The 57,671-nt window shown below is 44.4% G+C and carries 49 protein-coding genes, 2 tRNA genes and 1 rRNA gene (1 of these 52 running past the window's edge); 21 read left to right on the top strand and 31 right to left on the bottom strand.

The annotated features are described in order from the left end of the window. Window positions 1–52: 52 nt before the first annotated feature. The 3 genes from FC51_RS02575 to FC51_RS02585 all read right to left on the bottom strand — a co-directional run bounded on the left by FC51_RS02575 (window position 53) and on the right by FC51_RS02585 (window position 1,920). Window positions 53–125, bottom strand: a tRNA-Ala gene (locus FC51_RS02575). A 28-nt stretch (window positions 126–153) separates the two neighbouring features. Beyond that, window positions 154–227: transfer RNA gene (locus FC51_RS02580), tRNA-Ile, on the bottom strand. 118 nt (window positions 228–345) lie between these two features. Continuing rightward, window positions 346–1,920, bottom strand: a 16S ribosomal RNA gene (locus FC51_RS02585). Window positions 1,921–2,416: 496 nt separating this feature from the next. Here FC51_RS02585 and FC51_RS02590 point away from each other — a divergent pair. Continuing rightward, window positions 2,417–3,601 carry a thiolase family protein gene (locus FC51_RS02590; RefSeq protein ID WP_057909404.1) on the top strand — a complete coding sequence of 395 codons (1,185 nt, stop codon included), beginning with the start codon at window positions 2,417–2,419 and terminating at the stop codon, window positions 3,599–3,601. Between the two features lie 56 nt (window positions 3,602–3,657). On the opposite strand, the gene FC51_RS02595 is transcribed toward FC51_RS02590, so the two are convergent. After that, the gene (locus FC51_RS02595; protein WP_057909403.1) at window positions 3,658–5,241 is read right to left on the bottom strand and encodes a hypothetical protein; all 1,584 of its coding nucleotides are present in this window, start codon (window positions 5,239–5,241) and stop codon (window positions 3,658–3,660) included. Between the two features lie 176 nt (window positions 5,242–5,417). Between FC51_RS02595 and FC51_RS02600 the strand changes: the two genes are divergently transcribed. The 3 genes from FC51_RS02600 to FC51_RS02610 all read left to right on the top strand — a co-directional run bounded on the left by FC51_RS02600 (window position 5,418) and on the right by FC51_RS02610 (window position 6,609). Next, window positions 5,418–5,606, top strand: a complete 189-nt coding sequence (locus tag FC51_RS02600) for a CsbD family protein (RefSeq protein ID WP_057909402.1) — start codon at window positions 5,418–5,420, stop codon at window positions 5,604–5,606. 235 nt (window positions 5,607–5,841) lie between these two features. After that, entirely contained in the window at window positions 5,842–6,375 is a 534-nt protein-coding gene (locus FC51_RS02605; RefSeq protein ID WP_057909401.1) for a GNAT family N-acetyltransferase, read from the top strand. Between the two features lie 42 nt (window positions 6,376–6,417). Continuing rightward, window positions 6,418–6,609, top strand: coding sequence for a hypothetical protein (locus FC51_RS02610; RefSeq protein ID WP_057909400.1), 192 nt, complete (start codon window positions 6,418–6,420; stop codon window positions 6,607–6,609). Between the two features lie 265 nt (window positions 6,610–6,874). Here the strand turns inward: FC51_RS02610 and FC51_RS02615 are convergent, their stop codons facing one another. The 3 genes from FC51_RS02615 to FC51_RS02625 are packed head-to-tail and all read right to left on the bottom strand — an operon-like array spanning window position 6,875 to window position 15,364. Further along, window positions 6,875–8,020, bottom strand: coding sequence for a trans-sulfuration enzyme family protein (locus tag FC51_RS02615; protein WP_057911138.1), 1,146 nt, complete (start codon window positions 8,018–8,020; stop codon window positions 6,875–6,877). Window positions 8,021–8,052: 32 nt separating this feature from the next. Then, complete coding sequence (gene addA, locus FC51_RS02620; RefSeq protein ID WP_057909398.1) at window positions 8,053–11,811, bottom strand: helicase-exonuclease AddAB subunit AddA; 3,759 nt, start codon at window positions 11,809–11,811, stop codon at window positions 8,053–8,055. Next, window positions 11,801–15,364, bottom strand: a complete 3,564-nt coding sequence (locus tag FC51_RS02625) for a PD-(D/E)XK nuclease family protein (RefSeq protein ID WP_057909397.1) — start codon at window positions 15,362–15,364, stop codon at window positions 11,801–11,803. The genes addA and FC51_RS02625 overlap by 11 nt, the downstream gene beginning before the upstream one ends. An 898-nt stretch (window positions 15,365–16,262) precedes the next feature. Here FC51_RS02625 and FC51_RS02630 point away from each other — a divergent pair. Then, window positions 16,263–17,024 carry an acetoin reductase gene (locus FC51_RS02630; protein WP_057909396.1) on the top strand — a complete coding sequence of 254 codons (762 nt, stop codon included), beginning with the start codon at window positions 16,263–16,265 and terminating at the stop codon, window positions 17,022–17,024. A 47-nt stretch (window positions 17,025–17,071) separates the two neighbouring features. Here FC51_RS02630 and FC51_RS02635 read toward each other — a convergent pair whose 3' ends face one another. Both FC51_RS02635 and FC51_RS02640 read right to left on the bottom strand, forming a co-directional pair. After that, on the bottom strand, window positions 17,072–17,425 hold the full coding sequence (locus tag FC51_RS02635; protein WP_057909395.1) for a hypothetical protein: 354 nt from the start codon (window positions 17,423–17,425) through the stop codon (window positions 17,072–17,074). A 19-nt stretch (window positions 17,426–17,444) separates the two neighbouring features. Next, window positions 17,445–18,002 carry an SDR family oxidoreductase gene (locus tag FC51_RS02640; RefSeq protein WP_057909394.1) on the bottom strand — a complete coding sequence of 186 codons (558 nt, stop codon included), beginning with the start codon at window positions 18,000–18,002 and terminating at the stop codon, window positions 17,445–17,447. A gap of 100 nt (window positions 18,003–18,102) precedes the next feature. Between FC51_RS02640 and FC51_RS02645 the strand changes: the two genes are divergently transcribed. From FC51_RS02645 to FC51_RS02655, 3 genes are all read left to right on the top strand, one after another. Next, a complete protein-coding gene (locus FC51_RS02645; RefSeq protein WP_057909393.1) occupies window positions 18,103–19,044 on the top strand; it encodes an aldo/keto reductase in 942 nt (313 codons plus the stop codon). Window positions 19,045–19,249: 205 nt separating this feature from the next. Then, window positions 19,250–20,560: an NCS2 family permease gene (locus tag FC51_RS02650; RefSeq protein WP_057909392.1), complete on the top strand. Its 1,311-nt coding sequence runs from the start codon at window positions 19,250–19,252 to the stop codon at window positions 20,558–20,560. Window positions 20,561–20,730: 170 nt separating this feature from the next. Beyond that, window positions 20,731–21,249: a QueT transporter family protein gene (locus FC51_RS02655; RefSeq protein WP_057909391.1), complete on the top strand. Its 519-nt coding sequence runs from the start codon at window positions 20,731–20,733 to the stop codon at window positions 21,247–21,249. 134 nt (window positions 21,250–21,383) lie between these two features. Here FC51_RS02655 and FC51_RS02660 read toward each other — a convergent pair whose 3' ends face one another. Further along, a complete protein-coding gene (locus tag FC51_RS02660) occupies window positions 21,384–23,921 on the bottom strand; it encodes an ATP-binding cassette domain-containing protein (RefSeq protein WP_057909390.1) in 2,538 nt (845 codons plus the stop codon). A 182-nt stretch (window positions 23,922–24,103) separates the two neighbouring features. Between FC51_RS02660 and FC51_RS02665 the strand changes: the two genes are divergently transcribed. After that, window positions 24,104–25,054: a zinc-binding dehydrogenase gene (locus FC51_RS02665; RefSeq protein ID WP_057911139.1), complete on the top strand. Its 951-nt coding sequence runs from the start codon at window positions 24,104–24,106 to the stop codon at window positions 25,052–25,054. A 116-nt stretch (window positions 25,055–25,170) separates the two neighbouring features. Further along, window positions 25,171–25,986 carry a MerR family transcriptional regulator gene (locus FC51_RS02670; protein ID WP_057909388.1) on the top strand — a complete coding sequence of 272 codons (816 nt, stop codon included), beginning with the start codon at window positions 25,171–25,173 and terminating at the stop codon, window positions 25,984–25,986. Window positions 25,987–26,280: 294 nt separating this feature from the next. On the opposite strand, the gene FC51_RS02675 is transcribed toward FC51_RS02670, so the two are convergent. Then, window positions 26,281–26,967 carry a GTP pyrophosphokinase gene (locus FC51_RS02675; protein WP_057909405.1) on the bottom strand — a complete coding sequence of 229 codons (687 nt, stop codon included), beginning with the start codon at window positions 26,965–26,967 and terminating at the stop codon, window positions 26,281–26,283. Window positions 26,968–26,987: 20 nt separating this feature from the next. Beyond that, window positions 26,988–28,448, bottom strand: a complete 1,461-nt coding sequence (gene cls, locus FC51_RS02680) for a cardiolipin synthase (protein ID WP_057909387.1) — start codon at window positions 28,446–28,448, stop codon at window positions 26,988–26,990. A 78-nt stretch (window positions 28,449–28,526) separates the two neighbouring features. Between cls and FC51_RS12410 the strand changes: the two genes are divergently transcribed. Together FC51_RS12410 and FC51_RS02685 are read left to right on the top strand one after the other, a co-directional pair. Continuing rightward, window positions 28,527–28,676, top strand: a complete 150-nt coding sequence (locus FC51_RS12410) for a hypothetical protein (RefSeq protein WP_167547565.1) — start codon at window positions 28,527–28,529, stop codon at window positions 28,674–28,676. 44 nt (window positions 28,677–28,720) lie between these two features. Continuing rightward, window positions 28,721–30,292, top strand: coding sequence for an MFS transporter (locus tag FC51_RS02685; protein ID WP_057909386.1), 1,572 nt, complete (start codon window positions 28,721–28,723; stop codon window positions 30,290–30,292). Window positions 30,293–30,566: 274 nt separating this feature from the next. Here the strand turns inward: FC51_RS02685 and FC51_RS02690 are convergent, their stop codons facing one another. The 3 genes from FC51_RS02690 to FC51_RS02700 form a co-directional block, all read right to left on the bottom strand. Further along, window positions 30,567–31,352 (bottom strand): carbon-nitrogen family hydrolase, encoded by a 786-nt coding sequence (locus FC51_RS02690; RefSeq protein WP_057909893.1) that lies wholly within the window; start codon window positions 31,350–31,352, stop codon window positions 30,567–30,569. Window positions 31,353–31,443: 91 nt separating this feature from the next. Continuing rightward, on the bottom strand, window positions 31,444–31,755 hold the full coding sequence (locus tag FC51_RS02695) for a SemiSWEET family transporter (RefSeq protein ID WP_057909892.1): 312 nt from the start codon (window positions 31,753–31,755) through the stop codon (window positions 31,444–31,446). A gap of 55 nt (window positions 31,756–31,810) precedes the next feature. Continuing rightward, window positions 31,811–32,149 (bottom strand): iron chaperone, encoded by a 339-nt coding sequence (locus tag FC51_RS02700; RefSeq protein ID WP_057909891.1) that lies wholly within the window; start codon window positions 32,147–32,149, stop codon window positions 31,811–31,813. Between the two features lie 658 nt (window positions 32,150–32,807). Here FC51_RS02700 and trpD point away from each other — a divergent pair. The 7 genes from trpD (at window position 32,808) to FC51_RS02735 (ending at window position 38,811) form a co-directional block, all read left to right on the top strand. Continuing rightward, on the top strand, window positions 32,808–33,833 hold the full coding sequence (trpD, locus tag FC51_RS02705; RefSeq protein WP_057909890.1) for an anthranilate phosphoribosyltransferase: 1,026 nt from the start codon (window positions 32,808–32,810) through the stop codon (window positions 33,831–33,833). Next, a complete protein-coding gene (gene trpC, locus FC51_RS02710) occupies window positions 33,830–34,618 on the top strand; it encodes an indole-3-glycerol phosphate synthase TrpC (protein ID WP_057909889.1) in 789 nt (262 codons plus the stop codon). The genes trpD and trpC overlap by 4 nt, the downstream gene beginning before the upstream one ends. Before the next feature lie 20 nt (window positions 34,619–34,638). Further along, window positions 34,639–35,226, top strand: a complete 588-nt coding sequence (locus FC51_RS02715; protein WP_057909888.1) for a phosphoribosylanthranilate isomerase — start codon at window positions 34,639–34,641, stop codon at window positions 35,224–35,226. After that, on the top strand, window positions 35,223–36,440 hold the full coding sequence (trpB, locus tag FC51_RS02720) for a tryptophan synthase subunit beta (protein ID WP_057909887.1): 1,218 nt from the start codon (window positions 35,223–35,225) through the stop codon (window positions 36,438–36,440). The genes FC51_RS02715 and trpB overlap by 4 nt, the downstream gene beginning before the upstream one ends. Beyond that, a complete protein-coding gene (gene trpA, locus FC51_RS02725; protein WP_057909886.1) occupies window positions 36,433–37,230 on the top strand; it encodes a tryptophan synthase subunit alpha in 798 nt (265 codons plus the stop codon). Before trpB ends, trpA begins: the two co-directional genes overlap by 8 nt. Before the next feature lie 127 nt (window positions 37,231–37,357). Beyond that, window positions 37,358–37,942: an NADPH-dependent FMN reductase gene (locus FC51_RS02730; protein WP_057909885.1), complete on the top strand. Its 585-nt coding sequence runs from the start codon at window positions 37,358–37,360 to the stop codon at window positions 37,940–37,942. A 14-nt stretch (window positions 37,943–37,956) separates the two neighbouring features. Further along, window positions 37,957–38,811, top strand: coding sequence for a hypothetical protein (locus FC51_RS02735; protein ID WP_057909884.1), 855 nt, complete (start codon window positions 37,957–37,959; stop codon window positions 38,809–38,811). Between the two features lie 94 nt (window positions 38,812–38,905). Here FC51_RS02735 and FC51_RS02740 read toward each other — a convergent pair whose 3' ends face one another. The 6 genes from FC51_RS02740 to FC51_RS02765 all read right to left on the bottom strand — a co-directional run bounded on the left by FC51_RS02740 (window position 38,906) and on the right by FC51_RS02765 (window position 44,873). Then, on the bottom strand, window positions 38,906–39,352 hold the full coding sequence (locus FC51_RS02740; RefSeq protein WP_057909883.1) for a helix-turn-helix domain-containing protein: 447 nt from the start codon (window positions 39,350–39,352) through the stop codon (window positions 38,906–38,908). 1 nt (window position 39,353) lies between these two features. Next, on the bottom strand, window positions 39,354–39,788 hold the full coding sequence (locus tag FC51_RS02745) for a GNAT family N-acetyltransferase (protein WP_057909882.1): 435 nt from the start codon (window positions 39,786–39,788) through the stop codon (window positions 39,354–39,356). An 85-nt stretch (window positions 39,789–39,873) separates the two neighbouring features. Further along, window positions 39,874–41,481: a putative polysaccharide biosynthesis protein gene (locus FC51_RS02750; protein WP_057909881.1), complete on the bottom strand. Its 1,608-nt coding sequence runs from the start codon at window positions 41,479–41,481 to the stop codon at window positions 39,874–39,876. A gap of 433 nt (window positions 41,482–41,914) precedes the next feature. Then, window positions 41,915–42,178, bottom strand: a complete 264-nt coding sequence (locus FC51_RS02755; protein WP_057909880.1) for a hypothetical protein — start codon at window positions 42,176–42,178, stop codon at window positions 41,915–41,917. A 210-nt stretch (window positions 42,179–42,388) separates the two neighbouring features. Next, window positions 42,389–42,856, bottom strand: coding sequence for a hypothetical protein (locus FC51_RS02760; protein ID WP_057909879.1), 468 nt, complete (start codon window positions 42,854–42,856; stop codon window positions 42,389–42,391). Between the two features lie 88 nt (window positions 42,857–42,944). Continuing rightward, complete coding sequence (locus FC51_RS02765; protein WP_057909878.1) at window positions 42,945–44,873, bottom strand: S53 family peptidase; 1,929 nt, start codon at window positions 44,871–44,873, stop codon at window positions 42,945–42,947. Between the two features lie 253 nt (window positions 44,874–45,126). Here FC51_RS02765 and FC51_RS02770 point away from each other — a divergent pair, with 253 nt between their 5' ends. Next, a complete protein-coding gene (locus tag FC51_RS02770; protein WP_319643882.1) occupies window positions 45,127–45,303 on the top strand; it encodes a type II toxin-antitoxin system HicA family toxin in 177 nt (58 codons plus the stop codon). A 2-nt stretch (window positions 45,304–45,305) separates the two neighbouring features. Next, on the top strand, window positions 45,306–45,692 hold the full coding sequence (locus tag FC51_RS02775) for a type II toxin-antitoxin system HicB family antitoxin (protein WP_057909876.1): 387 nt from the start codon (window positions 45,306–45,308) through the stop codon (window positions 45,690–45,692). Between the two features lie 81 nt (window positions 45,693–45,773). On the opposite strand, the gene FC51_RS02780 is transcribed toward FC51_RS02775, so the two are convergent. The 10 genes from FC51_RS02780 to FC51_RS02825 form a co-directional block, all read right to left on the bottom strand. Further along, window positions 45,774–46,700, bottom strand: coding sequence for a glutathione S-transferase C-terminal domain-containing protein (locus FC51_RS02780; protein WP_057909875.1), 927 nt, complete (start codon window positions 46,698–46,700; stop codon window positions 45,774–45,776). A gap of 122 nt (window positions 46,701–46,822) precedes the next feature. Further along, complete coding sequence (locus FC51_RS02785) at window positions 46,823–48,715, bottom strand: S53 family peptidase (RefSeq protein WP_057909874.1); 1,893 nt, start codon at window positions 48,713–48,715, stop codon at window positions 46,823–46,825. A 301-nt stretch (window positions 48,716–49,016) separates the two neighbouring features. Beyond that, a complete protein-coding gene (locus tag FC51_RS02790) occupies window positions 49,017–50,819 on the bottom strand; it encodes an oligopeptide ABC transporter substrate-binding protein (RefSeq protein WP_057909873.1) in 1,803 nt (600 codons plus the stop codon). A 93-nt stretch (window positions 50,820–50,912) separates the two neighbouring features. Next, complete coding sequence (locus FC51_RS02795; protein ID WP_057909872.1) at window positions 50,913–51,866, bottom strand: ABC transporter permease; 954 nt, start codon at window positions 51,864–51,866, stop codon at window positions 50,913–50,915. A gap of 12 nt (window positions 51,867–51,878) precedes the next feature. Then, window positions 51,879–52,838 carry an ABC transporter permease gene (locus tag FC51_RS02800; RefSeq protein ID WP_057909871.1) on the bottom strand — a complete coding sequence of 320 codons (960 nt, stop codon included), beginning with the start codon at window positions 52,836–52,838 and terminating at the stop codon, window positions 51,879–51,881. Next, window positions 52,838–53,818, bottom strand: a complete 981-nt coding sequence (locus FC51_RS02805; protein ID WP_057909870.1) for an ATP-binding cassette domain-containing protein — start codon at window positions 53,816–53,818, stop codon at window positions 52,838–52,840. Before FC51_RS02805 ends, FC51_RS02800 begins: the two co-directional genes overlap by 1 nt. Then, window positions 53,805–54,836, bottom strand: coding sequence for an ABC transporter ATP-binding protein (locus tag FC51_RS02810; protein ID WP_057909869.1), 1,032 nt, complete (start codon window positions 54,834–54,836; stop codon window positions 53,805–53,807). The genes FC51_RS02805 and FC51_RS02810 overlap by 14 nt, the downstream gene beginning before the upstream one ends. A 208-nt stretch (window positions 54,837–55,044) precedes the next feature. Then, complete coding sequence (locus FC51_RS12490) at window positions 55,045–55,461, bottom strand: hypothetical protein (RefSeq protein WP_057909868.1); 417 nt, start codon at window positions 55,459–55,461, stop codon at window positions 55,045–55,047. 120 nt (window positions 55,462–55,581) lie between these two features. After that, entirely contained in the window at window positions 55,582–57,234 is a 1,653-nt protein-coding gene (locus FC51_RS02820) for a Cna B-type domain-containing protein (protein WP_057909867.1), read from the bottom strand. Window positions 57,235–57,548: 314 nt separating this feature from the next. Further along, window positions 57,549–57,671: the end of an MBG domain-containing protein gene (locus FC51_RS02825; protein WP_057911140.1), read on the bottom strand. The gene runs 3,636 nt beyond the window's last position; 123 of the gene's 3,759 nt are visible here — the last part of the coding sequence; the start codon falls outside the window, past its right edge; it ends in the stop codon at window positions 57,549–57,551.

The following is a 57,671-nucleotide window of genomic DNA, read 5'->3' on the forward strand; positions in this document are numbered from 1 at the left end:
AAATTAATATTATCTAGTTTTCAAAGAACCAAGTTTGACACTTGCGTGTCAATGGAGAATAGCGGGATCGAACCGCTGACCCCCTGCTTGCAAAGCAGGTGCTCTCCCATCTGAGCTAATTCCCCATGTTACTCCGGTCTGTGCGGCCGTGGATGGGCCTAAATGGACTCGAACCATCGACCTCACGCTTATCAGGCGTGCGCTCTAACCAGCTGAGCTATAGGCCCAAAAAGCGTAACCACTTTTGAGAGTAGACCTCTCAAAACTAAACAAANGAAATTGAGAGTAGACCTCTCAAAACTAAACAAAACTTTCGACAATGTGCAGGATTCCGTTTTTCCTTAGAAAGGAGGTGATCCAGCCGCAGGTTCTCCTACGGCTACCTTGTTACGACTTCACCCTAATCATCTGTCCCACCTTAGACGGCTGGTCCCCGAAGGTTACCTCACCGGCTTTGGGTGTTACAAACTCTCATGGTGTGACGGGCGGTGTGTACAAGGCCCGGGAACGTATTCACCGTGGCATGCTGATCCACGATTACTAGCGATTCCAACTTCATGTAGGCGAGTTGCAGCCTACAATCCGAACTGAGAACGGCTTTAAGAGATTAGCTTGACCTCGCGGTTTCGCGACTCGTTGTACCGTCCATTGTAGCACGTGTGTAGCCCAGGTCATAAGGGGCATGATGATTTGACGTCATCCCCACCTTCCTCCGGTTTGTCACCGGCAGTCTTGCTAGAGTGCCCAACTGAATGCTGGCAACTAACAATAAGGGTTGCGCTCGTTGCGGGACTTAACCCAACATCTCACGACACGAGCTGACGACAACCATGCACCACCTGTCATTCTGTCCCCGAAGGGAACGCCTAATCTCTTAGGTTGGCAGAAGATGTCAAGACCTGGTAAGGTTCTTCGCGTAGCATCGAATTAAACCACATGCTCCACCGCTTGTGCGGGCCCCCGTCAATTCCTTTGAGTTTCAACCTTGCGGTCGTACTCCCCAGGCGGAGTGCTTAATGCGTTAGCTGCAGCACTGAAGGGCGGAAACCCTCCAACACTTAGCACTCATCGTTTACGGCATGGACTACCAGGGTATCTAATCCTGTTCGCTACCCATGCTTTCGAGCCTCAGCGTCAGTTACAGACCAGACAGCCGCCTTCGCCACTGGTGTTCTTCCATATATCTACGCATTTCACCGCTACACATGGAGTTCCACTGTCCTCTTCTGCACTCAAGTCTCCTGGTTTCCGATGCACTTCTCCGGTTAAGCCGAAGGCTTTCACATCAGACCTAAGAAACCGCCTGCGCTCGCTTTACGCCCAATAAATCCGGACAACGCTTGCCACCTACGTATTACCGCGGCTGCTGGCACGTAGTTAGCCGTGGCTTTCTGGTTGGATACCGTCAAGATGTGAACAGTTACTCTCACACCTGTTCTTCTCCAACAACAGAGTTTTACGAGCCGAAACCCTTCATCACTCACGCGGCGTTGCTCCATCAGACTTTCGTCCATTGTGGAAGATTCCCTACTGCTGCCTCCCGTAGGAGTTTGGGCCGTGTCTCAGTCCCAATGTGGCCGATTACCCTCTCAGGTCGGCTACGTATCATTGCCTTGGTAGGCCGTTACCTTACCAACAAGCTAATACGCCGCGGGTCCATCCTAAAGTGATAGCCGAAGCCATCTTTTAAACCAAAACCAGGTGGTTTTGGTTGTTATACGGTATTAGCACCTGTTTCCAAGTGTTATCCCCTACTTCAAGGGCAGGTTACCCACGTGTTACTCACCAGTTCGCCACTCGTCTCAATGTTAAATCAGTTAAATGCAAGCACTTAACATCAATAACCAAGACGCGTTCGACTTGCATGTATTAGGCACGCCGCCAGCGTTCGTCCTGAGCCAGGATCAAACTCTCATCTTAAAATACTTTTTAAAATGATAAGCCTGTTATAGCTCATGATTTAATTTATTATTTGTTTTACGAATTGACTTCGCAAATGTTTGGCTTCGATTAAAAATCAAAGCGCCCTGCACATTTGTTTGTCGAAAATTTTGTTCAGTTTTCAAAGGTCTACATGTGAAACACAAACATTTTAGATGAATGAGCTAAAATTGTTCGGCTATTCAAATCCTTGTGTTCCTTGCTTCTAACAGCAAAAACAATTATATAACAGCTAATCTTTCAAGTCAACAAAAACTTTTAAATTAGTAATTGGTATATGTGTTCTTGGTAACGAAGCAACGAGTAATATACTATCAGGTATTTAGAGTCAGGTCAACAACTAATTGCAAAAAATTGAAAATTTGTGCGATTTTGAAATCTTAAAGATTGTTAACACCGAGACAAAACCTCACCATTCCGTTCTTTGAGCCTGTATACTATCAACTGAAAACTCTTGAAAGGAAGCTGTTGACCATTGGATAAAATCGTAATTATAGATGCAAAGCGAACCGCGATTGGCAAATTAAACGGCACTTTATCGTCATTAACAGCCGAACAGCTTGGCACGTCGGTGACATCCGCATTGCTAAAAAGCACCGCCATTCGACCTGATCAAATTGACCACGTCATTTTTGGCAATGCCATTCAAGCAGGCAACGGCCAAAATATTGCGCGCCAAATCGAACTCAATAGTGGCATTCCCGAAAACAAAACGGCTTACACCGTCAACCAAGTCTGCGGATCCGGCTTGCAGGCAATCCATCAAGCATACACGTCTCTTCTATTAGGAGAAACAACTACGGTGATTGCCGGCGGGACAGAAAGCATGTCCAACGTTCCTTACCTCAACATGTCTCAACGAAAGGCAACCAAATTCGGCCCAGTCACTTTATACGATGGTTTGCAGCGTGACGGCTTAACAGATTCCTCGACTGACCAGCCAATGGGCATGACCGCAGAAAATGTTGCCGATGAATATCACGTCTCACGACACGAACAAGATCTGTTTGCCCTGCGTTCACATCAACGCGCCGCGGCTGCTATGAAACAAAATTACTTTGCGGATGAAATTATCCCGCTGACGATTCCACAACCAAAATCAAAAGCGCCACTCACAATCACCACAGATGAGTCCGTTCGTTTCGATACCAATATGGAAAAATTAGCAAACCTCCGGCCGGCATTCAAAGCGGACGGAACCGTTACTGCTGGCAACAGCGCCCCCCTCAGCGATGGTGCTTCGGCGTTATTGCTGACGACAGCCACTCACGCAGATTCCTTGGATGTCAAACCAGTCGCTGAAATTTTGGGATATGCTGAGTGCGGAATCGATCCGAACGTGATGGGATACGCCCCTTACTTGGCAATCAACAAGCTGCTACAAAAATTAGAAATGGCAACGGATGACATTGACCTTTTTGAGATTAACGAAGCCTTTGCCTCTCAATCAGTTGCCGTTATCCGCGATCTCGATATTTCACTGGAGAAAGTCAATATCAACGGAGGCGCCATTGCGCTTGGCCATCCTCTGGGAGACTCCGGTGCTCGAATCGTGACAACACTCATCCACAACTTAAAACGTACCCACCAAGAATTTGGAATTGCCGCTTTATGTATGGGCGGTGGCATGGGATCAGCTCTTGCTGTAAAGCTCATCTAAAAAATAGGCCTTTGAACGATGCAATGATGCTCGCTCAAGGGCCTATTTTTAATTTACTAAATTTTCACACGTTCGGCATCAGGCAAATGTTCGGCAAATGAACTTTGGTAAAGCCAATAATAAAGTCGTTTTGTGGTTTTAGACATCTCCGCATAATCCGGATTAATGGATTTAACTTCCGGATAAACGCGCATCAAGTGGCTAAACGCGCTAAAAGTTCCAGCATGCGACATGCCATCATAATCTTTTTGACCACGTTCAACAAGGCCCATCAATTGATCCATCTGATAACGGGCCAACTTGTCAATATAATCCAAAATCGTCGGTTCAACTTGAAAATTCGGCTTAACCACGCCACGAGGCTTAGTATATGCCGCTGTTTTAACCTGATCCAGCAACTGATTTCGAATCAGGGAGTACTTCGTCATTAGAGGTTCAAGGAAAGTTGCCTGAATAATTTGATGGGTGGTTTCAAAGATGCCATAGCTGATCTTGATTGTTTCGCCACGGTCATTGACAACCTGACGATCATTTTCCAACACGTAACTAAAACGCATCTGATAATCCTGGTGCTGCGCATTCCTGGCACTGCCAGCATTGCTTAAGTTTAAAATTGGCAACCTCTCAGCCAGCTCGGCCCCGGATTTGGGAAGCCCCAGGTAGTCGGCAATCTCAGATAAGTGGGCGCCCGTCTGCTTGATCACAGTGTCTTCGTCGGTCGCTGTGGTTACCGGAGCGCCAATTAAGTCGGGGTTCTTGATGCTAAAATAATCAAAAATCAGTCCATACAGGCCCAATGACGCCAATGAATCAATCATCCCAGAAACCGTATGGTTCACAAATAGGTTCACGTCGTCAGTTAAGGTCGTCTCCCCTAAGTTTTCCAACATCATTTTCGGTAGATCATGTTCATGGCTAAAATCATCTTCATTATACGAATAATTTCCGAGCAGCGGCTGAGTTGCATCCCCGACCGCATGATTCGCCAAATAACCATCACTGATTTCTTTTGAAATGCCAGAGGCAATCTGTTCATCGGTCACCGAAGCTTGAGTGGATTCATTATTAATGGTTCGAGTCGGCGACGTCGCGCTCATATACGCATTCACATGGTTAAACCAATCATTGACCAAGGCATTTTTTTGATCCTGATTCAGCTGTTCAAGAGACGAATTAATCCGATAAACGACTCCGCCTGCACCAGCAATCGCCCGGACAAATTGAATCACCGCGGTCTTGTAGCCAACGATAAATTTAGCTTCGTCGGAAGTTTGGCTTAAATATTCCGAAAAATGAACCCCAGCGGCCCGATTAATAACTGAGCGATCGGTATCGCCAGTCGCCCACAATGACATATAGTTAAATTGGTCAATGGTTACGTTCTTAAGATCTTTAACGGCAACCAAATACCCCATTTGAATTGCCTTGGATACTTTAAATTCAGCCAGCGAGATACTTGGCTGCAACGGACGGGGTAAAAACGATCGTAGTCCCCTGGCGATTCGTTCAGAATAAATCGAACTCTTGGCATATGTATTTTCACCAAGCACCTTGGATGTCATTAAGCCCAGCATACTGAATAATTTTTGTTGTTTCGATTGGGTATCGGAATCATGAGTTGAAATCGGCTCCTTGTTCATTTCGAAACCACCCCCTAGTATTATGACTATAATAGCATAAACCAGCGGTTCGTACTGCATGGAATTGGGATTTTAACACTCCCTTATACTATTTAAATCCTCACAAGCGTTATTTTTGCACATTCAAATTCATTCCTGTATTCTTATGGTATAGATAAGGAAAGGATGTGACACTCATGGGAAAATTAAAAAACAAATCCGATGAAGTACTTGGCAAAGTAAAAGAAACGGTCGGTGACGCAACTGGCAACGATAAACTGAAGTTAAAGGGTAAAGCACAAAAAACTTCAGGTAAAGCCAAAGACAAAGTTGAAGACGTTAAAGAAAAAGCATCCGAAAAAATCAACGACACCTTAGACGACTAACCACCTCTCAAATCATTTGTTGTTCATCGATATTAAACAATTCCTGAACCGACTTTAATAAGAATCCCGGCAATCACAAACCCTGTGGTGTCGGGATTTTATTTGTAAAAATGAGAACCGAAAACTTTTTCTCGCTTTAGTATTGCATGGCAAATCAGAATGCTCTATAATTCACTCTCGTGTTATTTTCATCTAATCAATTGAATTAGAAATTTAAACAGGGGCGTGATTTAAAATGTCAGCAACTTACTTACGACAAGCAACTAATAAAGACCTTCCAGAAATTAAAAAAATTATCGCTGAAGCAAAAGCGTATCTTAAAAAACAAGGGATTGATCAATGGCAAAACGGTTACCCGGCGGATGAAGACTTGGAAACCGATGTTAACTTCGGTATCACTTACGTATTAATCGTTGATGGCAAAATTGCCGGCACCGCCGCGCTGCATCAAGGCCTCGACGTCAACTATTTAAATATCCACGACGGAGAATGGATCAATGGCGTTCATGGCCGTTACACGGCTATCCACCGAATTGCCATGTCATCCAATTTTCGGGGTCAGCACCTTTCCGATAAAATGGTCAGTGGCTTGATCACAATTTCAGGCGTCCTGGGCTATAAGGATATCCGCATTGATACACATCCCGAGAATTTAGGTATGCAACACGTGATTACCACGAATGGCTTTACCAAACGCGGCACGATTTATATGTCTGAAAGCGACAGCGAAGCATCACCACGGTATGCCTACCAACTGATTATTGGGTAACCGACTCAAAAGGGGTACAATACTCTTAATGAGGTGATAGCAATGGCACAAGATGATGCTGCCGTGAAGACCGCACTAATCGTCATGTACGTCATTGGCGTGGCTTGTCTGGCAATTACATTTTTCCTATTGGATAAGGTTAACGGAAAATGGTTCACGAAATTTTCCGTGGGACTCGCAACGATCGTGTTAATCATGGGAATGATATTGTTAAATGTCGTGAATTTAAATTAAGACAAATCAGGCCATTTATTTTAAATAGTCGTTAACAAGAGGCTGGGACAAAAGTATCAACTTTTGACTCAGCCTCTTGTTTGGTGATTTTATACTATCTAGCTGAAACGTGAGACAATCGGCTGATCCCGGCCATTTAAGCCCATCAATCAATCATTCCAAATTCAGGAATAATCGATTGATGGGCTTAAATTCTGGGATCAAAACGCCTGTTGTCTCACTCTCTTTTTGTTTAATTTCATGCTGCTTAACACCGTCTCGTAGGCTAAATCTGCTCAAATGCCTGTTTCAAATCGGCAATCAAATCATCCGGATCTTCCAATCCAACCGACAAACGGATCAGTTCATCCTTAATGCCCATTTTTAAACGCTCTGGCTTGGGGATTTCGAAGTGTGACATAAATGCCGGCACCTCAACCAAACTCTCCGCTGCGCCCAAACTGACGGCTAAAATGATCAGCTGCAAGCTATTCACAAACTTGGCTGCATCCAACCCATCCTTAATTTCAAAGGACAGCACTCCACCTGCGCCCTTGGCCTCCTCGCTGATAATTTTGAAATCATCACTTGTCTGATCAACGGTTGGGTAATAGATCTTGGCGACCTTTGGATTGCTTTTTAAGTATGCAATGATTTTCTCAGCATTTTGGATGTGACGGTCCATTCGAATATTGAGCGTCTGAATGCCCCGTCTCAGTAAGTTCGCCTCTTGTGGCGCCAGGACTGCACCGATTGTGTTTTGAACGGCGTAAATTTGATTGCTGAGTTCTTTATTTTTTGTCACGATCATCCCGGCAGTAAAGTCGGAATGTCCGCCAAGATACTTGGTTGCGGAGTGCAATACCACATCAGCCCCCAAATCCAGAGGTCGTTGGAGATATGGCGTCAGGAACGTATTATCCACAATCACCAGGGCATCATGTTGATGTGCAATCTTAGCAATCTGTTTGACACTTGAGACTTTCAAAAGCGGGTTTGTCACCGGCTCAAAATAAACGCCCTTGGTATTGTCTTGAAAGGCTGCCGCCACGGCGTTGGTATCTTGAGTATCAACCTCGGTAAATTCAACACCCCGCGGTTTGAGAAAATCATTGACCAACCGAAAAGTCCCACCGTAAATATTATCGCCAATGATGACGTGATCTCCCGGCTTAAATAACGATAATGCCGCGTGAATGGCCGCCATCCCGCTGGAGAAAGCAAAGCCCCGATCACCATTTTCAAGTGCCGCACAAACATCCTCAACCGCATCTCGGGTGGGATTTCCAGAACGTTCATAGTCCCATTTCACGTCAGACCCCAACTTGGGGTATCTAAAAGTTGAAGAATTATAAATTGGCACGTTGACAGCACCCGTCGTATTGTCGTTAGGGCGGCCGCCACGAACGAGTAACGTATTAAATTTAACCATTGAAAGATCTCCTATCTCATCAATATTTTTAATTACTGAACCGGAACAAGTTGATCTGATGATAACAAATATAAGTACTTCTTGGAAATCGGCTTTCCCAAAATTTTAGCCAACGCAATGGCATACAGCCGCAATTGCCCTTCATAACGGTCGCGAATCGTCTCAATCGTTGTCTGAGGTGTTAAGCGATCCGTTTTGTAATCAAATAAATAAACGCCGTCGTCAGCCTCAACGTAGCCGTCAATAATTCCGTGAATTAAAATCCGTTGCTGTTCATTTCCACCGAAGTTTTTAAAGGCCTGATTGGCTTTCATCAACAGTGAAAACGGCACCTCGCGATGGGTTTTCGTCGGATTTGCCAGCACCACTTGACCGACTGGACTTTGATAAAACTTGAGAATCCCAGAGACATTAATGGCCTGGGCAACGTTTTCTTGCAGAATCCCGGTTTTAACGAGGTGATTGATGAGCCCAGTCACTGTTTCCATCGTTGGCTCATCTTGGAGGTCAACTTGTTGTAAAACCAAGTGGGTCGCCGTTCCGACCTCGGTTGGTGCGGGCTTTTTATCGCCGTTTTCCGCAACAAATTTTGGTGTCGCCAGACTCGGCTGTGTATATCTACCGGGCTTAATGACCTGATTAACATCAATTCGGGCCAGATTTCCAAGCTGGACGTTATCCGGATCGTCAAATAGCCGTTTGATTTCTGATACCGACTGGTAGGCAGTTGTTTGAGTCGCTGGAACGTGTGGATACTGGTAATTCATTATTTGAGAAAGCTGTTTGGCCTTACCGTTGTCAGCAGACACGGTTTCGACCTGGTCTTCAACCCATTTTTTCGGATCAGGCGCCTGAGTGCCCGCCTGCTGCTTACCTTGAATAATCATCGCAGCATCGTAAAACTTTAAGCTGAAATGGCTTTGATCGGATTCGAGCCGGTTCACCAGCTGACTGTCTCCATACCCAGCAGTAATCGCAGGATGCCGTGAAATCGCCGGTCCAATCCAGTCCAGATAACTCTTGGCAGAATTCCGCTCGGAAATCGGTAATAAAATCGCCGTTTCTTCTGTCTTGGCCTGCCAATCGGTGACAACTTTTTGAGGGTCAAGGATGTCCGACTTTGACGTCCCCTTGGGTGAAGCAACTTTTCCAACCAAGTAGAGCCGCTGCTCTGCCCGGGTTAACGCAACGTAAAGTTTACGCATTTCCTCTGACAAGCCGGCATTTTTTGTGACATCGACGACTGCTCGACGTTGGAGGGGCTCCAAGACCTCTCTGGTTTCGGTATTTAAATATGAAATTCCGACTCCCAGATGATCGTTTAAAATCGCAGAACCACGGGTATCCTGCGGGTTAAACTGCTTGCCAATATCGTTTAAGAAGACAATTGGAAACTGGAGTCCCTTACTGCCATGAATGGTCATGACATGAACCATATTTTCAGAAGCATTGGGAACTGCCGTCGCCAGGTCATCGTCTCGTTCCTGCATCCGCTCAATAAAGAGGACAAACCGGAATAGCCCCTTAAACCCGTTTTTCTCATAGTCGGCTGCCCGTTCATAAAGTGCGTGTAAATTGGTCTGGCGCTGATATCCGCCGGGCATGCCGCCAACGTAATCCAAAAAGCCGGTTTGCTTGTAAATTTCCCAGATCAGCGCCACTAAACCGTCTTGCTGGGCAACGTCTTTGAAGTGATCCAACTGGTTAAAGAAGCGCTCGATCAACGGATAAATCGCTTGGGCATAATCATTGGGCTCGGAAGTTGGGTAATCCCGATAAAATTTTAAAACTGATTGATAATAGTTGCCCGTTTTCTGATTAATTCGTAAGTAAGCTAACTGGTTGTCGTCCAAGCCAACGATTGGGGAACGCAACACCGCCACCAGTGGAATGTCTTGATAGGGATTGTCAATAATTGATAACAGCGACAGCATAATCTGGATTTCAGTGGTCTTTAAATAACTCTTGGCACCGGTAATTTCAGCCGGAATGCCATATGCTTTAAAGATTTGAGACATGGTCACCTGACTGTTGCGGGTAGGTGAAATGACCGCAAAATCGCCATAGGTGACTGGTCGATAGTCATCCCCATCAGCAATCTTTTCACCCTTATCAATGATTTGGCGAATCTTTTGGGCAATCAACTCCACTTGGCCCTCATCGGCATCAATCACTTGGTCAGCCGGTAATGGTTCGGACTGTGCCAGTGGCTTCTTTGAACTGTACAACATGATTGAAACGTCCGCCTTCAAATCTTTTGGATAGTAGTTAGCACCAAATTTTAGCTTGGCGTCGGCATAGTCAATCTCACCCACATCACGGTCCATGATTTGCTCAAAAATTAAATTAATAAAATTATCAACGTTTTCAGTTGAACGGAAGTTGTCCGCCAAAGTAATTAACTCGTTGTGATTATCAGCCAGCGAATAGGCGCGTTGTTTGTTGATAAACATTTGTGGATCCGCCAATCGGAAGCGGTAAATCGACTGCTTGGAGTCGCCCACCATAAACCGGTTGCCGCCGTCTTTTTTGGCCAGCTTGTTTAAAATTGCGTCCTGCAGGCGGTTATTATCCTGATACTCATCGGTCATTATCTCGTAGTATTGATTACGCAATTTTTCTTGAACTTGAACGGCCTGTGGGAGATCGCTGGACAAAATTTGAAAGGCAGCCTGTTCGATGTCGATAAATTCCATCAAATGGCGCTGCTTTTTGGTTGCTTCATAAGACGTACGGAATAATTTAACCACCGAAATCAGCTTTGCCACGCGTTTTTTAGCGGCCTGCATCAGTTGGATATTGTCTTTTTCATCCATTGAAAAATAATCCGCGCAAAGTCCCCGCAGATTTTTCTTGTTTTGCTCATTGAGTTCCTTAATCTGTTCGTGAGTCGCCTTTTGTTCCGGCTCCGCTTTTCGTAATTGCGGAATTTTTGTGAACTCAAAACTTGTTAAGGTGGTTCGGACATCATCGAAAGCTAACATGGCTTGCAGTTGTTTCTTCAAGTCATCAATTAACGGCAGCTGCTCAGTTAAAAATTTCTCGTCCTTTTCCAAGCCGGCTTGCTGTGCAAGTTGAAGCATATATTGATCGTTTAATTTGAATTTCTCCAGCACGTCGCTGATTTTAGGGGCAATGCTTTGCTGGTAAAAGTCGCTTTCAAGCAACGGCTTTTCCCCAAGGTCATAGAACTCAGCCGCGTCGTCTAACCACCCATCCGGATCATCTGTAACGTTGGCAAATTCATCCAGTCGATAAATTAGATTGGCCAGGCCGTCGTCACTCCGATCGTTGGAAAAGTTTTCAGTTAAGCGGGCAAAAGAACCGTCGTCATCTTGGCCATAAAGATCTTCTCGCAGGCTATCCCACACCTGGTCTTTTAACAGCTGTTTTTCCGTATCATCGGCCAAAATTCGAAAGTTGGGATCGATTCCCAGCAGGTAGTAATAGCGACCAACCAGCTTTTGACAATAGGCATCCATGGTCGTAATGTCGGCCACCGCAACTTTTTGAATCTGTGTCAACAGGCGATTTTTTTGATCTTCCGGGGCGTTACTAAATTCTTCTCGAAGGGAAACCTGCAGCCGCTGTCTCATTTCTTTGGCGGCCGCATTTGTAAAGGTCACGACCAGTAGTTGGTCAACATCGACTTGCTGATTTTTGACCATATCGATAATTCGATCGACCAGAACACGCGTCTTTCCAGAACCAGCCGAGGCAGAAACCAGGATGTTTCCTTCGGGCCGGTCTTTGATCGCTTTTTGTTGATCACTTGTGTAATTAAATGCCATCAGAAGTTTTTCCTCCTAGCTTGCGTAATACATCCGCCATCGAATCATCGGAAATCCGCCGGTACTGATTGTCCGGCAATATTGGGTCGAAATTCATAATTGATTTGTAAGGACTAAACTGCATCCCAGTCATTTGTCCTTGTTGATATGGACGCAGCTTAATGTCGCCGGCAAAAATATTGGTTGCCGCAGCCTTGATGAGGGCTTCAGTATGTTCGAGAAAGGCCTCAAGATCGTTTTGGCGAATCAAAGAACTGGCTGCCGTCGTCCCACCGGCCTTTTTCTTGCCATAGGGATAAATCAACGAGGTTCCGGAAGCCAGATCCGGTTGCAAATTATCAACCAGATTTTCATCGTTCACTAAGATGCCGTTGTACTTGTGTTTGGCCAATAAAGCATTTTCAAAGCCAGCCTTTTCCAGTTCCCCTTGCTTAAAGGTCGCATTAAAAATATGCAGATAAAGGGCGCCTGCGATCGCCGCGTCTTTGTCATCGGGATTGAGTCGCGCTAAATTGTGTTTCAAAACATCCAAGTAAGTCAATAACTGCATCGAAATGCCGTCATAGGCTGCATTGAAATCAAATTTTCGATCAGAAGACTTATAGTCAACGATTCCAAAATAACGTTTTTCTTTAGTACTCATCGAATCAATCCTGTCAATCCGACCACGAACTTTAACCGTTCGATTGTCCGGCAAATCAAAGCTCAAGCCGCTTAAAGCCTGCTTTTGGTTGGGCTGGCCAAAAATCAACTCGGTATTTTGGGGACGCATCGGGGTCAGGGTCTGTTGATTACGCAGTGTTTGAACCATCTGTTGAATCGTTTTTTCCAGCTGAGTGGTAATGTAGTGCATCCGGTTTGAACTGGTCAAGACAACGTAGTCAAAATTCTGCGGGTCATGGACGATTTGGTCAACGGTTTGGGCGACCAGTTGTTTGACATCCTCATCGCTTAGGCTTGCCAAATCAATGTTTTGGGCGTGGACCTGCTTCGTTATTTGATCCATCGCGTCATGATAAAAGGTTCCCGTCGAAGCAGTTGACAGCTCAAATTTAGGCCGTTCCTGAAGCCTGAGACCATATTTGAGGAAATATTCGTAAGGGTTCTTATAGAAGGTTTCCAACTGAGAAATTGAGATGTTCAATTCATCTCCATATAAGCCGGTAATCAGTGGCGTTTCCAGCTTCGGTGGGACGTTAGTATAATGAATGCTTGCGAGTAATTTGTTTGTTAATTCACCGACGTCCGGATCACTTTTTAGCAATTGAAAAACGGCTGCCCAGTCAGGTCCGAGGCCCTGATTATCCTTAAAATTATTTTGAGCAACTTGAATCAAGTGATGCAGCGTTCCCAACTTGGTGCCAACGTAAGGTTGAACAGTGTGTTGACCGTCAGGAATCGCCGGATTATTAACAATGGGTAAGTTGAAGAAGCGTTGAATCCGTGAAACATAAGGTGATAGTTTCACAGATGATTCATCGTTTAGTTTATTCGTATAAGTAAAGATGAGCTTTTGAGACGCCGTCATAAAGGCAAGGTAGTTTAGGTAGGGTTCAAAGGCCATTTGCACTTCTGCCGGGTCATTCAGATATTGATCGTCACCCAAATAGCTTTGAAGCTGATTAATATCATCATCGCCAAATAAATTCTCGTTAACCAGTCGGTCGGGCATGTTATCATCGTTTGCACCAATCATAAAGGTCACTTTATAATCAGTCATCTGAACCATCCCGCTTTCAGACACGCTCACCTGGTCCAGCGTTGATGGAATTTGGGAATAGTCGGCCCCCTCAAATCCCGCATAAATAAGCGCCCAGAAGTCCTCGGCCACAAACGGCTTGTCACCTAGGATTTGAACACACTCGTCGAGCAGCGAACAAAACGTCCGCCACACTTGTTCGATTTGATTGGATCGGGTCATATCCCCGGCATCTGTCGCGGCATCGCGCCAATCTTGCAAACGATCCACCACTCCGGCGTCAATCAAGAAGCGGTATAAAAGTGCCGCTGCATCCCGATTGGTTTTTGCCTGGTAGAACTTTTGGTAAAATTGCGGGAGTAAATCGCGCACCATATGGCGAATCAGATTGATCTGGCGGGATATTTCCCGGTCACTGGCAGAAATTTTGGGCGAGCTTTCCCCTTCATCATTGTCGGGTAACCAGACATACTGCCAGTCTTCTTGCTGAGTCCAGCGTTTGTCGGCAAAATCATTTTTCAAAACCAGATTGTCGGTCAGAGAAACCGCCCGTCGATAAGCATCGATCGGCATTGCCCGACCATCGACGACCGGCAGCACCAACTCAGATTTTAAAAACCGCATGATATCGTCGTAGCGGTAGTTTCGGCGTCGCTTGGGGTCATAGATATCAAACAGTGCGCCAAGGAGTTCCACCAGCGGATGATCGGCCATTGATTTTTGAATATCCTTAAAATACGGAATGCCCTGGGTTGTCAAAACCGGGTCCAAAATATTTTGATAAGCGTCCAAATGACGGGTCATGATCAAAAAATCCGCATAACGGTATTTTCCAGAGGCCACCATTTGGTGAATCATGGTCGCAACCTGGTCCAGTTCTGAATAGAGGCTGTCAGCCTGATAGATTTGAATACTTTCTTTTGCGATGTGCTGATCAACGGGGCGATTGCCTAAACTACTTGAGTCAATCCAGTAATCTTCCAGCTTTTGCATATCGTCACTGATTCGTGGTCGATCAGCCATGACGGTCTTTAAGTAAGGAATCTTGTTGTCAGCAGCAAATCCATAGAGCTGATGAAACAGCTTAGCCGATTGCAGGAACAAATTTGGCTGCTTTGGCAGTTCGTTTGGATACGGTCGATCCAAGGTCAACGAAACAGTCACTGAAGCCGACTGGTTAATGAGTGCCTGCACCAGGCCACATTCCTGGGCTGTCAGCTTGGAGAAGCCTGAGATGTAGAAGTGATAATGGGATAAATCGATATCCAGTAATTTATCGCTCAATAAATTCAAGACCGTATGACTATCAAAATACTGGTTGGCGATCCGTTCGACGTATTGCTGGTAAATAATGGCAAAATCATGCAGCTTATCACGCAAATCATTTGTAATCGTGCTGTTGTCGTTTTCCAACATTTCCAATAAATTTTCAGGTGAGACGTTTCCGGCCTGCATTTCTCGAATTTGTCGGGAGAGTTGATCAATGAATCCTGGATTATGAATTTCGTGTGAAAACAGAACCAATTTGTCTTGGTTATCAACGATGATTTGGTAAATCAACATATTGATGCCAGCCTGGCTGATTCGCTGCTTCTGGTATTCTGGCGTGTTTCGCAAAAAGAACCAGGCCAATCGCGTGAATGACAGCACCTGAACCGCACTTTGAGCAGTGGTGTCAGCATCCACCTCACCGAGTTGTTTTAAGATGTCAACTTCTGATTCGAATTTAATATGGTTGGGAACTAGATAAAAAAATTGGTCGCCGGCGTTTTTTGCTTTTTGACTTTTCAATATTTCAATCATTTTCGCTTGATGGTCAAGACCATCTTTGCCTAAGACAAACTGTAACGTCACTGCGCTCACCTCTCTAAAATTACTTTAATTTTACCATAGTCTAAAAGCCATGTTTGCTTAAAAAACAGATTATAAACCAGTCTAAGTCGAAGCGCTCAGCCCCATCACAATAGTGTTTTCATAGGGCTTTCAGGTTGGAAATGATTTTTAGGAACATTATCATTGAACATTAAGAAAAAGAGTCTATCATTAATGGTGGATGCAGATTACATCCATCTATTTGACCTAAATGAAAGCTTTATGCTTGCATTGATCTTGTTAGAGAGCCTATCGGTGCATTCCACGATTAAGTATCGGAAGCAAGAATTACGATCTACCCCCAATATATCTTTCAAGTTCAAACTGGTAGGCTCTTACTCCTAATAACGCCTGGCGAAAGCTGGGCGGTACATATATAGATTAGAGTGCGACAAGCAACGGTTTGACACGCCAAGTAGGCTAGGCGTTTTCACAGCCGTCGAAGAGCTAAGGTCACTCTGATTGAAATCCTGGGTTTGGATTTGAATCAAAGTGGCTTAGATCGCAGTGTCAGTTGCGTCAGAGCACGTTTTCAATCACAGTGCGACGAGCCCCGGGTGGCCCCGGAGCACGTTTAGACACGGCGGTTAACAACCGGAGATGATTTACATGCAGGTTGTTGTCTCGGCGAGCACGCCAAAACGAAGCTAACGAATAAGTTCCCATTATTACCTGAGGATAGTGTTCTCAGGCTTTTTTATGGCCAAAAATATTCCCCAAAATTCGACCTTCACAATGTTTGTACTTACATCCGATATGTGATTAAATATCGATATAGAAAGTGCATTATGTGGGCAATGGTATCGCTTTCACATAAATGGACATTCTACTCAATCATTTGTGAATCATAGCATCGAATTGCCTAATAGGGGGAAATATTATGACAAGAATTGCGATTGTTACTGGGGCTGGCCAAGGTATCGGAGAAGGAATTGCCCGCCAGTTGGCTCAAGACGGCTTAAGTGTTGCCGTTGCAGATTTAAATGAAGAAAATGCCCGCAACGTTGCTGAAGAGATTGGCAATAATTCAAGGGGCTACTACGTTGATGTTTCAGACAAGAAGAGCATGTTTGATTTAGTCGACCACGTGGTAAAAGACTTTGGTAAGCTGGACGTGTTCGTTAACAATGCCGGCATTGCCAAGATCGGCACCATTTTAGATACGACTGAAGAAGACTTCGACCAAATTGTCAGTGTCAACTTAAAAGGTGTTTTATTCGGTATTCAAGCATCTGCGACTCAGTTTAAGAAACAAGGCACTGGCGGCAAGATTATCAGTGCCTCATCAATTGCCGGCCACGAAGGATTCGAGTTACTCGGACCATACTCCGCAACTAAATTTGCTGTCCGTGGCTTAACTCAAGTTGCTGCCCAAGAATTAGCGAAGGATAAAATCACCGTAAACGCCTACGCACCAGGCATTGTTCTCACTAAGATGTGGGATCAAATTGATGCCGAAATGGCGAAAATCTACCACGTTCCAATAGGCGAAACTTTGCAGAAAAACATTGATAGCATTGCCTTAGGTAGAGGAGAAACACCGGCTGACGTTGCCAACTTGGTTTCATTTTTGGCAGATCCAAAATCTGACTACATTACTGGCCAAGCAATTATTGTCGATGGTGGGATTCATTTCGTATAATCTAATCAAAAAAATAGCAGCCAAATGGCCGCTATTTTTTTGGTTGATTAAGCCCTAACCTTATTTTCTTCCATGACTTTTCCAGTATAAAATTCCAGATCGTCTACAGCCTGCTCGTCTTGGTCGCCCTGAACCGTGGCGCTGTGCAAGTTCTGCTGGGCAACTGCCCAGTACACCAGGTTGTCGGTGATTGGTAAAATGTCTCGAATGATTCGAAAATCAAAGTTATCCCCATTGGTTGATTTCATATTCAAATAATTATTCCAATCGGTAACCATGTCGACGCCGCTATGCTCTTTTTTTGAGATAGCAGAAATAATCACAAAATGTGAATTTCGATTTGCTTCTGCAAGCTGTTCTTTTAGTTGTTTGACCTGTTCCGGTTTCAATTCAATTGCCATGCGGCGACCCCCCTATTCGTTATAAATCAATGATTCCGACTGAGTGATTCAGCCATTCCTGGTGGACTAACATCTCGTAAGCCAGCTTGGCCACTGCTTCTGCTGAAACCGTGCCAGCTGGCATTTGACTTCCTTCATTAAAAAGTTGGTATTTACCCATTGGCCGGTTCGCCAAAGTTCCCATTCTAATTATAGAATACGGAATTTCAGACTCATCGACAATCTTTATGGTGTATCTTTGCTGTTTTATAAATTCTTCGACATCGTCAACTCCCGGGTAGGCAACGGGTGCAGCCAATTCGTCATCAACGCCGGCGTACGAAAGCATCACAAAATCACTAATCGGTGGTTGAACGTCATCAATCGCATCGAAGAGTGATTCAAAGTCAAGATCGGCATCTTTCGGTCCGACCGCAGTAAAAATGAGATTCACATCTTTGAGCGCGGACCTGTAATCTTCGACTGACTCAAGGTCTCCCGAATATACTTGGACCTCGATTTGAGGTTCGGCTTTCAATCGCGCCAGCAAATGTGGAACAACTGAACTTTGTTGTTGAATGATTAACAGTTTTTTCAAATCGGCAGCTTCCTAATCTAAATGATTTTAAATTTTCCAATTATGTATCATAATTAATATGTATCATAATCATGGTCGAAAATCAAAGGAGGATGTAAAAATGTCCAAAAATGTAACAATTGGTCAATCAGATGTCGTCAGTACCCCGCTTGGATTTGGTACAAATGCAGTCGGCGGTCACAATCTTTTCCCCAACTTGGATGAACAAGCCGGAATGGATTCGGTTAAAGCCGCACTTGACAGTGGCATCACCATGCTCGACACCGCTTTTGCCTATGGCTTCGGCCGTTCTGAGGAATTGATTGGCAAAGTGCTTAAGGACTACGACCGATCAAAAGTGGTTATCGCAACCAAGGGCGCCCAAATTGTTGATAACGATAATGTTTCTATCAGCAACAAACCAGCCGACCTTGAAGCATTCGTGAAAGCCAGCCTTCAACGTCTGGGTACCGACTACCTGGACATTTTCTACATCCATTTTCCAGATGAAGACACGCCAAAAGACGAAGCAATCGCCAAACTCGCCGATCTTAAAAAACAAGGTCTGATTAAAGCCATTGGTGTATCCAACTTTTCATTGGCGCAACTCAAGGAAGCCAACAAGAATCACCAAGTTGATATTGTTGAAGACCAGTACAGCTTGGTTCACCGGGATGCTGAAAAAGAATTGTTCCCTTATCTGAAGCAGGAAAACATTTCCTTCGTCCCATTCTTCCCACTTGCAAGTGGCCTTCTAACAGGTAAATACGATGGAAGTCCCGTTAATTTTCCAGAAGATGATCTGAGAAATGCTGATCCGAATTTCTCGGGCAGTCGTTTCCACGCCATCACGGAATCAGTGAAAAATCTTCAGCCAATTGCCGATAACCATGACGCGACGATCGCACAAATTGTTTTAGCCTGGTACATTAAGAATCCTAACGTCAGCGTCGTCATCCCCGGCGCCAAGTCACCTAACCAGGTTCGCAGTAACGCAAAAGCAATGAGCGTTGAATTGTCCGATCAAGAATACAATACAATTGATAATGCATTTCGTCTGTAAGACACCACTAACTAGTCAGTGACCAACTATCACTGGCTATTTTTACTGTTCAATTTCCGCTCATTACTTTATGAATTGTGGCGATGAATATAAACGTTTTAACGATTGAACAGAATTTAATTCGTTTATTGAACGAAATCCGCGATAATGCTAAAATAAATATGTGTTTTTTTATTCATAACCGAACTATAGAGGGAGCTATTATATGTTAAATTCAATTGCCAAGTATTTCGAATTCGATAAGCGAAATACCAATTTTCGTACTGAAATAATCGCTGGGATTACCACGTTTGTTTCAATGGTTTACATCCTGTTTGTTAACCCCAACGTTTTAGGCGTTAGCGGGATGGATAAAGGGGCGGTCTTTACAGCGACTGCCTTGGCTTCAGCATTTGGCTGCTTCATGATGGGCTTTCTTGCCAACTACCCCATCGCAATTTCCGCTAGTCTGGGAATCAACGCCTTCTTTGCCTATTCAGTTGTTATTGGCATGAAGGTTTCATGGCAGACTGCCCTGGCTGGTGTATTTGTTGCTTCGATTATCTTCATGATCTTGACTGCCTTGAAGCTGCGGGAAAAGATCATCGACTCGATCCCCGTTGATTTGAAGGCGGCAATCGGTGGTGGTATTGGTCTATTCATTGCATTCATCGGGATGGGTGACGGTGGCTTGGTTTCTGCCAGCAAAGATACCATGGTCACATTGGGGTCGCTGCACGTTGGGACGACTTGGCTGACCATCTTTGGCCTGTTAATCACCGTCATTCTCATGAGCATGCGCATCCCTGGTGCCATCTTTATCGGTATGGTTTTAAACGCCATCTTGGGAATGGTAACCGGGTTAATCCCGCTGCCACACCAATGGGTTGCGCCAATTCCAAGCCTCAAGCCAACCTTTGGCGTTGCAATTAGTCACATTGGCGACATTAACTCAGTTCAGCTGATTGTCGTTGTGCTGACGTTCCTGCTGGTTACTTTCTTCGATACCGCCGGAACATTGGTTGGTTTGGCTGAGCAAGCCGGCTTTATTAAAAATAACAAAATCCCCCGCATTGGTCGGGCGTTAATCGCTGATTCCTCAACGATGCTTGCCGGATCAATCTTGGGAACTTCGCCAATGGGTGCCTTCGTCGAATCTTCTGCCGGAATTGCGGTTGGTGGCCGAACCGGCTTTACTGCCATTGTCGTCGGAATCCTGTTCATCTTGGGAACGTTCTTTTCTCCACTATTGACCGTTATTACCAGCCAAGTTACCGCCCCAGCCTTGATTATCGTCGGTGTCTTGATGGCCCAATCGTTGAAAAATGTTCACTGGGAAAAATTTGAAATTGCTGCCCCTGCCTTTATCACTTTGGTCGGAATGCCATTTACTTATAGTATCGCCGATGGAATCGCCCTCGGCTTTATCACGTATCCCATCACAATGATTGCTGCTCGTCGTGGTAAAGAAGTTAGCGCCATGATGTATGGTTTGGCCGTTGTGTTTGTTATCTTCTTGTGGATTTTAAATAATTAGTGTGTGACGAGCAACTGGTGAAGTGGCGTTACACATTAGCCTCAGTTGCGTCGGAACATGATTTAGCCAAGCAACAGGTCAAACAAAACATATTTTGACCTCACGCACCAAAAGCGGTAACCTATAAAGGTTGTTTAACAACTGAATATTTAACAAGGAAGGAATTTGTTATGAATTCTAAGACTAATTTGTTTGGCATCAGTAACGTTCGTGACCTCACGAAAGCTGATGTTGTATCTGCACTCTACATCGTCATCACGATGGTCTTTGCAGCCTTGAGTTTTGGCCCAATTCAATTCCGCTTTTCGGAAGGTTTAAATAACCTTGCCGTTTTCAACAAGCGCTACGTTGTGGCGATCACGCTGGGATGTTTTATTTCGAATATGATGTCGTCGCTTGGGCCGCTGGATATGGTGGTCGGAACTGGTGAAACGCTCATTGCGCTGTTGACCATCAACATCGTCACCCGTTTCATCAAATCGCTGCCATTAAAGTTGGTCGCATCCGTTTTGATCGGAACCTTTTACATGTTCATCGTGGCAGCAGAAATTGCCTACTTGGGAAGCACCGCCTTTTGGCCAACCTTCTGGAGTGCTTATCTGACAACCGCTATCGGTGAATTTGTAACCATGACGATTGGTGCTGTATTGGTTTACATCATCAATGTGAAGTATGACTTAAGTAAATAAGTTCCATCAACCGTAATCAAGCACTTTGATTGCGGTTTTTTTCTAAAATTAAATTGAATCCATGCAAACTAAAAATAGATATTACAAGAATCAATCAAACGATAATTCTTGTAATATCTATTGATTTTAACCAATTAAATTAAAGTAAATTTTTTGAAGTGTTTTGACAAATACTTAAGCGTCAAACTGGTTGGCTCTTGCGCAAGTTCCAGTGGTCTTCCACTAGCCATCACCTTTCCACCAGCCGAGCCGCCCTTTGGTCCCAGGTCAATCATATAGTCGGCGTTAGCCATCAAATCCAAATCGTGTGTAATCAACACAATAGTTGCACCCTTCTGTTTTAGTCTATTCATGACTCCCAGCAAAGTTTGAACATCGTTAGGATGCAGGCCAATGGATGGTTCGTCAAAAACAAAAAGGGTCCCTTCCTGCTTCTTGTTCAAATGATTAACCAATTTAAGCCTTTGTGCCTCTCCGCCCGAAAGGCTTGGTGTACTTTCACCCAAGTGTAAATAATCGAGGCCAATCTCATCCAACAGCTGAAGTTGTTTTTCGATCTTCGGTACATCTTTGAATACTTCAAGTGCTTGCTTAACGGACAGGTTTAATAAATCAACAAGTGAATAGCCACGCCAATGAATCTTCTGGATTTCATCTTTATACCGTGTTCCGTGACAATATGGGCAAACTTCTTCCATATCTGGCAAATACTGAATATCCAACGAAATGGTGCCAACTCCTCCACAATGTTCACAAGCACCCTGCTTATTATTATATGAAAAATATGCCACCCCATAATGTTTTTTCTTGGATTCAGGAAGGTCTGCGAAAAGTCTTCTTAAATTGTCCATAATCGACGTATAGGTCGATAAACTTGAACGGGAATTTTTCCCAATTGGTTTAGAATCAACGGTAACCACATTGGAAAGCTTTGTTTTCAAAAATTGAATTTGCTTGGGTAATTGTCGTCCCTGCTGTTTAGCCATAATCGCAGGAACTAAACTATTGATGATAAAACTTGTTTTACCGGCCCCAGAAAACCCAGTCACCGCGGTAATCTCATTACCTGGAATCTTCACATCAATGTCGTGGAGATTGAAATAATGATCAACTTTTACCTGGGTTGTCAGTAATTTGCCATTCTTTGAAGTTGGCACCTTTTCATGCATAATATTGGCTGTCCCCGACATAAACGGACCAATTAATGAGCTGGCTTGATGCCGTAAATCTTCTGGTGTTCCCTCGGCAATAATTTCCCCACCAGCATCCCCAGATCCAGGACCAACCTCGATGACCCAATCAGCCGCTTCAATAATATCAACTTCATGGTCGACAACTACCAACGAATTTCCTTGTGCAATCAATGCCTTGAACACACGAATCAGCCCCCTAATATTATCGGGGTGTAGTCCAATAGAGGGTTCATCTAATACATATAAAACCCCAGTTGTCTGAGTTCGAAGTGTCTTTGCGAGCTGAATCCTTTGAAGTTCCCCAGTCGATAGCGTGTTGCCACTTCGAGACAAGGTTAAATAATCAAGTCCTAGTTCCAGCAAAGGATGCAATGTCTCCGTCAAGTTTTGGAACAAAACGTTTGCCATCGCCTGCATCTCGCTGGGAAGTAATTCTTTGGTCTGATTTTCCCAGTCGCGAAGCTTACTAAGCGAAAGATCAGCCACTTGCGCAATGTTTGCTCCACCAACAAGTTGGCTTAATAAATCAGGATTTAATCGTGTTCCATGACACACTGGACAGACTGAGAAATGAAAAAACTGGTTGACCTTCTTAATAGCCCGTTCACTCTTAACCGACTTTAAGGAGTCATATACGGCTTCGTAAGCATTCTCGTATAATGTCTTATCAGTGTGAAACACGCGCCCTGTGGACGTCCTAAAATCCACAGGATACTGTTTCTTTGCACCATGCAAGACGATGTCTTTTTCATGATCCGTCAAGTCCTTATAAGGGATATTGATCCGAACACCCAAGGTTTCAGCAACCGTTGGCATAAAATTACGCCCCGGAAGGTGCCAAGAGGCAACTGCACCCTCAGCCAGCGTTTGATTCTCATCTCCAATCAATTGATTTTCATCTAATTGTCGGACCTTTCCCGTACCATGACACCTTTTACAAGCACCACCTGAATTAAACGCAAAGTCTTCAGCCGATTTAGCCATAAATTCAACGCCACACGTAGGACACTTAATGATCCCCATCTTACTATCGGCACCACCAGGAAGATCCATTGCCTGAGCAATTTTTAAGCTTGGCTGGATTCGGTGCCCGTTAGGACAAATTGTCGATCCCAATCGAGAAAAAATGAGTCGAACCACATTAAAGATTTCGCTCATCGACCCAACAGTCGACCGCTCCGATGGTACGTTTGGGCGCTGTCGCAAAGCAATTGCGGATGGAATATGTCTAATTTCTTTCACGTCTGATTGTTTACTTTGAGAAATGCGCCGTCTAGTGTACGTCGATAGTGCTTCCAAGTAACGGCGCGAACCTTCAGCATACAAAATTCCCATTGCTAATGAACTTTTCCCCGACCCTGAAGGACCGGATATCGCCACAAATTTGTTTAGTGGGATATTGACGTCAATATTTTTCAAGTTATGTACATTACCGCCACGGACTTCGATTTGAGTCACTTTATTGTTGGCTGTCTTCATAGTCTATAACCTCCTAATAATTCTTCACACTCGGCAATTTTCAATATAGAGAACACTTTAAACTATAACGTTTGGTTACAGTCAAGGAAAAAGTATAATTTCAACCGGGTATTTTATCTTGACTATAACGTTACGAGACAGTTTATAGTAAAGATATTCAAACAAAAAGGAGAATGATCGCTATGAAATCAGTAGTTGTTAAACAAGCTGGCGGCCCAGAAGTACTTGAATTTGAGGAACGACCAATTCCAACCTCCACCCAAAATCAAACCGTTATTAAAATTCACGCTTTTCCCGTCCACCGTTATGAAGTCTTGACCCGTGAAGGCGGCTCACCTTCAGTAAAATTCCCACGAGTCATTGGCGTTGAAGCTGTTGGTGAAGTCTACCATCCCTCAAAGACTAGCCAATTAACTGCCGGACAAAAAGTGATTACATTTATGGGCGGTCTTGGCCGTGAATTTGATGGTAGTTATCAAGAATATGCTTTAGTTCCTGATAGCATCATTTACCCGATAACGTACAATGGCACTTGGACCGAGTTAGCAAGTTATCCAGAAACCTTCTACACAGCATTTGGTGCGCTTAAAGCTACTCGTCTCCAAAAAGGTCAGTCCTTACTTGTTCGCGGTGGTACAACAGGAGTTGGTATGGCAGCCCTAGTCTTAGGAAAAGCGCTGGGTCTTCGTGTTGCCACGACGACTCGGCAAAGTGATCGGGAACCTGTATTATCTAATTTAGGTGCCGACGAAGTGATCCTGGATCATAACGACCAGCTCCAGACCAGCAGTAAATATGACGGTGTGATTGATATGGTTGGTGTTCCTGTTGTCGTTGATTCCCTCAGCCACCTCAAGAATGGTGGAACTTACACGTTAGTTGGAATGGTCACTGGACAATGGGTGTGGAAAGACTTTGATCCATTTACCAACTTATCAAATAAGTATGCGACTGTTTATGATTCGTCTCAAGTCGATGGTCATATGGTCCAAAAAATGTTTGGACTGATTAATCAAAACCACCTGGAAATTCCAATTTCTAAAGTCTTCAAATTAAACGACATTCAAGAAGCTCACCGTTATGTCATGAAAAAAGACCGGCCTGTGGGACAAGTGATCGTATCAAATGACTAACCAACACAGACAGTCTCAACATTCATCGGAAAAATTTGAGTATAGCCTTGCCTTACACACATGATATAATTGATCGATAAATAACGGTATGTAACGATCAACAGAAGGAGTCGGATATGTTAAAAATCAGCGATATGGCGAATTTAGCCAATACAACTCGGCGAACACTTATATTCTATGACGAAGAAGGGATCTTTAAACCTGATAAAAGAACTGAAGCCGGCTATCGTTACTACAACTATGATCAGTTATATGATTTAATGTTTATCTTGGGCTTACGAAGTTTAGATATCCCCTTGGAAGAAATTAAAAAGATTGAAACTCAATCAGCAAATGTCCCAGAATTTCAGCTGATCGATGCCGAAGCAAAAATTGACAAAAAGATCAACGAATTGGCTAAAATTAAAAAAGTCCTAAGCAAAAAAATCGAAGATCAGTCGACGACGGATGAGTCAGCCCTTTACCAACCGGAAATTAAGCAGCGGCCGGAAATTGGATTTTGGTGCTCCCGCCAATCAATCAGTTGTACAAAAGAAGAGGTTGCCCAATTGTTTTCAGAATTCTATAAGCAGTTAGGCTCACTGGCAGTGATGGATACAACTAAATCAGGCTTCTTAACCAAATTATCCGTTGAAAATCCCGATGGTTATGCTGACGCATCTTTTCGAATTATCAAACAAACGATAGATGATCAACAGGATGTATTAATTCCTATTATCAAAAAAAGTGGCGGTGATTACGTAACCGTCTTAGTTGAAAATAATTTGGCGGGTATTTCCAAAGGGCTCTCTCGACTAAAAGCATTCTGCCACAATCATCATTTAAAAACCAACAACCATTTATGGCAAATTAATACCGGGGACACTTTAATTGAAACTGGTTCTTCCAAATATGGTTGGCTTGAATTTGCTGTCTTAAATGAAACTCATTAATCTTTTCCAACAAAATAAGGATCCCACCGCCCTCTAAGCGGTGAGATCCTTATTTGTTCTTTAAATCTTGAAAGGTATTCGAACCAATCATTGACCATAATTGGTCGGTATTTCTTTTCGTTAAAACGCTTCTGCAGGGTGGAACTGACAAACTACTCGGATCTAAGCTCGCTGACTTAGTACCTACACTATTTTCGGATGCTCCCTCGTTTGTCTTGCAGGTGATTAGTTCATTCACCTTTCACCATTATTATAAGTCCAAATGGCCTTTCAAACAAACAATCTGCCTTCAAGTTAATCCTGTAGGTCGCTAAAAATTTTTTGCATTCGGCTCTCAATATCGTATATTTCACCAGCATATTCTTTGAGGTTGCCGGTGTGCTGCTTCACTTTGTCATCTGGGACATCCGTCTTATATCGCAACTTGTGTTCCAGACTGGCCCACATATCCATGCCGATGGTTCTGAGTTGCACTTCAATTGGCACATCAAACACGCCGTTTGATTGAAACACCGGAACGGATACCACCAAATGAAGGCTTCGATACCCACTTGGTTTGGGATCTTTGATATAATCTTTTCGTTGTAAGAGTGTCACATCAGACTGCTGGACCAGCGCGTCTTCCACCCGGTACACATCATCGATATAGTTGGTAATAACCCGAATGCCGCCAATGTCTCGAATCTTATGGTGAATGGTATCAATATTCAGCGGGTAGCCCTTACGGTTGATTTTGCCAACCAGACTGCGGACACTTTTCATTCGCTCTTCCATATGATGAATCGGGTTATGGTCGTAATTGAGTGAATATTCCTCATCCAGATTTTCCAACTTTGTCCCAATCTCGTTAACACCGGAATGCCTCAGTTGGTATATTTCGGCCAGCTCCTTGAGGTCACCAATTTGGCTTTTCATTGGTAACTTATCAAGTTCCTTCATAATCTGCTTAGCGTCCATGAAGTTGCTGCGCTCTAATATCATTGTCATTTCTGCCTCCTCTATTACAAAATTGGTGACAACAGGCGACTAAACGTCTGCTTGAATTTCAACCAAAGTGACTGTTGTTCAAACATTTCAGTTGTTTGTAATTCACTGACATCAATGTCGTTTAAGAAAATGTCCCGTAGTTCGGCTGAAAACTTTTGGTCATAAATAAACGAATTAATTTCAAAATTGAGCTTGAAACTCCGATAATCCAGATTAGCGGACCCCACTGAAGAAATTTTGTCATCAATAACCATTGTTTTGGCGTGCATAAAGCCATTGCCATAATAATAGATCTTGACGCCTTCTTCAGCTAATTGGTGGGCGTAGTACTGGGTTGCCCGATAAACAAAAGGATGATCAGGCATGCTGGGGACCATGATTCTCACGTCGACACCAGACATAGCCGCAATCCGCAGCGCATCCATCACACTATCATCAGGAATCAGGTACGGTGATTGAATCCAACAATACTTTTTGGCCATGGTAATCAGCTTAATATAGCCCATTTTAATCTGTTGTAAATCCGAATCCGGCCCACTGGAAACAATCTGCATATTGACGCTTCCTTTGGTAGTTGTGACCGGAAAGTATTTGGCCTCGACTCTGTCTTCATCAATCTGATCCCGTGGACTGGTAGCGTTCCAATCAAGGATAAATCGCGCCTGCAGGCCAAACACACCGGATCCGATAATGCGGATATGGGTATCGCGCCAGTTACCGAATTTCTTCTTGCGGCCCAGGTACTGGTCACCAATGTTGAAGCCACCAGTATAGCCGATTGTGCCGTCAATGACAATAATCTTTCTGTGATCACGGAAATTAATACGAAAATCTAAAAGAACTGATCGCGTGTTCAAGAATGGAAAGGCTTTGCCACCAGCATCAACCAGTGGCTGGAAGAATTTCCGTGTCGTTCCCATTGACCCCCATGAATCGTAGATCACTCGCACTTCAACTCCTTGGCGAGCCTTTTCAACCAGCAAGTTCAAGATTTCATTTCCAATTTTGTCATTATAAAATGTGTAAAATTCGATGTGGATACTTTTCTTAGCGGCTTCAATATCCCCAATAATTTTATGGAACAAGGGATTTCCATTGGTAAAAATATGGACTTTGTTCTGCCGCGATAAAAACGCCTGATCCGTTGTCATGAACATGTCAACCGCGGTCCTGGCACTGGTTACAACTTCATCAGCCGCCGTCTTTTCATTATGTCCCAGCTGCTTTCGCTGTTCATTCAAGCGTTCGTCGAGTTGCATTTGAACATGTTTATGTAATTTAAATAACCGATTCTTCGGTAATTTTCGGCCTAAGAAGGCGTATGCAATAAAGCCGACCAGCGGTAAAAATACCAGCACCAGCAGCCAAGCCCAAATTGCGGCGATATCCCGCTTCTCCCGGAACACCGTAAAGATGGCAAGAATCGCGTTAATCACGACGATGACATTAAAAACAGACGACCAATCAATATTCATTTTTTCCTCCCCGCAGCCACTTTTAGGCTAAAATAAGAATACATACTGTAAGTATACTAGAAAGAAGCGGAAATAATTATGAATTTATCAAGTTTTTTTATCGTTGGGATTCATGGTATCCACTCAATTAGCTTTATTCATTTTCTGTTTAAAGAACAGCCAATACTTGGAATTGGGCTGATGGTTGCGCTCGTGCTCTACATGATTTATAAGTACATGAACCGCTAGGATTTGCATTTATTGATAGAAATAAAATAGACGGGAAGTTTAAGATGAAAAAGCAAAGTACAACTGCGCGTTGGATCGCCTTGTTAGCAATGGGATTGGGTGTCTTTATGGGGCTCCTCGATGTGACCGTCGTCAACGTCGCCCTGCCAACGATGGTTAAGGGATTCAATACCACTTTTACGAATTTACAGTGGGTGTTAAACGCCTACACACTGGTCTATGCCGTCACTTTGATGATTATGTCAAAGTTAGGTGACATGTATGGTCGAAAGAAAATTTTTCTGGGATCATTAATTTTATTTGTTATTGCTTCGGCCATTAACGGCATGGCGCCAAGCCTGCTAATCCTAGACCTCGGTCGTGGGGTTCAAGCGATTGGTGGCGCTGGAATGATGTCGTTGTCGATGGCGTTGGTAGCGTCAAACTTTGATGGCAAAGAACGCGGCTTGGCCCTTGGCATTCTTGGATCAATTATTGGTGTTTCGTCAGCATCTGGGCCGCTAATTGGCGGCTATCTGGTTGAACACTTTGGTTGGCCGGCGATTTTTTATGTCAACGTTCCCTTTGGTATTATCGCCGTTATCCTGACGGTTTTTTACGTGCGGGAAACACCAAGTTACGGGAAAAATCATAAAATCGATTTGGCCGGCATGATTCTGTCAGCAATTGGTTTGTTTGCCATTATCTATGGCCTAATCGTCAAGGAAGGCCACCCGCACTGGGCCTGGACCGACCCTCAGGTACTCGGACTATTAGCTGGCGGCATCATTGTCATGATTGCCTTTGTGTTCGTTGAAGCCCGGGTAGTCGATCCGATGATTGACCTCAAGATGTTTAAGCGACCACATTTTTTGGGCACCATCATCGTTGCCTTTGCGTTAGGCTCCGGCATTTATGCATACAACGCCTTCTTGACGGCCCTCATGCAAAACTACATTGGTTACTCAGCGGTTCAAACTGGAGTCAGACAACTAACCATTAGCGCTTGGTCGTTAGTACTGGGACCAGTTGCCGGCATCTTGAGTTCACGATATTCCAAAAAGTGGATGATCGTTGGCAGCCTGTTGATTGGAGGTGTTGGTTTCTTCTTGATGGCCCACGCAATCAGTCCAACCGTTACTTTCGCTGAATTATGGCCGGGTATGATCTTGATGGGCATCACCAACGGCATGGTCAATCCACTGCTCAACACCGCCGGAATGGAAGGCGCCCTCCCCCAAGAAATGGGCATGGTATCCGGCTTACTGAACGTCTTTCGTCAGTTCGGAACCACTGTCGGCGTCGTCGGCCTGGGGCTGATTCAAGATGCGCAATATGAAGCCCATTTGAACGCCAAAATGCCAATGCTGGAAGCACCGGCCAAAGCAATCAATGGCATCAAAGAAGCCTTGATCAACGCCGGACCGTTTTCAGGTCATACGATTGCCTTTTCCGCCAGAATGGACCACTTACCATTTGCCCAGGCGCTGCAAAAGATTGTCATCCACGCCTATGACAACGGAATGGCGGCGGTATCGATGACCTCTGCAATCATTGTCATCGTAGGCGCAATCGGTGCGGCCCTCTTGATGAGAAATCATATGGCCAGCCAAGATTTGGAATTGAAGCAAAAATAGTGTGATACAAATGGGAGTGTGTCAAAAGGCGGGTTTGCTTCCGCCAAAGAGGCTTGGCATTTCATGGCCGGCGTAGCATAACCTAGAATGACTTTTTGAGCTGAAAGCTCGGAAAGTTATTCGTAGTTATGCCTAGGAAGCAGCCTTTTGACACACGTTCCGGCTATATAATATTGAAAACGTAAAGGGGCTGTTGGCAAAACGTTAGTTTTGTCACAGCCCCGTTTGACTTGTAGTAAAATATTGCACCACCATAGCGGTATCAATTTAACAATTACCGATACAGTTCCGGTCGCCGGTCCTCAAATACCGGCATAAACCCACGGACTTCATCTGTTTCAGTGGTATCAATCGTGATCGTTTTTAATTGTGGCTGGTCGCCCAGGGTTAAAATCTCATCACCCATTGGATTATAAACACCAGAATGCCCGCCAAACGGATTATCCGGGTCGCTGCCCACTCGATTAACGGCCACAACAAAGCTCTGATTTTCAATTGCCCGTGCTGCCAATAATCGGCGCCACTGAGGAATTCGGGAAGTCGGCCACTCTGCCGGAACGAAAATGATTCGGCTGTTATCCAAGCTCAAGGTCCGCAACCATTCCGGAAAACGAATGTCGTAGCAAATCACACTTGTCGCATCGACACCCTTGATTTGGAAATGATCCTCCTCGTGGCCGGCAGCCAAAAACTCATCTTCATGCATTAATCCAAACAAGTGGACCTTTTCGTACTGTGTCAGTAGTTTTCCGTCACGGCCAAAGATATAGGTCGTATTGTAAAATGCGCCATCGTGCTTAATCGCAACTGAGCCGCCATGCACAATGAGTTGGTACTTTTTCGCCAACTCTGATAGTAATTGCCGAGTTCGTTCGCCGTTCTCATCGGCAATTTTATCAAACCGGCTTAGATCATAGCCGGTGTTCCACATTTCCGGAAAAACAACCACGTCTGCACCAGCGGCAGCCGCCTGTTTGACTAGCGGTTCGATCTTGGCGAAGTTCTCGTCCGGATTTCCATATGCAATATCAATTTGTGCCAAAGATATCGTCAGTTTCATGTCGGCCTCCCGCAATTTGTTGGTTAATTTTGTCCTAAAGTATAGCACAAAAAAACACATTAATTAGTTCAACTAATCAATGTGCACCCGTTTAAATGACTGCCGTAATTGCCGCAATCAGCCCAAAAATCACTCCTGGCACATCTGCGACAATCAAAATCCAATCCCGCTTTGGCTTCACCCAGCCGTACGCCACCCATAACGCCGCATTAACTGCCGCACAAAATGGTTGGATAAACGACGTTGGTTGGCCATTCAAATTCTGCAGAATTTCTCCTATGTATGAAATGTACATGATCATATTTGCCACCGTGGCAATATCACCAATTATCTTTTCCTCACTGAACGTTCGTTTAGCCTCGTGTAGTTGATTACCGCCAGGGTGACTCAACTGATTTTGCACACTAATCCCTCCAATTTCTCTTCTGTTCAGTGATAACATACTTAAGCAGAGAATACTAGGCATTCGAAAGATTATATCGAACAATCTGTTGAATAAGATCCACCGGCAGCGGCTGATCGACTGGCAGCTGAATCGCTCCAATGCTTGTTTTATAGTCTTTCAACTGCTCTTTGAAGGTGACAATCGCCTTTGGACCCGGATAAAGTCCGATATGGGTCTTATAGTTGGCAAAATGAATAATATTTTTATGAAAATGAAATGTTGGCATCCCATACGAAATTTTTTCATCATAATTTTTGGGCATCTCTGCTCGAATAATTTCATACAGTGACATCAGCTTGGATTGCCGCTCTACCGGCTGATTGACGATGTATTCGCGAACTAATTTTTCCATGACACAATCCCCCTCGAAAATATTTTTGCACTTATTTGATTAAAATCTGTTGACATTCATATTATAAAGCTCTAATATACAAAGCAACAATTAATTCGTCCATAAAACCGATGAAGTGGAGATCAAGATCATTGTGCACGCAAAGAGAGCTGCCGGAGCTGAGAGTGCAGTCGAACGCAGATGATTAAATGGACCACTGAGGGTTCTTCCGAAAGTTATCGAGTACGGAGAAACGTGTTGGCATACGTAAGTTGTCGGAGGGATGTTAGTCCCTTGCTAAGCGTAATTAATTGGGGAACTTAATAGATGATTTTTCATCTACCCTGATTAATTGAACTAAGGTGGCAACGCGGAATAATCCGTCCTTAACTTGTATCAAGTTATGGGCGGATTTTTTTGTTATCCAGTGTGGTGAGCCAAATCGGCTAGACAACAGTGAAACATCTAAACGGAGGTCGCAACGATGAAAATGGAAATCAAACGATGGCAAATCAAATATTGAACTTATTGGTATTAGGACAGCTCCTCCAAGCAAAAATCTCCTTGTAAGCACCTCGGAAGCAAATCCCCAGACCCGGGGAATTTACTTCCAAGCCGACTTACACTCCGATTTCTAACCGCTTGGATCCGCTCACTTATATAATTGGAGGAATTTATTATGATAAAACAAGCCATTGAAAAAGTTGTTAACCACAAAGATTTAACATTTGATGAAAGCCAAACCGTTCTCGACGAAATTATGAACGGCGAAACATCCGAAATTGAAACTGCCAGCCTCTTAACCGCTTTAACTGCCAAAAATCCAACAATTGACGAAATTGCCGGCGCCGCTTCTTCGATGAGAAATCACGCTTTGAAATTCCCTGAAGCTGGCAACGTCTTGGAAATTGTCGGTACCGGTGGTGATAAAGCCAACACCTTCAACATTTCAACAACCAGCGCAATTGTTGTCGCAGCTGCCGGAACCAAAGTTGCCAAACATGGCAACCGGGCCGCTTCGTCCAAGAGTGGCGCTGCCGACGTCTTTGAAGCGCTTGGCTTGGACATCAACGAAAATCCTGCCACCAGTTTCCAAAGCTTGCAAGACAATAATCTCTGCTTCTTATTTGCTCAAGAGTACCACAAATCAATGAAGTATGTTGCGCCTGTCCGCAAACAATTGGGAATTCGAACAATCTTCAATATTCTCGGACCACTGGCCAATCCAGCCCATCCAACCAGCCAATTACTCGGCGTTTACGATGAGGCACTCCTCGAGCCACTGGCTAACGTGCTTAAAAAATTGGGTGTCAAAAATGCGATGGTCATCCACGGTCGAGACGGTCTTGATGAAATGACCGTTGCAGATGAAACTGCTGTGGTTGAACTTCGTGACGGTCAACTAACCAAGTACGTCTTGACACCGGAACAATTCGGCCTGAAACGATCAAAACCTGAAGATTTGGTTGGTGGCACACCGGAAGAAAACGGCCAGATTACCCGTGATATTTTAGCCGGTAAAAAAGGCCCTCAACGAGACATCGTCTTACTCAATGCCGGTTCAGGATTACACCTGGCACACCCGGAAATGACCATTCAAGAAGGAATCAGCCTGGCTGCCAAAACAATCGATGAGGGTAAGGCCCAAGCCGAACTCGACCGTTTAATCAACTTTTCCAACAAACGCAAGGATGTGGTCGCATGATTCTTGATGATTTAGTCCATGCCACGCAAAAACGGTTGAAAACACACATCGCAAAACGCCCACTCAGTGCCATAAAGGCGCAGGTTGCCGCAATGCCAGCCAACGCCAAGCCTGATTTTCTTTCGATTCTTAAACATCCCGGACTTCACGTCATCGCTGAAGTCAAGAAGGCCTCTCCTTCCAAAGGAACGATCGTCAGTGATTTTCCATATTTAACAATTGCCAAAAGCTATGATGCTGCAGGGGCCGACGCCATCTCAGTCTTGACTGAACCCGATTACTTCAACGGTCATTTGGATTATCTCAACCAAATCAGCCAAGCCGTGGCAGCACCCACCCTGCGAAAAGATTTCACCATTGACCCTTACATGGTCTATGAAGCAAAAGCAAACGGCGCCTCAATCATCCTGTTAATCGTCGCAATCGTTGACGACTACCAACTCCGCGCCTACCGCGAGCTGGCAGAAAGTTTGGGAATGCAGGCGATTGTTGAGGCCTATACGGCTGAAGAAGTGACCAGAGCACTTAATTCCGGCGCCAAGATCATTGGTATCAACAACCGAAATCTCAAGGACTTCCACGTTGATTTCAATAACAGCCTAAAGTTACGGGCAATGGTTCCTGAAGGCATCCCCGTTGTGGCCGAAAGTGGTATCAAAAGCCAAGAAGATGTCGACAAACTGGCCAATGCAGGATTTAACGCCATTCTCATTGGCGAAACCCTCATGAGAGCTGACAATAAGCAAGCATTAATCAAGGATTTTAAACAAGCAGCCGTTCATTAAACAGCGTTGGAGGTGTTCTAATGGTTCAAGTTAAAATTTGTGGCTTGATGAAACAAGCAGATATTCAAGCCGTCAATGACGCAGCAGCCGACTTTGCCGGATTTGTATTTGCACCCGGCCGTCACCAGGTATCCTTGACAACTGCCTTAAAGTTGCGGGCCGGATTAGTGCCTAACATCCAAACGGTCGGCGTCTTCGTTAACGAGTCCATTGATGAGATCTTAGCGATTTACCGGGCTGGCGCGATCGACATTGCCCAACTCCATGGCAAAAGCACTCCGGATGAAATTAAAATTCTCCACGCTGCCGGCCTCAAGGTCATTCAGGTCTTTGAACGCCAGTCAATTGAGTTAAATTCCCGCGCTGATTACTTGATGGTCGATAGTGGCAAAGGCAGCGGTCAGATATTGAACTGGCAAAACATCCCCCACGTTGATCGCCCGCTCATCCTTGCTGGTGGCTTAACGCCTATTAACATCAACCAGGCTATCCAGCTCGTCAATCCAACGGTCGTCGACGTCTCAAGTGGCGTCGAAACTAACGGCGTTAAAGATCCAGATAAAATCATGAACTTTATAAAAAATGTGAAAGAGGAAATTGTCCTATGAAAAATTTAACTGAAGATAAACAACAAAAGCGGCCCGGAATTTTCGCCAATACATATGGCGGCCAATACATTCCAGAAACATTAATGACAGAACTCGAAAAAGTTGACAAGGCTTTTCACACTTTAAAGGATGACCCGGATTTTCAAGCTGAGTTACACGACCTGTTAACAAACTACGCCAATCGGCCATCGCTTCTCTACTATGCGAAAAACATGACCGAAGACCTCGGTGGTGCCAAGATCTACCTGAAACGCGAAGACTTAAATCATACCGGGGCTCATAAAATCAACAACGTGATTGGCCAAGCACTACTGGCAAAACATTTGGGCAAAAAGCGCCTAATCGCCGAAACCGGCGCCGGCCAACACGGGGTCGCAACGGCCACAATCGCCGCCCTGTTCGGAATGGAATGTGAAATCTTCATGGGAAAAGAAGACACTGATCGCCAGAAGTTAAACGTCTACCGAATGGAACTGTTGGGCGCTAAAGTCCACCCGGTTACAACCGGCTCGATGGTCTTAAAAGATGCGATCAATGCCACTTTACAGGAGTGGGCAAGTCGTTCCGAAGACACCTTCTACGTCATGGGTTCGGCTGTGGGGCCTTATCCGTTCCCCGAAATGGTTAAATATTTCCAAAGTGTCATCAGCAAGGAATCCAAACAACAGTTAAAAGCCAAGGAAAACACCCTTCCTGATATGGTTGTCGCCTGTGTCGGTGGTGGCAGTAACGCCATCGGCAGCTTTGCCGACTACATCGATGATCCAAGCGTTCAATTAGTCGGCGTTGAAGCAGCCGGAAAAGGCGTCAACACAGATCAAACGGCCGCTACGATTGAACGGGGTTCTGTCGGGATTTTTCACGGCATGAAGTCACTGTTCCTCCAAAATGAAGATGGCCAAATCAATCCGGTTTACTCCATCTCAGCCGGCTTAGATTATCCGGGTGTTGGCCCGGAACACGCTGCGCTTGCCACAGAAGGTCGAGCCGATTATGTCGGGATTACCGATGACGAAGCCGTTGAAGCCTTTGAATACATCGCCCGCCAAGAAGGAATCGTTGCCGCCATTGAAAGCTGTCACGCAGTTGCTTACGTCGAAAAGATTGCCCCAACCATGTCCAAGGACCAAATCATCGTCTGCACCCTCTCAGGTCGTGGTGATAAAGACGTTGCCAGCATCGCCAAATACAAAGGAGTCGATATTGATGAGTAATTTAACTGAGATTTTTAAAAACCATAAGGCATTTATTCCGTTTGTGGTCGCTGACGACCCGGATTTTGAGACCACCGTTGACAATATCGTGGCGCTGGCAAATGGCGGTGCAGACATCGTCGAAGTTGGGATTCCATTTTCCGACCCAATCGCAGATGGTGGCGTCATTCAAGCCGCTGACCTCAGAGCATTTGCGGCCGGTGTCCGGACCAAGACGGTATTTGAAATTGTCGAAGCGGCCCGTAAACGCACAGATGTGCCAATTGTTTTCCTGACTTATTTGAATATCGTCTTCAAATACGGTTACGATGAATTTTGTAAGAAGTGCCAGGAATTAGATGTCTCTGGTCTGGTGATTCCTGACATGCCGTACGAAAGTCGCGAAGATATCGTCCCAACTGCGGATAAATATGGCATCGACATCATTCCGTTGATTGCCCCTACCTCCGGCCACCGTGTCGAAAAGATTGCCAAAGCGGCCTCGGGATTCATCTATGTCGTCTCTTCACTGGGAATTACCGGCGAACGAAACGAGTTCTTCAACGGTTTGAAGGACTTAGTCGCGGAAATTAAGCACTATACAGATGTTCCCACCGCAATCGGCTTTGGTGTTCATACACCGGAACAAGCTAAAACGATGGCAAAAATCGCGGACGGCGTAATCATCGGCAGTGCAATTGTCGATATCGTCGCCAAGAAGAAACAAGCAGCCCCTCAAGCAGTTGAAGCGTTTACCAAATCCATCCGAACTGCGGTGGATGAGGCCGAGGCTGAAAAAGCACGGGTATAGAAATAGGTAAAGAGGACCGTTGGCGACGTCTTTTCGCTAACGGTCCTCTATTTATCTAAGTAGCCGGTATCCTTTGTCAGACACCGTGATATACTGATTTTGACAATAAATTGGAGGTAATGATATTTTGGTAAAAATTGGTGTCATTTTAGGATCCGTCCGGAGTAAACTGGGGGATTCGATTTTTAGTTATTTAAAATCCCAGTTCCCAAATGAAAGCAACGTGGTCTTTGACTGGATTAAGATTGACGACTATCCGTTGGAAGCCTATCACCATGACGAAACGCCTCTTTCTGAAACAATCACCGACTTAAAACCGAACGAACAGCGTTGGCTCAATCAACTGTCAAGCGATGACGGTTATGTCTTCTTAACACCCGAATACGACCATGCAATTCCTGGGGCACTTAAAAACGCCCTGGATTACGTTGGTGGTGAAGTTAAACGTAAGCCTGTCCAGATTATTTCGTATTCCTATTACAGTGACGGCGGAATGTTGGCAGCAGAATCATTCGTGGAAATTCTGCAGATGCTGCAAATGATTGTGCTCCCGACACCGGTACTATTATGGAATGCCAGTGATACCTTTACACCGGATGGTCAACTGATTGCTGACGCGGCAAATCGTGATCATTTTGAACAGCGCCTAAAAGAGGCCTTTCACGAAATTTCATTTTATACGAAACTACTCGCTGATCATCCATTTAAGTAAATCGAGGTTGTCTCATGTCTCCCATTCTTCCAAACAAAACAGAATTTATTCCGCAAGCGCCCGCAAACGAGCATGAAATCTTCATGGCCATGCGAACCTATCCCGATAACGTCAAGGTCTATCATCCCCACGGTCGAATCGATGCGACGTCGGTCTTCTGGCATAATAAGCTGCACCCAACAACGCAGAATTTTGCGGTTTATGTCGATCCAAAAGCAACTGAGCAGACCGTTTTATTCCCGCGGATATTAGGTGATATCGAAAAATTAGCGTGGAAATTTTCTAATAACCAAATGATCACTCGTGATTACGTCCCGCAGCATCCCTTTAACCAATGGCTGCAGACCAAGCGGTTTCGGTTGGTAGACACCGTGCTGACAGCGGAGTTGGCAACTGATCAACTCAACCTCAAGCAAACTGTACAGCTGAACAAAAATCGCATTCTATCCTTTAGCCAACTCATGGCTCAGCCAACTTTACTTAAACGCGTTCTTAAACAAAGCCTCAACGACTATCGAGGACAGCAGCGCTACGACCCTGCGATTGCCATTCCTCTAGCCGATTGGCAGGCACTTATTTCTGACAAAGTAGTTTTAGATGCACCGTCTGTATTACTGGATGATGGCGGAAAACCGGCTGCGTACAGCTTGTTGAGTGGAACTTCCGAGAATATCCGTCTTGGCTTAATGTCCGGAAACACCGCCAAGGGTTTGAACCAGCTCTTAAATACTCAGTTAGCCTGGATCAAAAATAATTCCAAAAATCTGAGTGGTTATTTCCACACGAATCGTCAACTGGACATGAAAATCATTAAGAGCTTACCGTTTAACATTGAAAACCGGTACGAAACACTCAAGCGTCTTTCATGATATACGATCGGGCTCAGATCACAATAATGAATACAGCAAGCCTACAAAAAACGGCTGAAGCATGGAAATTTGCTTCAGCCGTTTTTGTTGAAATTCATAGTGCTTTGACTACATACGATGTTCCAAAGACCGTCATTGCCCGTTGCAGGAGGTTCAAGCAAACCCTCAACTGACCATTTTCAATCTTTGCCAGTTGGCTTTGCTCTATTCCAATTTTCTTAGCCAGGTCAACCTGCGTCATTCCCGCCTGCTTACGCCGATATTTAATCGTGTAGGCAGCGTCAGCTTCTGCAGGTAGTGAAATAACCGTGTTCAGCGGCCGGTGAGCTTCACTGGCAATGATGAGATCGGCCAGTTCAGGATTTGTTAGCGGTCTTCCCAATGCATCAACGATAAAAGCCACTTCACGCATGCCAATCGTCCCAAAAGTCAACCGGGACATTTCTGTGGAGGCTTCGTGAAATTCCGCCGTATCCCGTGGCTGTTTATCGATCACCGCATTTAAGTCTGCCAACTTTTGAATGATTTCATCTTTGGTCATATCAAACACCATCCCTCGGAAAGTACTTTTTAATTGCCAGCAAACTCGCCTGAGTATCAAAGTATAAGTTCTGACTGGAACTTTTCTTAGCACCCAGGTGGAAATAAAAATTTTCTGTTCCATCAGTTTTTGTCGTCAAACTTACAAAGCCATCAAATCCTGGTTGAAGAAGTGCGTCTTGCATAATAATCGCTAAAAGAGCAGCTCCCAAACCCAAGCCTCGGTATTCAAACCTAACTTCAAGATTGACCACATAATTATTTAAATTGTCATACTGTCGAATAAATCCAATTATCGCAACTAACTCAGCCTTAATAAAGGCCCCAATGACGACTTCATTAGGAAATGGAGAAGTCCAATCAAAAATAAAGTGACTCGTATCCAGTGACTTAATCGCTTCCGTTATAACGTCAAACTTTACATCTTCTATGTTCAATTATAGCAAAATATTCTATATTTGAATATTAATCAATCTTATTTTGCCGTCTCCTCAAATCATAAATACGAAGAAAACGAATCATTTATTGGAAATGCTTATATCTAAAGTATTTATATCCTAATTTATGTTCGAACATCGTTGCTGACAAACCAGTCCGGTTCGCCATAAAGATGTAGATTGCCAATGCTGCCAAACCGAATACGACGCAGTACAAAAACGCCGGAATCAGCCGGCTTGGCATCATAACCTGGTGAATGCCCCAAGTTAGTCCCATCACGATAGCGAAGAACACGATGTTCACGAGTAAGCTAACCTTGAGCTTGCCAAACGGGACATGAAACTCGTACATAATTTCCCCATAACTCAGCAGACAAATAAACCCGAAACCAATGGCCGTCGAGATAATCGCACCAAATCCCTGAAGCAGAATCACTAATGGAATTTGGAACAACAACTTGGTGACTAATCCGACCACCAAGTAATACATTGCTTTTTTACTATAGTGGAGTGCCTGCAGTAGGGTTAACCCGTTGATCGCAAACCCAAGCATTAAACTCTGAAGAATATTAGCGGCCAGATATTTGCCTCCCAACACGCTAAACGAGAAGAAAATGCCGTTGGTTTCATACGACAGTCCACACAGGATCGTGACAATTGGTAACAACACAAACATCAGCATGTTCACATTTTGAAAAATCAGATCACCGACATCGGACTTTTTGGAAGCCTGACTGTTTGCAAGCAACGGCAACGTGGTTTCAGCAACCGCCAAGGCCAGAGAGACAACAACCGTCGTGATTTTGGTTGGGTTCGCTGAAAATAATGTGTAAATGTATTGCGTGTATTCTGCCGAAAAATGTTGAACGCCTTCCATCACCTGTTTGAAAAACAACTGGTCAATCAACTGACTCAAAGTAATTCCCGAGCCGACGATAACGAAGGGAATTGATTCGTAAGCAATCATCGTAAAGATCTTTTTAATGCTGGTCAGATCAAACGGCTTACTCTTCTTAGCAAGTTCGGCATAGTTAGCCGACTGCTTTCGATAGTACAGGGCCAGGTAAATATAACTGGCTACCGCCCCAACAAATGCCGCCATGACGCTTAAATAAACGGCTTCGATGTAGCTTCTGTGAAGCACATTGATAACGACATACGTTGATCCCAAAATAAAAACAATTCGAATAAATTGTTCCCATAGTTGAGACACGCCGTAAGGTTTTAAATCCTGGTTCCCCTGAAACCAGCCACGAATGCTGCTCATAGACGGCAAAATGACAATTGCGGGTACCAATACCCGAATCGACGTAACGGCGCTCTGAGTGGACACTACGGGGCTATTTTTAGCGATCAGCGGTGCGATCACCCATAGAATCACGCCACAAACAATTCCCGATAACAGCATGACAAAAGAGCCAACCTTTGCCAGTTGACGTGAATTCAAAAATTTTCCTTGACCATTGTAAATTGCTACCCGTCGAGCGATCGCTGACGGAAACCCTGCAGTTCCCAGCGCAATGAAGAGCCCATAGGGATTATAAGACGCGTTAAACAGGGCCATGGCGACACTCTTGTGTTCAGGTGATCCGATCATAGACAACCACGGAATCAGGTAGAGAATCCCAAGAACCCGGGAAAAAATACTTCCAAAGGAAAGCCAGAACGAGCCTGACATGATTTTCTTGTTCATGGAGGAATGCACACTTTCTATTTTCGATATTAGACAATATCCAATATTATAGTATCTTTTGTCAAAGTTTGCTATCAAATCAGAAACTTGGTTCGCGATTTTGGGGATGGTTTTAAATAAAATCGTTAGTAAACTGAGCAACTAATGATCTGATTGGAAAAGCTTTTGTCAAAATAACATTGGTCATTAAATAGAGCTGGAAACAAGCAGTATTGCCTGTTTCCAGCCCTTATTGTGCTTTATTTTGATGTGGATACCAGTTTTCCTAACGGAAATGTGCTCCGACGACCGCAAACAAAGTGCAGCATCTAGCCTACTGGCGATGACCCTGATCCCTAATGTGTAAGGCCAAAGTCGCAACGACGAACAAAACCCGTTCATCATTACAACTTTAGCCTTACACACCGGGGTCACCCGGGTCTCGTCGCACTCTTTAATCTTCCGACACCTGCGCACTCTTTTGAATCTCTGGTGATAGATCATACATCTTGGCAGCTTCCGTCAACATTGCGTGATAGGAATATCCGCCGTCCTTGTACGGTTCAATAACGACCTCATCTGCAATCTTTGAAAATGGCTTCTTGCCATCCTTCACTTGAGCTGCATCTAAATCTGCGACAATCTTTTTTTCAACATCCGAATAACTGCCTTCGATCTGCTTGGTCTGTAAACTGCCTCGAATAGAAATTTTACTCATATAAATTCCTCACAATCTATCAGTTTTTTGGTGTAATCATATCGCCACCAAAACGTGCAAGCGATATCTCTACATACATCATACCAATATATCCAACGGTATTTCATTAAAAAATGAAATTAATATTAAATATTTAAACCGACTAATGAATATGCAACAAAAATAGGACCGCCAACAGACACAATGCCTGTTAACAGTCCTATTTAATCATTATTGATGATAAAAATAACTGGTTTGCGCCTTATTGGTATCACTTGATTTGTAATACATCTTGAGCGCCGTTTTTCCGTTATGTTTCACGTGCTTCAAGTACACTGGTTGATTTGCTGACAGCAATGTCAGTTTCCAGTACCCGTGTTGATTTGCTTTATTGGCAACCTTAAACAAGAAACTTTTTGCCTTAGTCGCCCGGTATTTTTTGATATTCACGTAATAGGTTCTGGCATCCGCATTTTCGGACGCCTTCGATGAACCTTGGCGGAAGGAATATTTGGTCAGTCGGTATTTGACCGGCACATTGCCAAATAAATCATCATGATAATTTCCCAGCCAAGTCCCCTGCAATGTTTTTGGAATTGCATGGGTAGTTGTCTTTGCATGAACCGGTTGTGCCTCTGTGGCAATAATGCCCACCCCAAGGGTAACGGCTACTACGGATAGTGTTTTGGAGAATTTCATACATCTTTCCTTTCGTTTGCAAAATCGCAATTGAAAGTAGTGTAACAGATATCCTTCGCTGATGCAAAATCCTGAACTGGATTCCTGCTTACTTGTATAGCTGTGCTAATTTAGCAAAGTCGACTGTCCCCAAGCCGCTCGCTTGATTGTAAACCGTTCCGGTCTGACCGGTGTAATACAAATTGGAATTATCAGTTGTATCGTTAAGCGGATGAAACGGCGAGTCAGTTTGCGAAGCCAGCTGATAAATTTGCGGATTCCAGAAGCCCATTCGTTTTCGACCCGGTTGACTGTTGATTAACGCAGCCGTTGCGGCCATTTGAGGAGAGGCAATACTGGTACCGCCAGATGGGATCCAGTTAATCTTACCCATTGGATAGTAGATCATGTATCCCGTCATCGGGTCAGCGTCTGCAGAAACGTCCGGATAGTTTCGACCCGTACTGGTCCCATGAACCAGGTCAGAGTCAAAGATTGGCTGATCCAAATTTGACAAGTAGTTGCGGGCATTAAACGTGTTCACTCCGGAAACATCCTTCTGGTAGGCCGGGGTTGGTACCAATTTGTTAAACCCACCGCCACCACCGGAGCCGGCCACGCTCAGAAGAGATGGTACCTGAGCAATCAAATTTGGACGGCTGTCAAAGGCCGGCCAGAGATAGTCCATCCCCCAGCTGCGTTCTTTGGCGACAGAAACTTGTCCAAGTGGCATTGCGCCGACTTTTGTGGACGTTCCAAAGTTCTTTGAGAATGGTAACGTGGTCCCCCCAACTGAGGTAACCCACGGATTAGATTCCATCACCGGCGTTGAGTTGGCCGAACGGTTGAGCAAGACATGATTGCCGGAAATGCCGCCGATGCTGTAAGGAATGCCCCCATCATCTCCAGCCGCGTCAAATTCTGAAATCCCCTGCAGTGCGCCCTGTGCCAGGACAACATTTAAAACGTCTGAATAATAAGGCGTCAAAACTTTACGAGCTTTCAACAGATTAAGCAGATTGCTGGAGCCTAATCCCCAACTGCTTGAAATTGCACTCACCTTATTTTCATTAAACGCCAATGAATAAGCATTAATCATGTTAACCAAAGTCGGCACACTGTTATGGTTCCAATACATGCGAATATCAGCTTGTGGGGCAACGGAGCCAGCGTATTCAACGTCCATGTTGGTTTCCGCATCATTTCCGCCACTCAATTTAGGATCAAGAATTGAATTAGGGACATTTTTAACAGTCAACCGGCTCATATCGGTGCTGGCATTTTCGTGCTTCCAAAAATGGTAAGCGTCACTTTTCTTCATACCGCCAAAGGCAATGATCCCAATCGTCTGACCCTTGCCGGTAAGTCCTTGATCATAGAGTGACTGAACGTTATACCGGTCAGTAAATTGCTTGGTGTAGCCGGCAAACGCATAGGTATTATCAAGTCCCTGTGTGTTTGCACTTGGCGCATTTGGAAAGACGTAATGCTGGTTATGATTCCCCATTCCAAGAACCGTCCAAACCGTATCGGCCAGACTTGCCGGAATAACCGGTTGGGTCTTGCTGAACTGAAGCGGGTTGCTGTGGTAAGTTGCAGTTTTCATATTCATCTTAAACGTTTGGTCGAAGTCTTTCACCTTGCCGGAAACGGTCAGTAACAAACCACTATCATAGACAAACGTTTTGAGATGATGCTTGGCCAAATAAGCTTTCCAAGCATCGGTAACCGACTGTGGCTGGCCGTATTTATCCCGAATGTCACTGGGTGTCAGATAGTTTTTAAATTGTGAGCTTCCAGGCGTATTAACATCAAGTGCCTGTTGAAAAAGAGCGGTCTTATCCTTTGGCTTTAACACAATATCAATGACAGTATTCGTACTCGACTTAATAGCAGCCGGCCGATACAAATTAGTCGATGTCAATGCGCCATAGGTTTCGGCAATTGGATCACTTTTAGCTTGAACATTTTGAGTACCAACTCCGATACTTAACAAACTGACTCCCAAAATAAATATTTGAATCCCCCAACGTTTCATAATTTACTCCCCTTCAAACGTTATTTTAAGTATTTCACAATTATTATAGAACGCTTGATAGGGCTGCTGGGAGATTAACAACTATTTTGTGCAAAAATACCGATTGTAATGTCACTCAATAAATTTTCAACTTCTGCCTTACGTATTTATGATGTATGCGCCAAAAAGAATCATATTATTTGGCTTAATACACATTGTTGTGTATAATACAAAACACAGAGGACGAATAATCATGCCTATGACCCCCAAAGAAATGATCGAGCTTCTTCGACAGAACGGCTTCGTTAGGAAGCGACAGCGTAAATCATCGCATCTAATCATGTTTAACCCCCAGACCAAAATAACGGTCCCAGTTCCAATGCACGCAAAAGAACTCAAAAAAGGTACCCAAAGCGGTATTTTAAAACAAGCAGGAATAAAGAAGGTATAGTGATGGCTCATAAATTAGTAATTTACCCCGTAATTCTCCACCCCGAAAAAACTGGCTATAGCGTTGAGATCCCAGACATTAACAACGGTGCATGGACCCAAGGCGAATCAATGGAAGAAGCACTTGAAATGGCTTCGGATCTAATCGGCACGATGTTGGTAGACGAAATGACGTGGCCAAAACCAACCGCTCTCGAGGATATTCAAGTTACAGGAACTGATATCAAAACCATTGTTTCTTTAGACATGGAAGACTATCGCAGACGAACGTCTAAAACAGTCCGGAAAAATGTTTCGATTCCAGAGTATTTGGTTAAAATGGGAAAAGACCAGCATATCAACTTTTCAGAGGTCTTGACACAGGCATTGGAAGATAAATTAATTAATTAAAGAACTGCTGACATGCCTATCCTGTCAAGCAATGATAATGACATTATCGTAGACACTGTGAATTCATTCCACGCTGTGGTCTTATTCTTCCCAACGTCTCAGGTCTGGTCCCCCAGGAATCACCCGGTCAATCGAGGTAACCGGATCATCGCTGACTTGAAAGAAGTGCTGCTTGATGGCCATGAAGTCCGAGTTTTGTTTGAATGCCGGAATTTGGTAGCATGCTTTTGCGTAGCGCCAAAGATTTGGGAAGTCATCGAGTCGTTTCTTATTCAGCTTACTCTTGAAGTAGAACACAACGTCAAAGCGAATTAGGCTGACGACCAGCCAGAAATCGGGTAACGTGATGTGGTCACCCATCAAGAAACGGCGGTCGGCCAACCGTTGATCCAGCTTTTCCAATCGATCGAAATACTGGTTGAACAGGATTTCATATTCAGTTTGGGAATCAGCATCACTGATTTTGCCGGGAACCGATGTGATGTCCGTGATAATCCGTGTATTCATTGAATCAATCTCATCTTTTAAATCATCCGGGTAAACGTCTGGTACTTTCTCAGAAAAAAATGCCTTCCACTGACCACCCAGTTCAAACATAATATCGCGTGATGAATCATTCACCACGCCACCCGTGGTTAAATCAATCAGGGCTGGAACCGTTGGCCGTGCTGAAAAATTCGGGACGGCTTTTTTGTAGTTCTCTGAAAGTCGGGTCGTGTGCAAAACTGGATCTTCATCAGCTGCATCCCTTCCAAAGAACCAATCATCATCGATTCCCGAATGCCGCAATGGATACGTCGCAAATTTTGAAATGACCCGATTTAAACCCGTGTAATCAATCATAATTGCGGCCGGCGTGGCCCACGGGCAGAACTTGGCCCAAACATAGTGATAACGGTTGGGTTCAACAGGCAGCTCCCCCGTTGAAAATTTCTTAGAAAACGGTGATACTTCCGGCTGCCTTGAAGGTAACCCGCAGGCATCCCCATTGTTAATTTTTTGGCTCATCACAATCACTCCTTGATTTCCTTAGTTGACCTTATTGTACACGTTTAAGCAGTGCCATATTAGGGCGAAAAAAAGGGGGCGGCGCAAAACATTTCGTTTTGTCCCGGCCCCAATTGTTCATATTATTGATAACTGTTATATAACTTTTCAAAGTTAACCGTGCCAAGTCCGGTTGCCTGGTTATACAGCTTCCCAGGTTGGCCGACATAGTACAGGTTGGAATTATTATTATCGCTGTCCAATACCGTAAATGGTGAGGTATCTCGATTCTTAGCCAGTGCGTAAATCTGTGGGTTCCAGAACCCCATTCGGGTGCCCTTACCACTATTGATAACGGCAGTAACCCCGTTAAATTGTGGGGCAACGACGCTGGTACCACCAACGATATGCCAGCCCAATGATTTAGCGTAAATCTGATAACCGGTATTGACATCCGCATTCGCTGAAACATCTGGATAATTCCGGCCATACTGAGTGCCACTTACCAGAACCGGATTAGGACTTGGCTGCATCGAATTAGAGATGTATTGACGGGCATTGAAGGTATTAACGCCAGGGAAGTCCTGCTGGTACTTAGGGGCATCATAGAGCTTACTGATACCGCCACCGCCAGCGTTGTACAGAGACATCATCGCCTGTAAGTTGGTTTGGAATAGCTTTCGGTGTTGGGCGTACGCTTTGTACATGTAATCGGCACCCCAGGCACGTTCCTTGTCCACTGAGATTTTAACGCCGCCCCCAAGATTCTTGGTAAATGGCAGGGTGGTCCCACCGGTTGACGTTACCCAAGGACTGTCTGCAGGGAAATCAGCGTAGGTACTGTAATTTGGAATATTAATGGAGTGAAACGTCCCACCAATACCCTGATCATAAGCACCAGAGTCACCAGAAGCCACAAAGGTTGAAACGCCTTGTAGCGCACCTTGCGCCAGTAGCAAGCTTAATGCCTGCCCATAGACCGGCGTCAATAACTTCTTCTGATTCAAGTAGTGGGTGATATATTCGTTCATTCCCCAACTCATGGATAGTGAACTGGCCTTGTTCTCATCAAAAGCAGTCGCAAACGTATTTGCCAATCCGACGTCACTCCAGTTAGCCTGGTAAACACGGATGTTGGCTTGAGGAGCGATTGCGCCTGACTGCTCAACATCCAGCGTGGTTTCCAATTGGTTGGTAGGCGTGTTGGTGGTTTGAGCAGCGGGTGCTGAGATCTTCTTGACGCTTAACCGATTTGGCTTGGCATCAATGCCCTCGCCCTTCCAGAATGTTTCGGCGTCGCTCTTTTTAAAGCCGGCGAAGGTGATGATCCCCACTGTCTGGCCTTGTCCTTGATAACCCTTGTCATAGAGCGGCTGTAAGTTGTACTGTTTGACAAATTTACTTGGTGCATACTTCTCATTAGGTTTACCAACGCTCTTATTACTCTTGGCGTTGCTGGTCACGAGTCCCGATGCGCCCTTGCTGAAGGTGGTGATTCCAAGCACCGTCAGAACTTTATCTGCCAAATTAGCTGGCATTACCGGCTTCTTGGAGGAGAATTGAACCGGGTTGGCATGATACTTTGCGGTCTGCAGGTTGGTTGAGAAGGCTTTGTTGATGTTCTTAGCTTTCCCACTGACATTAATAATCAGCCCATTGGAGAAGGTCTTTGACTTTAAATGGTATTTATTGAAAAAAGGCTTAAACTCACCAGAAACACTCGCAGGTTGACCAAATTCATCCCGAAATTTTTCTGGAGTATAGAACTGCTTGAACTCTGGATTACCAGGGGTGTTAACCGCGTATATTTTGTCGGTTATCTGATTTTCGTTTTGCGGCTTCAAGATGATGTCTAACTGAACATTCTTGTTAGGCAACACCTTTTTCTTCTGCATTAACTTCTTGAGAATTTTTTCAATCCCATAAGGATCTTTGCCGGCAGCTTTCTTTTGCGATGCCGCTTGTGTGAGTGGTGTTGCCGACACAAATAATGCTAAGCTGGCAAACCCCACCAACCAACGAGTAATTTTCTTCATAACTTCCCAACCTCTTTCCGATTTTCAATATGCCGTGGTCGAAGTACACATGGTCTGAATAATCCCTCAATTATTAATCCGAAATATTATGTAAAGGTGTAATTTGCGATGCACCTAAGGAACATCTTCGACTATCTAACTATTGCGAGGTTATACTTTTCAGGTAAATATGTCAAGAATGTTACAGTTTAAATAACGTGATTATTTATACAAAAACATCCCGGAAGCCGTTTTGTGGTTTTCGGGATGCTTTTGTTGTTCTGTGGTTCTATAAAATTCAGATTGGGCCGTTATTCCTCAATTACTTTGGACTTGCAGCAGTCAATGAAAGATTGCTCCAGAATTCATTGTTGGTTGGGGCAACACTATAACCCTTAACACGTTTGTTAACCGGGCTCCATGCCAAGCTAAAGCTCTCAGGAGCGTACGCAGCTTGACTGTTCATGTAACGTTGCCACTTCTTGTATTGTTGGGCACGATACTTAGCGTTCCAAGCCTTACTGCTATTCAAACTGTTAATCAACTCAGTGTTCTTCTTAGTTGCAAAATGCCCCATATTAAATGTTGCATCAACACCATAAATCTGAGTTGGTGTTGGTTCAGATGACAATGACCAAGCGGCTAGGTAGACATCGATGGCAGTTTGCTTTGGCTTTTGAAGAGTAGAGTAAAAACTGTTCATTTCCATTGGCTTACCAGTTGTCATCTGGACATCCAATCCAGCCTTGTGCCATTGTTGCATGTAGTATTGGTACTCAGCTTCAGTTGCAGCAGAACTTTGCATGGCACCTAAATGAATAACCAGCTTTTTACCGTTTGGATCTGTCCGCCACTTGCCTTTCTTCTTGTAACCAGCCTTATCAAGGAGTGACTTAGCTTTCTTCATATTATACTTGAAGCCTGGATTCTTAGCATCATAGACATCCTTAAATGCAGGTGGAATCAAAGTATTGGCTTGCCATGAAACACCGTTCCCAAATTTCTGTTCAACGGCATTAACATTGGCAGCATACATCATCGCCAGACGAAGATTCTTATTTGCCATTTTGGCATTTTTATCCATCACATTTCGACCAGTTTTGGTATCCATGTGACCAACATTAAAACCAAAGTAGTCATAACCCATGGAAGGTGTACCAGCAATCCCATAATCGCTTAGCTTCTTAAACTTAGGATATTGGCTTGAAGGCATAACTGAATTTGGCCCACCGGCTACAAAATCATACTTCTTGGACTTAAATGCAGCTAATGCATTGTTAGTCGATACAACTTGAATGGTAATGTGCTTAATCTGTGGCTTCTTGCCATAGTAATACTTGTTTGGAGACCAGCTCGTTGATTCGCCTTGGACGATTTTATCTAGCTTGTAAGGGCCTGTAAAAATCGGATTCTTACGGACTTTACTTGATGATGCAAGTTTAGAAATTGGAATTCCCTTAAAGTACTCATATGGTTCAACAGTTTGCCAAATAAATGAGTTTCCTGCGTATTTCATGGATGGTGCCATCCGTGAGAAATGAATAACGGCAGTCCGACCATTCTGCCCATCTGGGAAGGTGATGCCAGAAATTGTCTTAGATTTCCCTGAATGGTAAGCCGCCATCCCTTTAATAGCAGCAAAATCGGATGAATATTGTTGTGATGTTGTGTTTTTATTTCCAATTATTTCATATGGATATTCAACATCTTTAGCCGTGACTTTAGCACCATTTGACCATTTTGCGTCCTTACGAAGGGTAATTGTAACGGTTTTTGCTTTACGGTCAATCTTTTGGTTGGCTAATCCACCGTTGACAATCTTGTAGTTCTTCGTAACGTTGAACAGGTTCCCCGAGCCACCGGGTGCGAATACATCTGTGTCTTCAGCGTTAGTCCCCAACGTCGGTGACGAAATCCCCGCAAACGGCGCATCGTTGACTTCGGCAACCTTTAACGTACTATTATTTCCTGCTGTAGTCGCCTTACCCGGGCCACTATATGTAGCTGACATTGCCACGTGCTTGCCAGCGCCTGATTCACTGCTGCTCTTACCATTAGAGCAGGCGGCAAGTGTCATAACTGATACAGCCGCAATTCCGACTGTGAGCCATTTTCTTTTGCTCATAAAACATCCCTCCAATTTAAGATTCAACTAAACGACTAACAAAACCACACATCAATCTGCAAAAATTGCACCATCCCCTTTATCGAACTTACATTATTTCTGATCCTGGCCACGCCGTTGTGCCGCGTTGGTGGTTCGCCGCATCACTTGACCGATATAACTAATCGACAAACACAAAATGATAATCTCAACGGCTGCAGGAAGCCACGTCCACCAATACTGGGTAATATTTTCAGGGTCGTTGGCGTTGGCAATCAAAGTACCAAGTGACGGCGTTCCCATTGGCAGACCGAAGCCCAAGAACGAAAGCCCGGTTTCAACACCAATGTTTTCTGCAAATGACAGCGTCGTGTCAACAATGATCAATGACGAAATGTTCGGCATGATTTCTCTGAAAATAATCTTGAAATTACTGGTTCCGGACGTTTTTGATGCGGCAACGTAATCCTTTTGAGACTCAGCCAACGTCCGCGAGCGAATCAGACGTGAAGTCCCCATCCAATAAAAGATCGATAAGATAAGGGTGAGCGTAATCGCGTTGTAATGCGGGATAATCGTGACAATAACAATGATCGTCATTAACATTGGAATAATCATCATAAAGTCATAAACCCGTTGCATGGCCAAATCGACCATTCCGCCAAAGTAGCCGGATACCAGCCCCCAGCAGATACCAAAGGTCGAAGAAATAATCGTCAAACCAATGGCAATTGAAATGGAATTTCGTGAACCGACAATCAGTTCTTTGGCAATCGAGCGGCCACCGGCATCGGCACCCAGCCAATACTCCGGTGTAAACGGCTTGTTATAGTAGCCCATAATGTTGGTTTCCATCATTTTGGGAACGTCAATAAACATCGAGGCAATAATGACAAATAAAATAAAGAAAATGAGTAGGAATAAAGAAACCATCGCTGGTTTGTCAGCTTTGAATTCGCCCCACATAATCTTCATTCGAGATGGTGTGGCCTCTTCGTTTGCTTCCTTGGTTAATCGTGCCAGGTCTTCCTTTGAAATGGTGGTTGCTTCTTCAATATCGCGTTTCATCTCAGCCACCCCCTACTCAACCCGAACCCGTGGGTCAACGATGCTCAAGACAATGTCTGAAAGCAACGTTCCCAACAAGTTCAAGAAGCCATATAACAAGACCAAAGCAGTAATAACGGTGTAATCGCGGTAATTGATGGCGTTTAAAAATAGCAAGCCCATACCAGGATATGAGAAGACCATTTCAGTAAAGATGGACCCACCCAATAAACCAGTGATCGAATACCCGGCAAACGCGGCAATTGGTAACAGGGAGTTCCGGAAGATGTGGTGTCTGTAGATGTCTTTCATCGGCACCCCTTTTGATCGTGCCGTTCGAACATAATCAGAGTGCTTAGCATCAATCACTTCTGACCGCAGATACTGGACAATATTGACGGTCCCAAACAAGGCACCCAGTAAACCGGGTAAAATAATGTGATCCAGCCGCGACAATATCGTTCCGCCAAGTCCACTCGCCTGAGCAGAAACCGATCCGCTGGTTGGGAACCAATTAAGCGCATATCCGAAGATCCAGATTCCAATAACCAAAACAACGAAGAATGGAATCGACATGGTGACGTATGTATAAACACGGACCAATGTATCTTGAAGTTTGCCTTCGTGATGAGCGGCGTACAAGCCAAGCGGCAACCCAATGGCGTAAGTTAAAACCATTGTGAACAGTGCTAACCACAGGGTGTTGGCACCACGTTGCTGAATCAAATCAACAACCGGCTCCTGATACTCATAGCTCATTCCCAAGTCCCCGTGGAACAAATGGACGACCCAATTCCAGTACTGTTGGTACCAGGGATCGTAAAGACCGTGGATCTCCATCAAATGATGAATCTGAGCAGGATCGGCCCGTGGGTTAATCGACCCGGTAAACGGATCTCCGGGCATTGCCTTTGCGAGCAGAAAAACTAAAATACTTAAAATAATCAGTTCCGGAATCATAATCAGAACCCGGCGCAAAATTGTTTTCCACATCAGACATTGACCCCCTTTTTCTCAGACTGTTGTTCAAATTTTTCGGCAAGTTCGGGTGGCAAGGCAACCGAGTGCGTCGGCGAAACCTGAACCAGCGGGAACGCCATGCCATCTTTGTCGTAATACGTTTTTTGTTGTTCTTGGTAAATCTTTTCAATTTCCAACCGGTGCTTGCGATGTTCTTCTCGATGATTGACGTTGGTTTCGGGAATCGCCGCCAACAAACGCTTTGTGTAAATGTGCATTGGATTGTTGTAAATGTCATCTCGGGTTCCAACTTCAACAACGCGCCCGCGAGTCATAATGGCAATATTTTTGCACATATGGCGGACAACCCCGAGATCATGAGAAATAAACAGGTAAGAAATGCCAAATTGGCGCTGGATTTTCTTCATGAAGTTAAGCACCTGGGCTTGAACGGATAAGTCCAGTGCCGATACCGGCTCATCGGCAATAATGAGCTTTGGGTGGGTCGCCACTGCTCTGGCAACCCCAATTCGTTGTCGTTGTCCACCCGAGAATTGGTGGGGATACTTATACAAGGCATCGGCATCCAGGCCAACAATGTCCAACAATTGAAGAACCCGCAATTTTTCTTCTTCCTTATCCAGATGTTCAAAATTCCTAAGAGGTTCTGCAATCACATCCTCAATTCGTTTTCGTGGGTTCAAGCTGGACAGCGAATCCTGGAAGATCATTTGAACATCCCGGTTATAATCGAGCTTTCTGCGATTTTCCGCTTTGGTAACGTCTTTTCCTTTATACATAACGGTTCCCTGAGTTGCTTTTTCCAGACCAATAATTGCTTTGGCGGTTGTCGACTTGCCAGATCCGGATTCACCAACCAAGCCGTACGTTTCTCCGGCTTCAATATTAAACGTGACGCCGTCGACAGCTTTGACGTTATCAACCACCCGGTTCCAAAAGCCCCCGCGAATTGGGTAGTGAACCTTTAGGCCATTAATTTCAATTAGACTCATGACCGGCGCCCTCCTTTACTTGATCCGGGAAATAAAAGTCTTTGTAGCAAGTGCAGCGGACTAAATGATCGTTGCCGATATCGTGCATAACCGGATGCGCTTCGTGAGCGGATGCTGGAATCCACGGTATTCGTGGTGCAAACCGGTCACCGTCTTTCGGCATCTTTTGAAGTGAAGGAACCATTCCTTGAATAACGTAGAGTTCATCGTTTTCGTTATCCCGTTGCGGCATCGATCGTAGCAGTGAACGCGTATAGGGGTGCTTGGGCTCATTAAAAATCTGAGCTGCTGTCCCTTGTTCAACAATTTGTCCGGCATACATAACCGCAACCCGATCGGCTGTTTCGGCAACCACGCCCAAATCATGGGTGATCAAGATAATGCCGGCGTGATTTTCTCGTTGGATATCTCTTAAAACATCCAGAATTTGAGCTTGAATCGTCACGTCCAAAGCCGTCGTTGGCTCGTCAGCAATAATCAAATCTGGTTTACAAGCGATTGCAATTGCAATAATAATTCGTTGCCGCATCCCACCAGAAAGCTGATGTGGAAATTGGTGCGCGGTACGTTCAGGATCTTCAATCCCAACCTGATTAAGGAGTTCAATGACCCGCGCATGACGTTGCTTTTCTGTCATGTCGGTATGATAAATCATGACTTCTTGGATTTGGTCTTCAATTCGTTTGAGCGGATTAAGTGCAGACAAAGGATCTTGGAAAATCATGCCGATTTTGGCGCCTCGAACATTGTTATATCCCTTCTCATCCAGCTTCAATAAATCCGTTCCTTCGAAATCAATTTCCCCCGAAATCTTGGTTTCTTCCGGATCGTGAAGTCCCATGATCGTTGTGGCCAAAGTGCTCTTACCACAACCAGATTCGCCAACAATGGCCAAAATCTCATCATGTTTCACCTCAAGATTGACGTTTGAAACAGCATCATAGTATTGACCGTTAATCTTGAATGCGGTGCTCACACCTTTAATGTTCAAGAATTGGTCGGTATTTGTCTCAACCACGTGACTATCTCCTTTTGACGACTTATTTATGTATATTCTTTGTTTGATTAAAATGTGATTAACGGTGTAGCCATTAATTTATATAAAAAACATTATATTCTCATTGTATTCTCATTTCAAACCATGTTAAGTGTTTTTTGTTAAAACGTGTCCCAGAACAAAAAAATGACAGGAGAAATCGCCTGAACTGCGGTTTTCCTGCCATTTTTTAAAATTTATTTTGGGATGACATCTCGGTGGAATGTGAGTTCAATAAACATTCTTTACCATGATTCAGGGAAATCTGAGGCGTGACCTCATCCATCCCGAGTGCACTTAATATCAACCAAGGTAGATAAAATGCGACCTGGTAACGACTTTGGACTTCTACAACCAAGAAAATAAGTGCCATGCCAATCAAAATCGTTACCCGTAATAGTCGGTCAACAGTCGCCACAATCTCGTTTTCTTCATTTAACGCCGGTACCATAATGTACATCCGACTAATTTTGCGTTGAATCGCGACAGAAAAACGGGCTTCGGCATCCTTTTTGCAGCAAATGTTAAAAACGTTGAGGATACCAAATCCTCCCGTACTGAATAACGAAATAAACAAGCAGGACCAAATTAGCGGCCAAAAATTCATTTAAACACCTCCACAACCATTCAGCTCGGTAACATATAACCTAAAAAGAAGACCGGAGCAAAACATTTAGTCTTGTTTCCAGCCTTCTTTACTCACCGAATTTTTTCAACACTTCAATTTTTACCAACCCCAGCATGGGAAGAAGTGATGGTGACGATGGTGATAAACATTAATCAAATTAACATTGTTATTTGAGTCAGGTAATTGTTGTCCCGGTGTCCGGGTCTTGTACCCGAATGGCACGTAGTCCTCGGCAACCGTGTAAACGTACTTGTTACCCTGCCCATCGTATTGTGGTAAGAAGTGGAAAGTCGTTTCGTAGCAGTTAAAATAACTGAGTGTGCGGTATCGATAAGGCACACCATTTTGATACAGTGTGATATTGACACACGGTGTGCACTTCCAGAACGGCACGTTCTTCCAAGTCTTCGTGACGTGAACATAAGTGAAGCACTGCGGCTTTTGTTGATAAACGTTGGTTAACGTCACAACGCCTTTGCTGTCAGGTGCAACTTGTGGGTTACCATCCGGATCGCTCTTGTAGCCATCGGGAACCTGAGCCTCATTGACTGTGTATTGAATCGCATGGCCATCCTTGGCAAATTTGGCCAAGCCGGTAAACGTCTGTTGATACGAATTATCTGAATTCAGCGTAACTGTTTTTCCAGTGTCCTTGCCATCAGCATATAGCTTGGCAGTTACAGCTGGTGTCGTTACGCCATCAGGAACATTTTTCCATACTTTCTTAACGGTTACGCTGGTCGTTGTATCGGTATGATCACCGTTCGCAGAACCTTTTCCCATCGTTAAGACAACCGTCTTGGTGCTTGAAGACGTCACTGGTGTCCCAGTCGTGGAACTTGTCACATCAGTTGCCGTAATTGAAGCAGTGTTTGGCAAATCAAGTTCAGTGCCATAAAGGCTGTACTCGTTGTCATTACTGATTGATGTCGTCGACATAATATTGACAGCCTCATCCAAAGTGCCATTCCACTGGAAATCAAATCCGGTTGCGGTTGGGGTGACCGTGTAATGGGTTGCCGCAATCTTTTGGCCGGTTGCGTTAGATGTCACATACAGTGAATCAGCTTTCATACTCTGCGCCGATTGGTTACCTAAGACATCGTTGACCTTAACATCGTTTAACTTGTGGTTATTGGGATTAATCAAGACCTGCCAGTTAACTTCTGATAAGGTCCCGTTTGGTCGAACCGACTCGTTAATTCCCCAACCATTCTTAGCAAGAAATACGTTAACTGGATAACTCGGTGTAAATGCGCGGGTTCCAGTCACTGAGAATTCAAGTGATCCGTGACGGTTCTTATTGTATTTTGCCCAGTAAGCCGCGTTACTAAAGGTGATCTGGCCGGTTGTCGACTTTGGATTGGCAACAAACTGACCAACTGTTTCATTAGTGTTGCTGGACTGAATGTCAAATTTTTCCGGCGTTCTGAAGACCGCTCCCTGCGGTAAGGTGACCGTGGCGGTATCCCCATCATTAACGGTCGTCCCGTCGGCAATTGTAAAATCATAGTCCAGCGTATGGACCGGCCCCGCATACCACAATTGAGAAGTGGTCGGCAAAACCGTGGCACCGTCTTCCTTTGCAGAAGTTGCGGACAATCCTGTAATTTGAGTATCAATGTTGCTAGCACTGACATGAGTGGTGGCAACAACAGCTGGTACAAATGTGCACAGCAAAATTGCCACGATGCTTAACAAGCGAAAATGCGTCAAAACAAACTGACGTAATTGAGTAAAATGACGTTGCATCTTATCTCCCCCTAAATAGTTAATTTGAACCGAGATGTTGAAATACTCAACATATTACACAATAATAATGAACCATTTTTACGTATTCCCCGTACGTTATGGCCGATTTCCCCTTTGTGCAAACTCGATACAAATAAAGCGTACCTCTAAAACATTATTGTGGCAACCCTTTTACAAAATTGAGTTTAATTTCAGAACAATAATTAACAATCTGTTACTATACTAAAGTAGTTATGTGGGTGTTCATTTATTTGATTTTAGCCAAAAAAAGTGGCCAACAAATGATTGTCGACCACTGTAATATTACTTTTTAGTTATTTCAATATACTGATATACTTAGTATTTCCAGTAATATAACCATTAGCTACTCGGTACCTTAACCGGCCATGATGACTGACACTATTGGCGTCAGAATAGTCGAAGCCGTAAACTTTGAA

This window comes from Lentilactobacillus parabuchneri DSM 5707 = NBRC 107865 (assembly GCF_001435315.1).
Taxonomy (GTDB): Bacteria; Bacillota; Bacilli; order Lactobacillales; family Lactobacillaceae; genus Lentilactobacillus; species Lentilactobacillus parabuchneri.

Bases quoted from the DNA above. Each gene is read 5' to 3' on its own strand.
- trpD (WP_057909890.1), top strand. From the start codon at position 32,808: ATGATAAAACAAGCCATTGAAAAAGTTGTTAACCACAAAGATTTAACA.
- FC51_RS02615 (WP_057911138.1), bottom strand. From the start codon at position 8,020: ATGGTTAAATTTAATACGTTACTCGTTCGTGGCGGCCGCCCTAACGAC.
- FC51_RS02690 (WP_057909893.1), bottom strand. From the start codon at position 31,352: ATGAAACTGACGATATCTTTGGCACAAATTGATATTGCATATGGAAAT.
- FC51_RS02685 (WP_057909386.1), top strand. From the start codon at position 28,721: ATGAAAAAGCAAAGTACAACTGCGCGTTGGATCGCCTTGTTAGCAATG.
- FC51_RS02700 (WP_057909891.1), bottom strand. From the start codon at position 32,149: ATGGAAAAATTAGTTCGCGAATACATCGTCAATCAGCCGGTAGAGCGG.
- FC51_RS02740 (WP_057909883.1), bottom strand. From the start codon at position 39,352: ATGACCAAAGATGAAATCATTCAAAAGTTGGCAGACTTAAATGCGGTG.
- FC51_RS02795 (WP_057909872.1), bottom strand. From the start codon at position 51,866: ATGAAACGCGATATTGAAGAAGCAACCACCATTTCAAAGGAAGACCTG.
- FC51_RS02755 (WP_057909880.1), bottom strand. From the start codon at position 42,178: ATGAGTAAAATTTCTATTCGAGGCAGTTTACAGACCAAGCAGATCGAA.
- FC51_RS12410 (WP_167547565.1), top strand. From the start codon at position 28,527: ATGAATTTATCAAGTTTTTTTATCGTTGGGATTCATGGTATCCACTCA.
- FC51_RS02805 (WP_057909870.1), bottom strand. From the start codon at position 53,818: ATGAGTCTAATTGAAATTAATGGCCTAAAGGTTCACTACCCAATTCGC.
- FC51_RS02765 (WP_057909878.1), bottom strand. From the start codon at position 44,873: ATGAAACGTTGGGGGATTCAAATATTTATTTTGGGAGTCAGTTTGTTA.
- FC51_RS02665 (WP_057911139.1), top strand. From the start codon at position 24,104: ATGAAATCAGTAGTTGTTAAACAAGCTGGCGGCCCAGAAGTACTTGAA.
- FC51_RS02635 (WP_057909395.1), bottom strand. From the start codon at position 17,425: ATGGCAATTGAATTGAAACCGGAACAGGTCAAACAACTAAAAGAACAG.
- trpA (WP_057909886.1), top strand. From the start codon at position 36,433: ATGAGTAATTTAACTGAGATTTTTAAAAACCATAAGGCATTTATTCCG.
- addA (WP_057909398.1), bottom strand. From the start codon at position 11,811: ATGGCATTTAATTACACAAGTGATCAACAAAAAGCGATCAAAGACCGG.
- FC51_RS12490 (WP_057909868.1), bottom strand. From the start codon at position 55,461: ATGAATTTTTGGCCGCTAATTTGGTCCTGCTTGTTTATTTCGTTATTC.
- cls (WP_057909387.1), bottom strand. From the start codon at position 28,448: ATGAATATTGATTGGTCGTCTGTTTTTAATGTCATCGTCGTGATTAAC.
- FC51_RS02645 (WP_057909393.1), top strand. From the start codon at position 18,103: ATGTCCAAAAATGTAACAATTGGTCAATCAGATGTCGTCAGTACCCCG.
- FC51_RS02785 (WP_057909874.1), bottom strand. From the start codon at position 48,715: ATGAAGAAAATTACTCGTTGGTTGGTGGGGTTTGCCAGCTTAGCATTA.
- FC51_RS02735 (WP_057909884.1), top strand. From the start codon at position 37,957: ATGTCTCCCATTCTTCCAAACAAAACAGAATTTATTCCGCAAGCGCCC.
- FC51_RS02675 (WP_057909405.1), bottom strand. From the start codon at position 26,967: ATGATATTAGAGCGCAGCAACTTCATGGACGCTAAGCAGATTATGAAG.
- FC51_RS02660 (WP_057909390.1), bottom strand. From the start codon at position 23,921: ATGAAGACAGCCAACAATAAAGTGACTCAAATCGAAGTCCGTGGCGGT.
- trpC (WP_057909889.1), top strand. From the start codon at position 33,830: ATGATTCTTGATGATTTAGTCCATGCCACGCAAAAACGGTTGAAAACA.
- FC51_RS02605 (WP_057909401.1), top strand. From the start codon at position 5,842: ATGTCAGCAACTTACTTACGACAAGCAACTAATAAAGACCTTCCAGAA.
- FC51_RS02630 (WP_057909396.1), top strand. From the start codon at position 16,263: ATGACAAGAATTGCGATTGTTACTGGGGCTGGCCAAGGTATCGGAGAA.
- FC51_RS02610 (WP_057909400.1), top strand. From the start codon at position 6,418: ATGGCACAAGATGATGCTGCCGTGAAGACCGCACTAATCGTCATGTAC.
- FC51_RS02670 (WP_057909388.1), top strand. From the start codon at position 25,171: ATGTTAAAAATCAGCGATATGGCGAATTTAGCCAATACAACTCGGCGA.
- FC51_RS02600 (WP_057909402.1), top strand. From the start codon at position 5,418: ATGGGAAAATTAAAAAACAAATCCGATGAAGTACTTGGCAAAGTAAAA.
- FC51_RS02650 (WP_057909392.1), top strand. From the start codon at position 19,250: ATGTTAAATTCAATTGCCAAGTATTTCGAATTCGATAAGCGAAATACC.
- FC51_RS02760 (WP_057909879.1), bottom strand. From the start codon at position 42,856: ATGAAATTCTCCAAAACACTATCCGTAGTAGCCGTTACCCTTGGGGTG.
- FC51_RS02820 (WP_057909867.1), bottom strand. From the start codon at position 57,234: ATGCAACGTCATTTTACTCAATTACGTCAGTTTGTTTTGACGCATTTT.
- FC51_RS02780 (WP_057909875.1), bottom strand. From the start codon at position 46,700: ATGAGCCAAAAAATTAACAATGGGGATGCCTGCGGGTTACCTTCAAGG.
- FC51_RS02800 (WP_057909871.1), bottom strand. From the start codon at position 52,838: ATGTGGAAAACAATTTTGCGCCGGGTTCTGATTATGATTCCGGAACTG.
- FC51_RS02750 (WP_057909881.1), bottom strand. From the start codon at position 41,481: ATGAACAAGAAAATCATGTCAGGCTCGTTCTGGCTTTCCTTTGGAAGT.
- FC51_RS02775 (WP_057909876.1), top strand. From the start codon at position 45,306: ATGGCTCATAAATTAGTAATTTACCCCGTAATTCTCCACCCCGAAAAA.
- FC51_RS02655 (WP_057909391.1), top strand. From the start codon at position 20,731: ATGAATTCTAAGACTAATTTGTTTGGCATCAGTAACGTTCGTGACCTC.
- FC51_RS02715 (WP_057909888.1), top strand. From the start codon at position 34,639: ATGGTTCAAGTTAAAATTTGTGGCTTGATGAAACAAGCAGATATTCAA.
- trpB (WP_057909887.1), top strand. From the start codon at position 35,223: ATGAAAAATTTAACTGAAGATAAACAACAAAAGCGGCCCGGAATTTTC.
- FC51_RS02595 (WP_057909403.1), bottom strand. From the start codon at position 5,241: ATGAACAAGGAGCCGATTTCAACTCATGATTCCGATACCCAATCGAAA.
- FC51_RS02790 (WP_057909873.1), bottom strand. From the start codon at position 50,819: ATGAGCAAAAGAAAATGGCTCACAGTCGGAATTGCGGCTGTATCAGTT.
- FC51_RS02770 (WP_319643882.1), top strand. From the start codon at position 45,127: ATGATCGAGCTTCTTCGACAGAACGGCTTCGTTAGGAAGCGACAGCGT.